The organism is Micromonospora sp. CPCC 206061 (assembly GCF_036906915.1).
In the GTDB taxonomy this organism is placed as follows: domain Bacteria; phylum Actinomycetota; class Actinomycetes; order Mycobacteriales; family Micromonosporaceae; genus Phytohabitans.
In genome coordinates, this window is the sequence record NZ_JBAKHX010000013.1 from 54,984 (window position 1) to 111,499 (window position 56,516).

Genomic DNA, 56,516 nt, shown 5'->3' on the forward strand with positions numbered 1-56,516 from the left:
GTCCGCCGGGCACTGGGACGAGGTCCGACGCGAGTTCGACCCAACCCTGACCCAGACGCTCAGCGCCGCTGCGATCGCGAACGCCTGGACCCAGGTCGTCGACGTGGTCGGCGCATACGAACACATGGGAGAACCGTCCGTGCGTCAGGAGGACGACTACACGATGGTCGACCTGCCTTTGCACTTCGAGACCGGCCCGATGAAAGGCCGCGTTGCCTACAATCCTCAAGGCCAGGTCGCGGGCCTATATATTTTGGTTCCCGATATCGGCTGACTCGAACAATCACCGCGCAGGACAGTCGTCACACCTGACCGGGCGTCGTTCGTCGGCGGTCGACGGGCAGTTGCCTCCAGGCGAGCCCGTGTGAGGCGGTCGTCGTACTCGCGGCCTGAGGTGTCGCACGGTGGCGTGCTCGGTGAACAGGTCTTACCCTGGGCGGCTTGCCGGCATTGTTTGCGCGGGCCGGGTCCACATCTGGTAGGCCAGCGGCCACAGGGCCACGATGCCGGCAATGCCATGGACGTAAAACTGGACGACGCTCAGCGGCACGAACCGAGCGACGGCCATGACGGCGAGTGCTGCGACAACGAGCCACGTTAGTTGCCTGCTCAGCACCCTGCTCGCAGCGATACCTCTGGCAAATCCCGCGACCCCGATCGCGAAGCTGATGGCTCCGACGATGAGGACGGGCAAGAACCAGCGGATCAGTTGGGTCTGCACCGCTTCCACATTCCCGCCCGTCTTGGCGGCCATGAGCGGCGACATCTCCATGGCGGGCAACATTGCATACAGTGTGCTGCCGAAGGCGACGAACGGGATCCCGAACGCGCTGAACCGTTCCTCGCCCGCCTCCCGCAAATACCTGCGGACCGCGAGCAAGGCAAGGAGCACAAGCCCGGATGCCATAGCGGCTGCCAGATGTGCAAACCCCCAGCGGTTCGGGTGGGCGACGACAGCCGCGGCAACCGCCTCTGCTCGGGGGAAGCCCATGCCGATGTATGGGTGCAAGAGGAGGCTCACCAGCAGCACCACGGGAGCGACCGCGACCGCGATGGCCTCGAGTATTGCCCTTATTGCCCTGCTTTGCGCCATGAACGTAGCCTAGCGCTGCTCTCGGCTCTCCTGACCTAGATCACATCTTCAGCCAGGGAGTTAGCGCCCGAACCTCTCCGAGTCGACCGCCGCGGGCGAGCCCCGCCGGCGGCGTGCGCCGGCCGGCGATTGACAGGTCGAGTCGGGCCATCCACGATGGTCAAACCCCTGCTCGCCGTCCTCAGTCGACGATCCGTCCACTATGGATGGGCGCAGTCACCTCGGGCCCCGTACGCCGCAGACGAAAGGAACCGAGATGTTTTCCTCCTCCCTACCGGGACGGCGGAGAGGTCTCGTCGCGGCCACCGCCGCGACCGCCGCCTTCCTGCTCCTTGCCGCTCCGCCCACCACCGTGACCGCCGCCCCCGACCAGGTTCCCGCCACCCTCGAACGCCTCTCCGACGAGGAGGCCAGTGTCGTGGAGGTGACGGTCGCCGACCGCGGCGAGCTCGACCGGCTCGTCGCGACCGGCGTCGACCTCGACCACCACGTCTCCCACACCGACGCCGGCATCGTGGTCCACGCCGTGGCCACCCCGAACGAGGTCGACGGCCTGAAGGCCCTCGGCTACCGGGTCGGCCGGACCCTCTTCGCCCCGGAGGACAGTGAAACCCGGATCGCCGAGCGCGACGCGACCATCGCCGAGCACAAGACGGAGAACCAGGCATTCGCCGCCAGCCTCGCCCGGAGTGCGACCGTCTCCGACGTCAAGATCATTCGGGCCGACTACTACACGTCCGGCGACAGCCAGGTCCTCTCCGTCGAGGCGAAATGGGCCCAGGGCCAGACCTCGACCAGCACGCTGACGGTGACTCGGGACAGCGGCCCGGGAACCGAGATGGGCTCCGGCGGCACCCAGGCAATCTCCCGGTTCGTCGACGCCGGCGTGTACCTGTACCACCGCGGCGCAGCCACCGTCACCGCTCGGCCCGACAAGATCCAGATCACCAGCCCCACCGGTGACGTCGCAGTCGCCCAGGTCAAGCAGTGGCTGCCGATTCCCGACGAGTCCCCGGAGGGTCCGGGCTACCAGAAGGACTTCGTCACCAGCTACCTCACGCCAACCGAGCTGTACGACCGGATCAAGCGGCTGGCCGCGGAGTACCCGCAGCTCGCCGAGGTCGTCGAGCTGCCGTACAAGACGAACGGTTACCGGCGCAAGGCGCAGGTCGTGCTCGGCTCCGCCACCGCCAACCGGGTGGCGGTCGACTCGCTGGCCTGGGGCCACGAGGGCGGCAACGACATCTCCGTCGAGCTGGCCGACCCGGCCGCCGCAGACCAGCCCCTCACCGCCACACTGACCGGCAAGGCCATCCGGGTTAGCCTGGCGACCGACGCCGCCGGCGCCATCACCAGCACCGCGGCCCAGGTCGCGGCGGTCATCAACGGGGCGGCGGGCAGCCTGGTCAAGGCGTACACGTATCGGGGAAGCGCCGGCGACGGCGTAGTCACGCCGGTCGCGGCGACGCCGTTGACCGACAACCTGAAGGCGCCGGCCAGCATCTCCCGCGACCCCCATCCGGTGTACGCCCTGCGGATCGGCAAGTTCCGCGACGGTTCCCGGACCGGCGTGCTCGCCTACGCGCAGGAACACGCCCGGGAGTGGGTGCCCCCGCTAGTGACGATCGAGACCGCCGAGCGGCTGCTGCGCAACCAGAAACACGATCCCAAGACCCAGGAACTGCTGCGCACGCTCGACATCTGGATCGCCCCGTCGATCAACCCCGACGGCGGGCACTACTCGTTCTACGACTTCAACTCCCAGCGCCGGAACATGACCAACCACTGCGCCGCCGGCGGCGCGACCGACGCGCTGGCCCGCAACTCCTGGGGCGTGGACAACAACCGTAACTACACCGAGTACAGCCTCTTCGACGGGTACTCGGGCGCCTCGACGAGCTGCACCAGCGACACCTTCGCCGGCCCGAGCGAACTCTCCGAGCCGGAAAACAAAAACCTGGACTGGCTGGCGAGCCGGCCCAACATCAAGTTTTCGATGAACCTGCACTCCTCCGGCAACTACTTCATGTGGTCGCCGGGGTCCTACAGCCTGCCGGACCGGATCTCCGCGCCACGCCCCACGCTGGCCGAGGAGTCGTTCTTCTGGGGCGCGTCCTCGCGGATCCTGGCCGAGATCAAGCGGCACCGGAACCTGGCGGTGACCCCGGCGAGGACCGGCCCGATCTCCGACGTGCTCTACTCGGCGGCCGGAAACTCCGGTGACATGCTCTGGTACAAGTACGGCATCTACGCCTGGAACTTCGAAGTCGGTACCTCCTTCCAGCCGGTCTGGGACGAGGCACATCAGCAGACCCTGGAGTACGCCAACGGCCTGGTGGAGCTCATGCGGGTCGCCCGCACATACGACAAGGACAAGAAGCGCCCCACCAGCTCGCTGGCCGTCGCGCCGAGCCCAACCGAGGGCATGGTCGAGGTGAAGTTCGATGTGAGCGAGCCGGCCGCCGTGTTCTACACCCTGGACGGCAGCAAGCCGACGTTCGCGTCGACCCTGTACGCCTCGGCGGGCATCCGGGAGGCCGGCGAGGCGCTCACCGTGCCGTACGGCACGAAGGTCTTCTGGTTCTCGGTGGACGCCGCCGGCAACATCGAGAACGACTACCGGCCCGACACCGACGCCAAGAACTGGAACCGCGCGTTCGCGGTCCTCTCCGATACCTGACCGTGGATCACTCCCGTGGCCGGCCGCGGTCCACTCCGCGCGGCCGGTCACCGGCGGGCAGGTGAATCGCCCTTCAACTCTCAGATGACCCTTCGTAGCGGGTGGCGATCGCGGTGGCGCGGTTGCGCAGGGCGGTGCGCAACCACTGCGGCGCCAGGGCTTCCGCGTTCGTGGCGAGCTGCCACAGCGCCCATTCGGCATGTCTCGGATCTTGGAAGGTCACCTCCAGCCGCAGCCAGCCGTCTGCGTCGGCTTCTTCGGCGCGGACGGCCAGCGCGGTGCCCACCAGGTCTTCCCGCCGCGCCGCGTGCACCCGCGCCAGCACGGTGACCGGGTCGCCGCCGGTGCGAAACTGCGTGCTGCGTTCCTGCCAGGCGCGGTCCAGATCGACCCGGTCTGGTCGCTGTGCGGGTTCGGCGAGTTCTTCGGCGGCCAGTACCCGGGACAGCCGGTAGGTGCGGTCCGCGCCAGACCTCGTGGCCAGCAGGTAGCCCTGCTCGCGTACGGTGACCAGGCCGATCGGGTCCACCGTGCGCCACTTCGGGGTCTGGCCCACAGCCGCGTAGTGAATGCGTAGCCTGTGTCCGGCGAACACCGCGCGCCGAACCTCGGCCACGACGCTGTCGGGAACCTCCTCGGCGACCACGCGGCGCGACAGCAGGTCGGTCTCCGGGTCGATGAGCAGTCGCTGGGCCGCGCCGGCCGCGGTGTCTCGATAGCTTTCCGGCAGCGCGTCGACCACCTTGCGCATGGCCGAAGCGAGCGCCGAGCCGAGACCGAACGCCTGCGCGCCGCGCCGCGATCCGGCGACCAGCAGGGCGAGCGCTTCGTCGTGGTTCAGTCCGATGAGCTCGGTCTGGAAACCGGGCAACAACTCGAAACCGCCGTGCCGGCCGCGTTCGGCGTAGACCGGGACGCCGGCCGCGGACAGCGCCTCGATGTCGCGCAGCACCGTGCGGGTGGACACCTCCAGCTCGCGGGCCAGCGTGGCCGCAGACAGCCGACCTCGCTGGCGCAGCAACAGCACCAGCGAGACCAACCGGTCGGCCCGCATACGAAGATCATGCCAGGAATACACGACACAGGATGTCGTGATTGCCTGCGAGGCTCACCAACACGTGGGTTCGAGTCCTAGCGTGCCCACACTCTCGACAAATGGAGCTGAGATGGCAATGGAGCGAACGGCGGTCAACCCGTGGACGTGGTCGGTGGAACTGGGATACAACCAGGGTGAGATCGTCTCCGGGCACACCCGGACTCTGTACTGCTCCGGACAGACCGCGATGAGCGGCGACGGCAAGCCCCAGCATGACGGTGACATGGCGGCACAGTTGGCGCTGAGCCTCGACAACCTGGAGGCCATTCTCGGCGAGGCCGGCATGTCCCTCGCGAACCTCGTCCGGCTCAACGTCTACACCACCGACGTCGATCTGCTTTTCCAGCACTACGGCGTGCTGGCGTCGAGGTTGGGCGCCGCCAGGGTGGCGCCGGCCACCACGATGCTCGGGGTGACACGGCTGGCGATCCCCACCCTGATGGTCGAGCTTGAGGGGACCGCCGTCGCGTGATGCGACCTCGCCGCTTCCGGTAGGGCTGCCGGCTGATCCGGCACGAGTAGCAGGTGGGTGATTTCCGGTGCTCAGAGTGGTGACAATCGGCGTCTATGGCTTCGACGGCGAGTCCTTCCTGCGACGCCTGCGGCACGCGGACGTCCACCTGCTACTCGACGTACGCCAGCGCCGCGCTGTCCGCGGGCCCGACTACTCCTGGGCGAACTCGGCGCGGCTCCAGCGCGCGCTCGCCGCGGCGGACATCGGCTACCGGCACGTCAAGGAGCTGGCGCCGACGACCGAGCTGCGCCAGCTCCAGTACCGCGAGGACGACCGCCAAGGGGTGGGCAAGCGCAACCGCAGCTCGCTCGCGGCCGAGTACGCCGAGCGCTACACCCGTGAGATCCTCGACCCGTTCGACCTCGGCGCGCTGGTGGCGGAGCTTCCGGACGACTCGACCACCGCCCTTTTCTGCGTCGAGCGTGATCCGGAGGCGTGTCACCGCTCGCTTATAGCCGAGCGCTTGCGCGCCGAGTATGGCCTGCCGGCCACGGACCTGCGCCCCGGTTGAGCCACACACGCGCACGACTCGTGGACGCTGCTCATCATCATCATCATCATCGACGTCGGCGCCGTGCGGTACGACCTCGCCAAGCACGAGCGCGGAGCGTTCGGTGACCTGGCCGTCACGTAGGAGCAAGTACATCCGCGAGCAGGTTGACGGCCGCCGGTATGTCGGCGTCCGTGATGTTGCCGTACCCGATGACCAGCGCTGGTGTTTCGCGTCTGCTGGACCAGTACGCGGACAGGTCCATCAGCCTCAGCCCCGCGACCGCGGCCTTCCTGACGGCGGCGGCCGTGTCGGTGCCGGCGGGCAGGTGCAGCAGCAGGTGCAGCCCGGCGGCGGTACCCGCGACGCGGCCCCGCGGAAGGCGGGCCGCGAGGGTCGCGACCAGCAGGTCGCGGCGGGCGCGGAATCGTCGCCGCGCGGCCCGCAGGTGGGCGTCGTACCAGCCGCGATCGACGAAGGAGGCCAGGGCCAGCTGATCGAGTACCGGGGGTGCGGGCGCGACTGGGTTGGCGGAGCGCAGCGCGGCGGTCATCGCGCCGGGCGTGACGAGCCAGCCGAGCCCGAGCGCGGGTGACAGGGTCTTGCTGATCGAGCCGAGCAGGAACACCCGGTCCGGGTCCATACCCTGGACGACCGCGACGGGGCGGCGGTCGTACCGGAACTCGGCGTCGTAGTCGTCTTCGATGACGTACCCGTCCACGGCCCGGGCCCAGCGGACGAGGTCGGTGCGGCGGGCCGGCGACAGCACGGTACCGGTGGGGAACTGGTGGGCGGCGCCGACCACGACGGCGCGGATCGTGCCGCGGGCCGGCAGGTCGCCGACCCGCAGGCCGTCGCCGTCGACGGGTACGGGATGCACGCGCAGCCCCGCGCTCGACGCCGCCTCTCGCAGGCGCGGCCAGCCGGGGTCCTCGACGGCCAGGTGCGTGACCCCGGCGGACCGCAGCGTGCGGCACACCCGGGCGAGACCGTCGGTGATGCCGGCGCACACGGCGACCTGCGCGGACCGCAGGTCCGCGCCCCGAGAACGCCGCAGGTAGTCGGCGAGCGTGCGGCGCAGGGCGGGGTGGCCGGCCGGGTCCGGCAGGCCGAGGTCGTGGCCGACGGCGTCACCGATCGCGGAGCGGACCGCCTCCGTCCACCGGCGCCGCGGAAACGCGCGCAGGTCCGGCAGGCCCGGCGCGAGGTCGTACCGGACGGTGGCCGGCTGGCGTTCGGCGCGCCCACGCCGGTGGTGATCCGCGGCGCCCGGGGTCCACGAGACGCGCGTCGCGGAGCCGACCCGGCCGGTGAGGTACCCCTCGGCGGCAAGCTGGCCGTACGCCTCCGTCACCACCCAGCGGGAGCAGCCCAGTTCCTCGGCGAGCGCCCGGCTCGGCGGCACGGCGTCGCCCTCGACCAGCCGTCCCTGGCGGATGGCGGTGCGCAGCGCCCGCGCGAGCCGCTCGTGCACAGGCCCGGCACCGGGCGAGTCCACGTCGAGCAGCGTGGCCCACGCGAAATTGGTCTGGGAATCCGCCACGATATTGGAGCGTACGACCTGACCGAAGTCGGCATAGCGTTGCCGTATGACTCAGCTAGTCGGCGACAACCTGGTTCTGGGCGCCATGCTCTTCGGCACGGTGCAGGACGAACGCCGCTCCTTCGAACTGCTCGACCGCTTCGTCGAGGCCGGTGGCACCTGGATCGACACCGCGAACTGCTACGCGTTCTGGGAGGACCCGAGCGGCTTCGGCGGGCAGAGCGAGCTCGTGCTGGGACGCTGGCTGGCCCGCCGGCCCGGCGTGCGCGACCGGGTCCGGATCAGCACCAAGGTGGGGTGCGAGCCGACCGAGGCTGGCCGGTTTCCGGAGACCGCCGAAGGACTGTCCGGCGCGGTGATCAAGAACGCGATCGAGGGGAGCCTGCGCCGGCTCGGCACCGACCACGTCGAGCTGTACTGGGCGCACAAGGAGGACCGCGCCACGCCCCTGGAGGAGACGGTCGCCGCGTTCGGCGAACTGGTCTCCGCGGGGACGGTCGGCCGGCTCGGCGCCTCGAACCACGCGGTGTGGCGGTTGGAACAGGCCAGGCAGCTCGCGCGGGAGGCCGGCGTGGCCGGGTACACCGCTGTGCAGCAGCACCACACCTACCTGGCGCCCCGTCCCGGTACCCGGCCAACCGTCGTGCACCGCTTCGGCGCGGTCAGCGACGAGGTCATCGACTACGTGCAGAGCCACCCGGAGATCGCCATCTGGGCGTACACGCCGCTGCTGTCGGGCCGGTACACGCGGGCCGACAAGCCGCTGCCGGAGGAGTACGACCACCCGGGCACCACACGCCGGCTCGCCGCCCTCGACGAGGTCGCCGCGGAGATCGGCACCAGCCGCAGCCAGGTCGTGCTGGCGTGGCTGATCGGCGGCCAGCCCAGCGCCACGCCCATCGTCGGCGTCAGCACCGCCGCGCAGATCGACGAGGCTATCGCCGGGGCCACCCTGACCCTCACAGCCGACCAGCGGGAACGGCTCGACGCGGCGCTCTGAGTCGACCGTCTATTGTGGAGGCAAATAACCCCGCCGCTGTAGGTGCGCCAGTTGACCGTCCGGACAGGACAGTGTAAACACGTCATTGGCATTGTCATCGACCATTGTCGCTAGGTGGTGGGCGTCGTTGCCCGCTGCGACACGGCGGCATGACAGCAACGGGGGAAACATGTCACTACGTCTTTCGCTGCCCCTTGCCCTCCTCGCGGCCGGCACCGTCGCCGTCGCGAGCAGCGCGGCGGTCGCGGCGCCGACGGCCGAGGACGACACCCGCCGGGTGGACCGCACCGGGGCTCCACTCAACGACACCCGGCGGAAGGACGCGACGAAGGGCACCGCGGTCGAGCGGCTGCTCATGGGGCCGATCATGTCTGGGCACTACGAGCCTCTGGAGACGATCACCACCGGGTCCTGGCCGGAGAACGTCGCGGTCGGCGACGTCACCGGCGACGGTCGCAACGATGTGCTGCTCACGACCAGCTACTACTTCGACGAGGAAAACGACTACAAGCTGTTCGTCTACTCCCAGCGGCCAGACGGTTCGCTTCGCCCCGAGGTCAAGTACCAGACGCGCATGGCGTACGGGGACGCTGGTGGGCTCGCGGTGCTCGACGCGAACCGTGACGGCCGGCTCGACGTCGCGGTGGCCACTGCCAGCGGGGTGGAGATCTTCGCCCAGAGCGTCGCAGGCATTCTGGAGAGCCTGGGCGTGCTCGCCGGTTCGCCGGCGAAGGCGTCCCAGCTGACCGCCGCCGACCTGGACGGGGATGGAGACTCCGACCTGCTCGTGGCGGGCAGGGCCGGCATCGTGCAGCTCACCCAGGGCGACGACGGGACGTTCACCAAGTTGCCGGTGACCACCGAGAGCACCACGGTGGCGCGGGTCGGTGACCTCGACGGCGACGGGCGCCCGGACGCGGTGGGATTCCGCGGCTACTACGTGACCGTGTACCGCAACCTCGGTGAGTACTGGCGCCGCGAGGTGCCGCTGGTGCGTGACGTGTCCGTCAACGGCGTCGAGGTCGCCGACGTCACGGCCGACGGCCGCGCCGACCTGTTGGTCACAGAGGGCGGCAACCGTCCCGCCGCGCAGTTGGTGGTGTTCCCGCAGACCAATACCGGCACGCTGGCCAAGCCCACCACCTACCCGGTCATGGACATCCCGCAGGCGGTTCGGGCGGCGGACATCGACGGCGATGGCCGCAACGACGTGGTCACGGTGCACGGCGGCTGGGAGCGTATGAGCACGCTGTTGCAGCGGGCCGACGGCACGCTGAGCCAGGCAGCAATCGACCAGGTGCCGTACGCCAGCAACTACAACGACGACGGCCTCGCGGTCGGCGACGTCGACGGTGACGGCCGCACCGACGTCGTGATCGCCGATTACAACCACGGCGTGGTCATCCTCCGCAACGCCGGCTGAGACAGCACTCGCCACCGCGTCGAAACCCTCGTCCTCTGTGGACACGCTGCGGTCGGTGCGTACGTGATCGTCGCAAGCGGGAAGGATGCGCGGATCTGCCCCGGAAAGCGCGCCAGGTGCACGCTTTCCGGGGCGGTGCGCACCGCGAGTTGCTGAGCCACCTGCGTTGATCGAGAGTGGCCGGCCGCTTCTGCGTTGATTGTGTAGTATTTCGCGGTGTCGGGATGATCACCGTTCGGTCAGGGCTTGGACGACCTCATCCGACAGCTGCCGATCGGCGTATAGCAGTCGCACGGCCGAGGCGTCGGGGTTTCCCGCGTCAGCGCCGCGCCAGACGAGCGTCATGCCGGTACGCGCCACCGCCGCCTGAGATCGTTCGTTCCCTTCGAGCACGTCCAGCACGAACCAATCATGGACTCACCGGATTTCTGGTTCCGTGGCTGTGGCCTGGTGGTGGCGCTCGGCGAGTCGCTTGAAGTTCAGTAACTGCCGTCGCGCCATGACCAGGTCGCCGACCGACAGCCCGAGGGCGGTCCAGCCGGTCGTCCGCATGACGACCTTGAGCAGCAAGCGCGTCGCGTGGTGCTCTTCGGGCACCAGCACGTAGGACATGAAGGCGCCCATGATGGTGCCCGTCAGGTGTTTCCCCGGCTCGACCGAGACGATCCTGCCCAGCTTCCGCCCGCCGGCAGTGGTGAATGCGTCTCCGACGCGGGGCTCGGGAAGGCCCACCAGTTGTCGAGGTGAACGGCGGCCGAGGTTGTCGATCCAGTCATAGGAGTAAGGTGCCAGCCTCAGTTGCGCAATCCACGGCCACACCGCTGCGGTGGGCGCCTCAACCCGCACGCCCCGCCAAGCTTTCAGGCCGGGTGAATCGACGAAATCGTCGCAGGGATACCAGCGCGATACGTCGCTGTCGGCTACGCCCCACCGGTCACCGATCATGCGTCCATCTTCCCTCGGCGTAATCATCGGCTCTGGCGATCGAGTAGATCGCAATCCATCGCTTTTCACAATGATGGCTGAGCCCTAGCGTGAGTGGCATGACAGCGACCGCCGCAACGGTCGCACCGTTCCAAAGATGATCCGAGTCCAACGATAGAGGAGAGTCCAATGAGTACATTTGTGTTGATCCACGGCGGCGGAGACGTCGGTTGGTCCTGGCACCTGGTGGAGGCCGAGCTACGAGCGCGTGGGCACGACGTGCTGGCACCCGACCTTCCGGGTGATGACGAGTCGAAGACCCTCGTGGACTACGCCGACGCCGTGGTCGAGGCTGTCGGTGAGCGGCAGAACCTGGTCGTCGTGGGCCACTCGTTCGGCGCGTTCACCGCCGCGTTGGTCGCCGATCGGCTGCCCGTCGATGTGCTGGTCCTCCTGGCCGGCATGATCCCGTCGCCGGGTGAGTCGCCGGACGAGTGGTGGGCCAACACCGGCTACCAGAGCGCTGTGGAGGAACAGGCCAAGCGCGATGGCGGTTTGACCGGCAACGCGGACCCCTACGTGAGCTTCTACCACGATGTACCGCGGACGCTGGCGGCGGAGGCGATGGGCAAGGAGCGCGCGCATCCGTCCACGGCCGCGTCGGCCGCTCCGTGGCCGTTGGATGCGTGGCCGGACGTACCGACGAGGTTCGTGCTCTGCAGCGAGGACCGCTTCTTCCCGCCGGACTTCTTTCGCCGGTTGGTCTCCGACCGCCTGGGCATCGTCCCCGACGAGATCGCGGGCAGCCACTGCGTCTCACTCAGCCGCCCCAAAGAGTTGGCGGACATGTTGGCGGGCTACGCGGCTGCCGCGTCTGCCACGAGGATCGAGCAGTGAACCGTTCCTCGGCGGCAACCCTCCCGCCGGGTGTCGAGGCATGGAGGCGGCCTGCGCGCAGTGCCGCCGATCGCCAGGTCCGGCACGCCGACCGGATGGCCGATGAGCTGCGCCGCCTGGGGGCTCGCTTCCGCGTTGCCACCGAGGTCGGCCGGCGTGACCGGGTGCTCGACATCGGTTGCGGCATCGGCGATTCCACGCGAGATGCCGGCCGGACCGCCGTGGCCGGAAGCGCCCTGGGCGTCGATGTCTCGGCATCGGTGCTCGAACGGGCCCGACACCTCACCGAGCAGGCCGGACTTCGCAACGTCTCCTACCTGCAGGCCGACGCGCAAATCCATCGGTTCCCGCCGGAGCACTTCGACGTGTGCGTCAGCCGGTTCGGCGCGATGTTCTTCACCGACTCGATAGCTGCGTTCACCAACATCGGGCATGCGCTGCGGCCCGGAGCACGTCTGGTGCTGATGGTCTGGCAGAGCCGCGATCGCAACGAGTGGTACAACCTGGTTCGCGAGGCCATCGGCGCCGACGTACCTGAGCCTGCCTCTCGGGTGGGCGAAGCCCCGTTCGCGCTCGCCGACCCGGCCGCCACGACGGCCATGCTGGCGGCGGCGGGCTTCGTCGATGTCGGCGTCACGGAGGTATGCGAGCCGGTCTACTACGGTCCGGACACCGACGCCGCCTATGACTTCGTCACCAGCATGGGCTACACCCAGGAGTTCCTCGCCACCGCGGACGCGCAGAGCGCCGAACGCTCTCGCCGGCGGCTCCGCGTCGCCCTCGCCGATCGCGACACCGGAAACGGGGTGTATGTCGGCTCTCGAGCTTGGATCATCACCGGCCGTAGCGGCTGACCCCGGCTCTACACGGCCGCGAACGTGGCGGTCTGGGAGGCACCGAACAAAAAATCTATGTCGGCGGTACTAGACATGCTCGCGATCGAAGGTTAATGTTCCTGAGGTCGAGAGCGAGGACTACAAAAGACGCGGACGAGACCACCCCGTCAGAGGGTGAAGGAGCAGGCCCCCAAGGCACGTTCGGGCCCAGCTCAGTACGGCAGTACAGGTACATGTGAACAGGAACAACGGACGCAGAGGAAAGGGAGGGCCGCACACCGTTGGATCGCCCGCCACCGGCCGCGACAAGGGCTTGGCGGACACCGTAGTTTCCCTCGAACTGAGAGGTGGTCTTCGGTCACGATTATGCGATCCTCGCACCGCACCCACGACGTGGGCGGTGTGGACAAGGCAAGCCGGCCTTCTGGCCGGTAGATGGTGTCAAACCCGTAACCCTGGGCCCCGGCGCGATCCGCGCCGGGGCCCTCGACGCACATACATTCAGAGGTGACGTGGCTCAACCCGACGACATGCTCGACGACGAGGACTACCCCGCCTACACCATGGGCCGCGCCGCCGAAATCATCGGCGTGACGCAGGACTTCCTGCGCCGGCTCGGCGAGGCGAAACTGATCAACCCGCAGCGCTCCGCCGGCGGCCACCGCCGCTACTCGCGCTACCAACTGCGGCTCGCCGCCCGCGCCCGAGAAATCTGCGACCAAGGCACCCCCTTGGAGGCGGCCTGCCGCATCATCATCCTCGAAGACCAACTCGAAGAAGCCCTCCGGCAAAACAACAGGCACGAACGCAACTGACCTCGCCCGCGCCGGTGTTCCCCCCCGGCGCACAGACGCCACGCGGTCCCTCCCACCAGGGCAGGGACCGTTCGTCGCAACAAGCCCCTGCCACATCTTGGCCCTGTACCTGGTCGGGTCTCGGTAACGGTGCGCCACACGGGTGCCCGTTCGGTTCAGCCGCCAGTGGCAGAGAAGTGCATGTAGTCCTTCAGCGATCGGTAGTCGCCGCCCCACTGCCAGCCGATGGCGGCGAAGGCCCGCACGGCCGGCCCGCCGGGCCGCACCATTCCGGGCCGCGCCTCGGCCCGGTCGAGGTAGGCGCTGGCCAGCTCCGGTAGCACCACCTGCCCCTTGTGGTACGGGTTCTGGAACGGGTTGACGTCCACGGCGAGCCCGTAGGCGTGCTGGGACCACGCCGTGCTGCCTCGCACCGGCCGGCAGGCGAACGCCTCGGTGGTGTTGCCGTCGCCGGTCGACGCGGCGTTCAGCTCGGCGGCGCTGGAGATCCGCATTCGCTCGATCGGGAAGTTGGCGGCGAAGAGTCGCCTGAACACGGTGACGAGCTCGTCGGCGGCCCGCGCGTTGGCCAGTAACTCCCCGGTATGTGCGCGGCCGTCGAAGCCGCGGAAACCGACCGTCACATAGCGCAGGTCCGCCGCGGCCACCGGGCAATCCTTGGTCCAGCTGGACCGGGCGAGCACGCTGGCGGGCGCCGCCTTCACGGTTGCGTGGAAGCGGCCATCGCGCGGCGGTGGCAGGTCGTCGACGGTGATGATGGATCGATTACGCAGCTCTGGTGGGGTGTCCTGAGGGGCGGCGAACCCGCTCGGCCCCACCGGGAGGACGCGCGTTCCCAGCCACGGTGGCGCTGCGGTGGCGTTCCCGATGCGGGTGGGCGTCGGGCTCGAGGGCTCGGCGCGCACCGTCGGCGGGGCAGTCGGGGTCGGCGGCGTTCGGGGCGGTTGGCTCGCTTCCGGGACAGCCGGGGCGCCGGAACAGCCGCCCAGGATGTAGCCGAGGCACACAACCACGACCAGCAGGCCCGCCATTCGGGCGGCACCACGCAGCACCGTCAACCCCACCCGCCTTCGCCGGGTACCGGCTCCGGGACACGTGCTCGACCATCGCGCCCCAGACAGCCCGTCCTTACTACCGTAGTCGCATGACCGAGGTGGCCTCACTGGTGGAGCGGGTCTGGCGCGGCGAGGCGGCCAGCATGCTCGGCGCGTTGAGCCGTCGCCTCGGCGACTTCGACCTGGCCGAGGAGGCGCTGGCAGAGGCCGTCACGGAGGCCCTCAAGCGCTGGCCTGAGGACGGGGTGCCGCAGAGCCCGACCGGCTGGCTGGTCACGACCGGCTGGCGCCGGGCGGTGGACCGGCTGCGACGCGAGGTCGTGGGTCGAGAGAAGATCGCCGCGGTCGGCGCCGAGCCGCCACCGCAGCCAGGCGTCGACGACCGGCTCGCAATGATCTTCGCGTGCTGCCATCCCGACCTCGCCGAGGCGGCACGGGTGGCGCTGACCCTGTACGCGGCGAGCGGCCTGTCCACCGCCGAGATCGCGGCTGCTTTTCTGGTGCCGGTGCCGACCATGGCACAGCGGCTCTCCCGCGCCAAGCGGCAGCTGCGCGAGCGGGGCGTGCGGTTCGAGGTACCTGAGCCCGCGGCGTATGGGGATCGGCTGCCGGCCGTCCTCGCGGTGATCTACCTGGTGTTCAACGAGGGCTACCTGTCGACCGGTGCCAGGCAGCGTCGGGAACTGGCCCGCGAGGGGCTCGAGCTGGCCCGTCAGGTCGCGGTGTTGTTGCCGCACGAGCCGGAGGCCGCCGCCCTCGTCGCGCTTTTGGAGCTGCACGAGGCCCGCGCGGCGACGCGGTTCGACTCGCGCGGACGCATCGTCTTGCTCGAGCACCAGGATCGCCGCCGCTGGGACAGGGAACTCATCGATCGGGCGGCGCTACGGCTACGCGCCGCGGTGGCGCAGGGGCGCCCAGGGCCCTACCAGCTGCACGCCGGCATCACGGCGCTGCACGCGCTCGCACCGTCCTACGAGGGGACGAGGTGGGCCGACGTGCGTGCGCTCTACGACCGGCTGTACGCGCTGGATCCCTCGCCGGTGGTGCTGCTGAGCCGCTCGGTGGCCACGCGCTTCACGCACGGGCCGCAGGCGGCACTCGCGGAAGTACTGGACCTGCGCGAGCGGTTGTCGGAGTACCGGCTCTGGCACGCCACCCACGCCGATCTGCTGGCCTTGCTCGGGCGCCGGGACGCGGCGTTGGCTGCCGCGTCCCGGGCGCTCGACCTGGCCACGAACCCGGCCGAGCGCGAGCTGATGTCGCGCCGGATCGCCGAGTTTCGGGCGTGACTCCGGCTATTCGCGCACCATCACCGGACGCACCTCGATGGTGTTCATGCCGCCGGACGACGGCCACTCCGAGGCGATCCGGACGGCCTCGTCGATCGAGTCGCATTCCAGCATCACGATGCTGCCGATAACCTCCTTGAGCTCCACGTACGGTCCGTCGGTCACTACCGGCGCCCCGTCCGTACCGCGCCGGATCGTCTTAGCGGTGTGCTTAGGCTGCAGCTCCACGCCCCCGTCGGCGATCTTGCCGCTCGGCTGCCACTTCTCGTACCACGCGTAGATCTCCTTCATGACCTCCTCCTCGCCGGCCGGGGTGAGGTCCGTCCAGGCGTCCTCGTCGCCGCAGATCAGCATCGCGTACTGCATGGTGTGCTCCTTGCTCCTCGGTGGCTGGTTCGCTTTGGTGACGAACGGCGGTGCCATGGCTCGACAGTTTCCTCGGAAAAGGGCGGCTAGTCGCTCTTGGAAGACGGTCCGGCGCGGCCCGCTTCCGCTGCGCTGGGACGTCCGGCGGGTACCCTCGGCCGGTGTTCTCGCCTCAAGGACCGTCTCTTCGTGAGCTGTGCGCCCAGGCGCTGTCCTCGGTCGAGCGCGGCTACGACCTGCTGGCTCCGAAGTTCGACCACACGCCCTTTCGCACCCCGGAGAGCATTCTCGGTGCGACCGCCGACGCGCTGTCCGAACTCGGGCCGTTCCGCGATGGACTGGACGTGTGCTGCGGCACCGGCGCGGGCATGCCGGTTCTCAGGTCCGCGTGCCAAGGGCGGATCACGGGCGTCGACTTCAGCGCTGGCATGCTCGCGCAGGCGCGAAGCGCGCACCCGGACGCCACGTGGGTACGGGCCGACGCCCGGGCCCTGCCCTTCGCCGAGAGTTTCGACCTCGCCGTCACCTTCGGAGCGCTCGGGCACTTCCTGCCCACCGAACGGCCCGCACTCTTCGAGGGGGTGTACCGCGCGCTGCGGCCGGGCGGGCTCCTCGCCTTCCCGATCGGCGCGCCGCCGCACCCCGGCTCGGTCTCGCACTGGGTCACGCTCGGATTCGACCTCGCCATGCGGGTCCGCAATGCCGTGTGGCGCCCGCCGTTCGTCATGTACTACCGCACCAGCCCGCTGTCCGCGGTCCGCGACGACCTGACGGCGGCTGGCTTCACCACGACGGCCATCGACCTGACCGCCCTGGGCCGGCACCGCGACGGCAGCCCACGGTGCCGGCTCATCCTCGCGTGTAAGCCGGCAGACCCTCACTGACGCGCCGTCGTTTCGTACAAGACGGCCGAGGCGGCTGCTTCCTAGCATCGGTGAGGCGGCTCGTATGTCGATGTGCCTGGGTCGCCTGACTATGAGGCGAACAGCGGAGGCGTGATCTGGTCTATACCGGGTTCATGTCGCTCGACGGCGTTGTGGACTCCCCAGGCGGGGGACCGGGCGAGGAGCACCGCAGCGGTGGCTGGGTGGTCAAGGACATCGAATTCCTGCCCGAGGCCTTCTCGCTCAAGGGCGAGGAGCTCGAGGATACGACGGCACTGATGTTCGGCCGCCGCAGCTACGAAGCCTTCGCGCCGGTCTGGCGCGACTCGGACGACCACGCCGCCTACAAGGAGCTGACTCGTACAAGTCCACACGGTGTCGACCCACGGCGAGTCTGACCCGCTCGTGTCGAACCGCAGTCCCACGGGCGAAGGATACGCACCGCACGCCATCGAGGTCGTGCTCCGATCATCGATCCGCGGCGAGCGCGCACCCATCAACTGCGGTGATTTTCGATCATATGTGATGGGTATTTCGGTAGCCGTGGCGTCTGAGACTTCGAAGCAAGCGGAGCTGCCCACTGAGCTGCACCGGGTGATCAGCCGTCCGATGCTGACGTTTTTCATCCTCGGCGACATCCTCGGCGCCGGAATCTACACGCTCACCGGGGCGGTGGCCGGCGACGTCGGCGGCGCGATCTGGGTGTCGTTCCTGGTCGCGTTCCTGCTGGCGTTCCTCACCGCGTTCGCCTACCTGGAACTGGTAACCAAGTATCCGCAAGCGGCCGGCGCCGCGCTGTACTGCGACCGCGCCTTCGCCATCCGCTTCCTCAGCTTCCTGGTCACTTTCGCCGTGATGGCCTCCGGCGTCACCTCGGCGACGTTCGCGGCCAGCCGGGTGGGCGGGGGCTACTTCACCGGTCTGACCGGGGTGGACGAGCCACCGACCGTGCTGCTGGGCGTGCTCGCGCTCCTGCTGGTCGCGGCGGTGAACTACCGGGGGATCGCGGAGTCCATCCGGGTCAACATCGTCATCACCTGCGTCGAACTGGCCGGCCTGCTGTTCATCATCGGCGTCGGCATCTTCGTGCTCGGCTCCGGCGACGGCGATCCAGGGCAGGCCTTCCGGTTCGACGGGGAGGGTTTCACGGTGGTGACCGGCGTACTCGCCGGTGCCGCCACCGCGTTCTACGCCTTCCTCGGGTTCGAGGACTCGGTCAACCTGGCCGAGGAGACGCACGAGCCGCACCGCAACTTCCCGCCCGCGATGGTCACCGGACTGGTGCTCGCTGGCGTCGTCTACCTGTTGGTGGCGTTCACCGCGGCGATGACAGTCCCACTGGACGTGCTCACCGAATCGACAGGTCCGCTACTGGAGGTTGTGCGGGCCGGCGCACCGGACCTGGCCGTACGGGAAGTCTTCTCCGCTGTGTCGATTATGGCTGTTTCCAACACCATGCTGATCAACATGGTCATGGCTTCGCGCCTGCTGTACGGCATGGCCCGACGCGGCGTTCTGCCGGGCGTGTTCGGCCGGGTCTCGCCGCGCCGCACGCCGTGGGTGGCGATCCTTTTCACCACCGCGCTGGCCGTGCTGCTGCTGGCCACGGTGCAGGACCTGACCGATCTGTCGGACACCACCGTGCTGCTGCTGACCGCGGTGTTCCTGTTGGTGAACGTCTCGGCCCTGGTCCTGCGACGGGACAGGGTCGACCGCCCGCATTTCCGGGCTCCCACCGTCTTGCTGGTCCTGGGCGCGATCGTCTCGGCGGTCTTCCTACTGCCGATCGTCCGTGAGGCGTCGATCTACCTGCTGGCGCTCTGGCTGCTGCTGGGCGGTGTCGCGGTCTGGGCGATCAACTGGCTCTACCTGCGCGGCCGCCCAAGTCGCCCGGCGCAGCGCGGCTAAGCGCCGCGCGACCCGTGGAAGCGCCATTCACCTCCGCAGGCCCCTTCCAGGGCATGATTCTGGTGGTGCGGGGTAGTCGTCCCGGGTGCCGCTCGTGTCGAAAATGCGCGGTGGACCGGGCAGCCGCTGCGGCCACGGCCGCGGCGAACTCCCGTGGGCACTCCAGCGGTAGGAAGTGCCCGCCGTCGTTGGCTCACGCGGTGCGCCAGCCTAGACCGAGAATCCCCATCCCGGGCGAAGAGTGTGATTCTGGCTATCCAGACGAGTCGGCCGTGCTTGTCTGACGCCGTGGACACTCGTTCCTTGAGCCGGTTTGGTGGCGCTGCCGCCGTGGCCGCCATCATGAGCCTAGGGTTCACCGCGCCGGCATCGGCTGCGGCGACAGTGACGATCGATCCCGCGGATACGGGCGGGACCGCGGCCGCCTTCGCGACCCAGATGTGTGATGCCGCGCTGGGCGGCGGCCCATTCGCGGGTGACGACGTGTGGGCCTTCGCGTTGCGCACCCCGACGCAGGGCACGTTCGCGTCATTGACGCTGACGTTCGCCACCGAGGGCGGCCCTGTAATGGAAACCATCACGACCAGTGCGGCAGCTGACCGCGCGATCGTCGGCGATACGGCGTGGATAAGGACGCCGGCTGGCGCGACCGCGACCGGCGAACTGGTAAACCCGTTCAACCTCACCGACGCGACCGCGCAGGTCACCGGTACGGACGGCGAATTCGACCTGGTGCAGACCTGTCCGGCCAGTGGAAACCTTGCGCTGACCGGGCCGTCGCGCTCCGGGCTGACCGCGGACGCTGTCGCCACGCTCGGCGGCGTGCTGCTCCTCAGCGGCCTTGCACTACTCATCGCGTTGCGCCGCCGCCTGGGCTGATGCCCGTTCGCCGAAGCAGCCGGGGTTGACTCTCTCCTAGGGAGAGGGTCGAGGCTGTTGGAGGCGTCGGTGACGGGGTTGATGCCGATCGGGGTGTTCGCGCGAGCGACCAGGTTGTCCGTTCGTGTGCTGCGCAACTATGACCGGCTGGGTCTGCTCGTCCCGGCGTGGGTAGATCCGGATACCGGCTACCGCCGGTACAGCGTCGACCAGTTTCCCCGGGCGGGGCTGGTCCGGCGCCTGCGAGAGTTGGAGGTTCCGTTGCCCGAGATCGCCGAGATCTTGGCGGCCGATACGCCGGAGCGGGCACGCGCCGTTATCGAACGGCACCGGGAACGCGTGGCCGCGCGGGCGGCCCGGCTAGACGAGATAGCCGAGCGGTTGGGCGCCGTGCTGTCCGAGCCGGGTCGCGTGCCGGGCTGGCTGCACGTGTACGAACGGTGGCGCGGCGCCCAACCAACCGCCCGCGTTCTGGTGCGTACCCCGCTGAGCGGGCTGGCCGAGACGCTGGCGTCCGGGTTCGCGCGGCTGTTCGCAGGCCTCGCCGAGCAGGGGATCGCCCCGGCGGGGCCGCCGGGGACCCGCTACCTCAGCGACGACCTCGACGCGCCGGAGTTGGAGGTGGAGTTGTTCGCGCCGGTGGCGCACCCGCCCAGGCCGACCGCGACGATGGCGGCCGGGGAACTGGCGGGCTGCCTGCTCGCCGCGACCGTGCACGAGGGTCGCTACGAAGACATCGAGACCCCCTACCGGTCGCTGGGGCGTTGGATCGCCGAGCAGGACCGGGTGCTGGCGGGCCCGGCCGAGGAGCGCTACCTCGTCCCGCCCGCGCGCGGTGTACCCACGACCGCCCTCCGCACGGAGATCGCCTGGCCGGTCCGATCCCGGTCCGTTCCGCCCCGACCAGCAGATCAGGAAGCCAAATGATCGTCGAGAATGTCTCGTTCCCCGCCGGTCAGCACTGCGAGACGACCACGCTTGGCGCCCTGCTGCGCCACGCGGGCCTCGACCTGTCAGAGCCCATGCTGTTCGGCCTCGGCGAAGGTCTGGGCTTCGTCTACTGGGACGCCAAGAGCATGGACTTTCCGTTCCTCGGCGGCCGCACCAAGCCGGCCACGATCACCCGGACCGTCGCCGACCGGCTGGGCCTGACCCTGCACATCCAGGAGACCGCCTCGCCCCGTAAGGCCTGGCACAACGTCGTCGCCGCGCTCACCGCCGGACGCCCGGTCGGTCTGCAACTGGACTCCTACCACCTGGACTACTTCGCCACGAAGGTCCACTTCGGAGGTCACTTCGCCGCGATGTACGGCTACGACGACACCCACGCCTACCTGATCGACACCGCGCAGCAGGGCGGCGCTGTGACGACCACGCTGGCGAGCCTGGAACAGGCCCGCAACGAACGCGGACCGATGACCGCCCGCAACCTCTCCTACACAATCGACGGTCCCACCGGTCGGCCCGATCTGGGCGCCGCCATCCGGGTGGCGATCCGCAACAACGCACAAGCCTTCGTCAACCCGCCCATCGCCAACCTCGGCCACCGCGGCATCGCCAAGGCGGCCCGAGAGGTGGCGCGGTGGCTCGACCGTTCCAGCGACCCGTCCCACGACCTCCCGCTGGCCGCGGCGCTGATGGAACGCGGCGGAACCGGCGGCGCCCTGTTTCGCGCCATGTACCGCGACTTCCTCGCCGAATGCGCCACGATCGTCGACGACGAAAACCTTCGCCTCGGTCACCAGTTGTACGCCGAGATCGCTCCGTTGTGGACCGAGGTCGCCCACCACATCGCGGCGGCCGGAGAAGCCGGCGACCCGGACCATCTGGCCCGCGCCTCGGCGATCCTCACCGAACTCGCGGACCGGGAACGCCACGCCATGCGGATAGCCGGAGGACTCGAAGGCCGTCTATATTGAAGGTTCTCTTGGTCTCTGGCCGGGGAGGACCACGATGGCGGTTGCCGCAAGGTTGCGCGAGCGTTGGTGGCCCACGCCTTCGTCGGCGCAGAGCCGGCCACTGACCTCGCGCCGGGATGATCTCGTCACGCTGCTGGTCGGCATCTGGTTCGTCGTCGGGCTGTTCGTCGACGCGTGGGCCCATTCCAACCGGCCGCAGCTCGAGACGTTCTTCACGCCGTGGCACGCGGTCTTCTACTCCGGCTTCGTCGCCACCGCCGGTTGGGTTTGCTGGCTGGTGTGGCGCAATGTCCTCGCGGGCCGACGTGGCGTAGACGCCATACCGGTTGGCTACGGACCGACCATGTTCGCACTCGGTTTGTTCATTCTCTCCGCGGTGGCGGATCTGATCTGGCACAGCGTCTTCGGCATCGAACAGAGCCTCGCGGCAGTCTTCAGCCCCAGCCACCTTGGGCTCGGCGCGTCGATGCTGCTCATCCTCACCAGCCCCTTGCGGTCGGCCTGGGCAAACCCGTCGATGCCGGCGGCGCCCGCGCTGTCCGGGTTCCTGCCCGCCGCGCTCAGCGTCGGAGCCGCGGCCGGCCTCTTCGGGCTGTATCTCACCTTCGCCAACGCAGCGGGCTGGTCGGCGGAGTCGATCGTCCAGGCGTTCTCGACCATCCGAGAGGGCGACGGCACGACGCGGACCCGAGCCGCCATGCTGGCCGGTGACGTCGCCCTCACCAACGCCATGCTGCTGGCGCCGCTGCTGCTACTGGCCCGCAGATGGCGGATACCGGTAGGGACCGCGACCGCGGTGTACGGCGTCTTCGGCTTCCTGAGCTGCTCGGTGGACGCCTTCGAGCACCGCTCCACGTTCGCCGCGGTCGTCGTGGCCGGGGTGGCGGTGGACGCGCTGGTTCGGTGGCTGCGGCCAGGTCCGGGCCACCGCGGCCGGTACTGGGCCTTCGCCGCACTCGCCGCGCTGGTGACCTGGAGCATTTACCTCGCGGCCGCTTCGATCGCTGCCGGCCGGCTGCCCGATGTGGTCGAGTACTGGACGGGCATGCCGGTCATCGCGGCGCTGCACGGCCTGCTGCTCGGCGTGCTCTTCCTACCCGACACGAAGCGCCACCCCGGTCGGCAGACCGCCACCCCAGACGTGGGCCTTGCCGGCTGAACTACGTGCGGCTTCCAGCCGGCGGGACTGCCTTCTTATCGCGCTCGCCGCTGCTCCCACTCACCTTTCTCCTATTCACCGGCCTGTACCTGTTCGCGCTGCCTTACATCACCAAGCGGCGGAACCTGGGGTAGCGGGCGGCTGGGGGCTAGGCCTTGCCCCGGGTCGAACGTCGCGAGCCGCGGCCGCCGGTACCCCGTCGTCACCGCAGTGCGGCGGCCCTCGCCTCGAACAACGCCCGCTCGCGGGCGTTTTGGGTCATCGCCGCGGCGCGCTCGAATTCCCGCCTGGCTTCCGCGGCGCGCCCCAGCTTCGCGAGGAGGTCGCCGCGGACCGCTGGCAACAGCGCATAGCCAGGCAGGTTCAGGCTTTCGACGATCTCCAGGCCGCGCGCCGGGCCGTGCGCGTGGCCGACCGCGACCGCGCGGTTGAGGTCGACCACCGGTGAAGGCGAGACGTGCGTGAGCACCTCGTAGAGCGCCGCGATCCGCCGCCAGTCGGTGTCCTCGACGCGGGCCGCCCGCGCATGGCACGCCGCGATCGAGGCCTGTAGGACGTACGGGCCGTATGCGCCTTCGGCCCTGGCGAGCGCCGCCAGCCCGCGCCGGATCAGCAACCGGTCCCAGCGCCGCCGGTCCTGGTCCTGCAACAGGATGGGGGTACCGTCCGGCGCGGTCCGCGCGGCGGTGCGTGACGCCTGGAGCTCCATCAGCGCCATCAACCCGTGCACCTCGGGTTCGGCGGGTGCCAACGTGGCGAGGATCCGGCCAAGGCGCAGCGCTTCCTCGCAGAGGGCGGGCCGCATCCAGTCGTCGCCGGCTGTCGCGGCGTACCCCTCGTTGAAGATCAGGTAGATCACCTCGAGCACCGAAGCGAGCCGCTGGGCGGCCTCGGCCGGCGGCGGGAGTTCGATTGGTATCCGCTTGTCGGCCAGGGTCCGCTTGGCCCGGGTGATCCGCTGCCCGACCGTCGACTCCGACACCAGGTATGCCCGGGCGATCTCCTCGGTGGTGAGTCCGCCGAGCAGGCGCAGGGTCAGCGCGACCCGAGACTCGGTCGACAGGACCGGATGGCAGGTGGTGAAGACGAGCCGCAGCAGGTCGTCGCCGACGTAGTCGTCCATGGCCGCGGCGAGGTCCGGGTCGTCGGCGTCGGGCGTCGCCCGGCCGAGCAGTTCGAGCTTCTCCCTGTACCGGCCCTGCCTGCGCAACGCGTCGATGGCCCGGTGCTTGGCCGTGGCCATCAGCCACGAACCCGGATGATCCGGTACGCCGGTCATGGGCCACTGCTCCAGCGCGATGACCAACGCGTCCTGCGCGAGTTCCTCGGCGAGCCCAACGTCGCGGACCAGCCGGGCCAGCGCCGCCACGATCCGCGCGGACTCCATGCGCCACACGGTCTCCACCGCGCGGCGAGGATCGGTAGCCGTCACGACTACCGATCCTGCCTCATGGCGACTACGCGGGACCGGCGAAGTCCTCCGAACCCATGACCTTGAGCACCTCGCTCTCGCCTTGCCAGCCCTCCCAGAGGTCGCGGTGCAAGCTCATGAAGCGGGAGGCCCACTCGACCGCCTCGTCCTTCGAGCGCACCTCGTAGAGCGCGTAACTGATGGTCTCCTTCGCCTCGGCGAACGGCCCGTCGGTGACGCTCAGCTTGCCGCCGTACACGTTCACCCGGGCACCGGCGGCGCTCGGCGCCAGGCCGGCGGTGTCGAGTAGGGCGCCGGACGCGGTCGCCTCGCCACCGAGCGCCATGATGGCCTCCATGAGATCGGGAGGCGGTGGGCCGGCCGGTCGGGTGGCCTTGAGCAGAATCAGGTAGCGCATGAGCCGATCCTTTCAGGTGCCGTGACTGTCAGGCGGCCGCGTCCGCGAGGCCGCGGTAGAAGTGGACGCAGACCGTGGCGAGCCAGGCCCAGACGATCCCGACCGCCGCGACGAACGCCAACGTGGTCGGCCCGTGCGAGCCGCTGGCGATGCCCGCGAACCCGGCGAGGAAGGCCACCCCGGTGACCATAGAAAACCGGGCGAGTCCGCGCCGCCCTTCCCGCGAGAAGTGCCTGGCCAGCACAAAGCACGCCGCGATGAGGCACGCGAAGCCGACACCGCCGATGACGAAGTGCAGCGCGCCGTGCCAGCTGATCGGCGTCGTCTCGGGCGTACCGATCGGGAAACCCTGTGCCGGATCGGCGCGGAAGATTCCGGCACCGACGAGGCTGGCGCCATATGCGGCGATCAGCGCCGGCGCCAGTCGCCGACCCAGCGCGCGGCGCAGCCCGACGGCCGCCGCCACGGTCGCGAGGCCCGCGAGGATGAAGTTGACGATCTGAATCCAGCCCAGGTCGCCGTTGGCGAGGAGGCTCCACGCGTGCTTGCTGAGATCGAAACCGTCGCGCGTGAGCGCCTGCGCCAGCGAAACGCCCACGTACAGCGGGCCGGCGAGGACGCCGTAGCCGAGCAGGGACCTGGTGATCCGGGCGGCCGAGGTGCACTGGGACGTGGCGTTCGTGGTCATCGCTGTCTCCTTCGTTCGAGGTCTCTACCTGGGCCTCGAACGAAACAGACGGATTCCGACGGCGCCCTTCAAGATTTTTTGTGGGCCCCGCGGTGGAGGGTCACCAGGCGACCGGGAGGCGGTGAACGCCGTAGACGGCCATGTCGGTGCGGAGCGGGACCTCCTCGGGCGGCACGGCCAGGCGGAGGTTGGGAAAGCGGCGCAGGAGCGCGGTGAACCCGATACGCATCTCGATCCGGGCGAGCTGCTGGCCCAGGCACTGGTGCACGCCGTGGCCGAAGGCCAGATGTCCGGGCATGGATCGGTTGACCGCCAACTGGTCCGGGTCGTCGAACCGGGCGGCGTCGCGGTTCGCTCGTTTACCGCCACCACAACGGTCTCGCCCGCCGCGACCCGCTCGCCCGCGAGATCGACGTCCTCCAGCGCGGTCCGGGTCAGTCCGACATGGATGATCGACAGATAGCGCAGCAACTCCTCGACCGCGTTGTCGACCAGCGCGGGATCGGCGCGCAGTGCGGCGAGCTGGTCCGGACTGCGTAGCAGGGCACAGGCGCCGAGCGCGAGCATGTTGGCGGTGGCCTCGTGGCCCGCGATCAGCAGCAGCATCGCATCCCGGTCAGCTCCTCCTCGGTCAGCTCCGGGTGCTCCGCCAGCGCGCTCAGCAGGTCGTCCGTCGGCGCGACCCGCTTGGAGCGCACGATGCCGTACAGGAACTAGCGCACCAGGTCGGCCGGTGGGCCCTGCCGGGCCATCGCGTCGAGGTGCTCCTCGACGATTGCCTCGATTCGCGGCGTCAGCGCGGTCATCCGGCGCATGCTGAAGTGCTTGGTCAACAGCCGCCGGTAGCGGGTGTGCTCCGGCGCGTCCATGCGGACGAACCAGCCCGGCCGCGCGGGTCCGGGCTGGCCGGGCAGGAGCGGCCTGTCGGATTTCAAGCTGGCACGACGTTCAGACATGGGAGAGCACCATCAGGGCGCATGCTCTACCTATGGAGAAAACCTGAATACGTCCCGTAGACCCGGACGGTGTCGGATACGCCTCTGACCTCGAACGGCTGGCCCGAGCCGCCGCGGAGGGCGCGCCGGGCGCGCTGGACGAACTGCTGGTCACGGCCCGTCCGGAGGTGTTGCGGGTGTGTGCGCGTTTCCTTCCCAACCGCCAGGACGCGGAAGAGGCGTGTCAGGACGCGCTGCTGGCGTTGGCCCGGGGGATAGGCGGGTTTGAGGGTCGGGCCGCGTTCCGCACGTGGATGCACCGGATCGCGGCCAACCGCGCACGCTCGACCTACCAGGTGTTACGGCGTCGATTCGCCACCGAGGTGGGGGAGGTGTCGCCGGATCGGGCGGATCCTCAGCGGACCAGCGTGATCGCGGGTACCCGACTGGATCTGCTCGACGCGCTCGACCACATCGGACCGCACCTGGCGGAGCCGGTGACCTTGCGCGACATCGTTGGCCTGAGCTACCGGGAGATCGCCGCCCTCCTGGACGTACCCGAGGGGACGGTGAAGTCACGTATCCACGAGGGCAGGCGCCGGCTCAGAGAGCGGCTGAACGGCGGCATGCTGAGCTGAGAGGCCCGCTCGCCATCGCGGTCGCCGTCGCCTTGGTCGCCGGTTGTGGTCCCGAGAGGCTTTCGTCGCTGCCGGTCCAGGCACCCGTCGGGCAGGTCACCGCCACGCCCGGCGGCACGCCCGTTGCCAGCTCCAGCGGCACGGCCGTCACCAGCCCCAGCGGCCCGGCGGTCGCCCGGCCCGGCCGCCCGCCGGCACCGCCACGTCGTTCGCCACCGGTGACCACGGGGACGGCCGAGCCGACGCAGGGCGGGTCCGCCACGCCGACTTGTCGGGGTGCTGTCCGGCACGATGTCGACCTGAGCAGCAACGAGGTGGGCCCGGACAGGTGGATGTGCTTCCATACCGGCGGCGTCCTGCGGCTTCAGGGAATCGGTCCCGGCCTCGTCAAGGCTGAACCGCCGGAGCTCGTCGACGTGAACTACGCGGCCGCCGTGCACGACATCGCCTTCCTGCACCCGGGCACCGTCACGGTGACCATCACGCGTGACGAGCGGATCGACGAGATCACGGTCGTGGTGAGGGCCTAATCTCGCACCAGAACCCCGGCCAGTAGCTCGTCGACGAACTCCGGTCCGCTTCCGGCTGGCGGCGCGATCTGCACGTACACCAGGCCCGTCTCCGTTGCGCCGGCCGTCTCGACGACCACCGTCTTCTCGCCGTCGGGACAGGAGGCGTAGCGCGCCACCGTCCATTCGATGCCCGCCTGGCGAGTCGTTCGCGTCGGCTCGGCCGTGCATCCGTCGTGTAGCCGGCCCGCGAGGAACTCCGCCGGTGTGGAACGCGTGCCCAGCCCTTGGGTGAGCAGAACGAACATCCCCGGCACCGCCGGATCGGACTGCCACCCGCCAAAGTCTGGCGTTGCCACCAGCGCTGCCGGCGCTTCGCGGTCGGGCTCCGGCAGACCCGCCCACACGGCCTGCCTGGCGTGCCAGCCGTCGGGGAGCGCCACCGTGAGCTGGCCGGTCCGGTCGGTGACGCTGCCGGGCACGGCTCGCATCCGGCCGCCCGTCGACGCGGATGCCACTGCCGCCGACACGACCGCCAGGACAAGCACAAGAGCGGCCGCGAACCGGCGCAGCCGGCCGGTGCTGGCCCTGCGCGTCCGGGTGGCCTCGAAGGCCTCGTATCCGGCCGGCCCACCGACGGCCCGGTCAAGGGCGGCGGCGAACGCCGCCCCGTCCGGATAGCGGTCCGCGGGCCGCTGCGCGGTCGCGGTCCGTAGCACGGTCGCGACCGTTGGGGGTACGCCGTCGCGCAGTTTGGCCTGCCCCTTGGCGCGCTCGTCGGCGGTGCCGAGCAGCTTGATCCCCAGCCGGCCCAGGCCGTACACGTCGGCGCGCGCGTTGACCACGGCGGCCGGGTCGTCCTGTTCGGGCGCCATGTAGCCCGGCGTGCCGGCGCGGGCGGTGAGGCCGGAGGCGGCGGCGAGGGCCTTGGCCAGGCCCAGATCGGCGATGACGACGAGGTCGGCGAGCCCGGCCGATGCAGCGATCGCCGGTCGTGACCGGAACAGTACGTTGCCGGGGGTCAGGTCGCGGTGCACGATCCCGTGGTCGTGCAGGACGGCGACGCCCGCGGCGATCTCTCGCAGCAGCCGCAGGCTGGGCCCGATCGGCATCGGTCCGGCGGTGAGCCGATCGCGGAGGCTTCCACCGTCGGCCCACGCCATCACCAGGTACGGCCGCCCGTCGTCGAGGGCGCCGAGCGAGTACACCCGCACGATCCGCTCGTGGTCCAGCTTCCACAGCATTCGTGCCTCGTCGAGGAACCGCTCGCGGACCCTGAGGTCGTGACTCCAGTTGTCGGCCAGCACCTTGATCGCCACGCGTGCGCCAAGCGACGGCTCGTGACCCAGCCAGACTGTCGCGAACGAACCGATGCCGAGTAACCGCTCGACCCGGTATGAGCCGATCTTGTCGGGCGAGGTCACGAGATTACCGAACCGCGTCGCGGACCCGCTGACGTACGGATCGTCACCACTTGATGATAGGCGCCGTCGCGAACCAAAGCCCTCGCCGCGGAGACGAACAAAGTGAAGGCCAATCGAAAAGGAGTTTCTGATCATGCGTATCGCTCACCTGCGTCGCTTCCCGGCGCTCGCCGCGTTGGGGCTGGCCGCTATGGCCGCGGCGGCCTGTGGTTCCAACCCGGTACAGGCACTGCCCGTCCAGACGCCCAGCGCCAGCCCGAGCGCGACCCCAAGCAGTACACCAAGTGCCACGGCGCCCGCCGGCCCGACTACGAAGCCAGCCAATAGCCCCAAACCGGGTCCCATCAACACCGGTCACAGCCCGCCCTGTCTGGGAGCGGTCGAATACCGGATCAACGTCTCCGACACCGGGCCCTGGCCGCAACTGTGTATCGCGGTCGGTGGCGTACTGCGGATCGCGAACCTCGGCCCCGAGGGTTTCTCGCAGAGCACGCCGGACAAGGCCGAATGCGAGTACGAAGGGGGCGTCCGGATGTGTCGACTGGTTGAGCCGGGAACGGCCCGGTTCACGATCGACAATGGACATCAGGTCCGCACGCTCACCGTCGTGGTGGCCAAGAGCTCGTCTCGGTCCTCGCCCGCCTGCTTCCAGTCGGGTCAGACGCACACCATCGACGCCTCCGAGGCGGGACCGTCCTGGTGGGCCGTCTGCATGAGGCTCGGTGCGGTTCTGCGGGTGGAGAATCTCGGCCCCGGGCTGCGGACGGTCACCCCGTCCAACGCGGTTTCCTGCCAGTACGCGGCCGGCGTCCACCAATGCCGGATCGTCAAAACCGGGACGTTCAAGGTCGTTACCGATGGCTCCGGGGGCGTCCGTTCCCTCACCGTGGTCGCGATCAGGTAGCTTGAGCAGCAACGTCAATGGCCGCGAAGCGAGACCTCGCTTCGCGGCTGAGACGTATCATGAAGGCCACCGCTCGTATGTCGAGCGAATCGAGGTCAGCCATATGATCTGGACCAGGCTAAGGAAATACCGCTCGACTCACCGAGTTGCTGTCGTTGACCATCTGCAGTTTCCCGCCAGAGTGCGCCAGCGTCTCATGAACCAGCACAATCTAGGCGCCGACGATATTCGTCTGGTTGAAAACGCGACCCGGCAATGGTTCCGGCTCGTTGCCCGCCATCCCAGGGCGACCCTTTCGATGCCATCCGTGGTCGTAGACGATCTGTGGCAGGAGCTGGCGCTGGACGTACGCGACTACGCCGCCTTCTGCGAGGCCGCGTTCGGGCGCCCTCTGGACCGCTCGTCGAGGCATACGACCGCTGCTGGCACCCTGGCAACGCTCAGCTACGCCCGGCGGGACGAAGGCTGCGGCCCAACAGCCCTGCCGTTGCTCTTCCGGGTGGATCAAGACCTTCGCATCCAAGGCGGCCACCGCTACCTGGTCGACTGCGGCGGCCGCGGCGAATGCTTCCAGCCTCGCGGCATGATCTGCCTGCAACATGTCGGCGGGCCGGGTAAACCCCTCAGACTTGGCGGCATCCGCGGTGATTTATCCGTCCACGACGGCCGCTACGGCTACGCCCGCGGCGCCTTCGGAGGCGAAAGCGGCGCGGGCCACGGCGGCGACGGGGGCGACGGCGGCGGCAACTGACGGTGCTCGCGTGGCGGGTAGCGTGGTCGGGTGCTTGCTCCGGGAGTTGTGCTCAGCAACCGCTACCAGCTGGAAGAACGCATCGCCACAGGCGGCATGGGAGACGTCTGGCGCGGCACCGACGTCCTGCTCCGGCGTAGCGTCGCGGTCAAGGTGCTGTTGCCGGCTCTGGTGTCCGACTCGGAGTTCATCACCCGGTTCCGGGCCGAGGCGAGGCTCGTGGCCAGCCTGCGCCATGCCGGCATCGTGCAGGTGCACGACTACGGCGAGCAGGCGGTGGTCGGCGACAGCCGACTCGACTACCTCGTCATGGAGTACGTCGAAGGCACGTCGCTGTCGGCCTGGATAAGGACGGCAGGGCGGCTCGGCGTGGCGGAGACCACATCGGTCGTGGCACAAGCCGCGGAAGCATTGCAGGTCGCGCACGAGGCAGGAATCGTCCACCGCGACGTCAAGCCGAGCAATCTCCTGGTCCGGCCGGACGGCACCGTCGTCCTGGTCGACTTCGGGGTCGCCCGGTCCGCCGACCTGACCAGCGTTACCCGCCCGAACGTCATCCTGGGCTCGGCGCACTACATGTCACCCGAGCAGGCTTCCGGCCAGTTCGTCTCGCCCGCGACCGACATCTACGCGCTTGGCGTGGTCGCCTACTACTGCCTGGCCGGGCGGCCGCCGTTCACCGGTGACAACCCGCTACAGGTCGTGCTCCAGCGCGTACAGGGCGAGGTGCCGGCCCTGCCGGCGGACGTCCCGGCGCCGGTCGCGGCGGTGGTTACGCGCGCACTGGCAACTGACCCTGCCGACCGTTATCCGAGCGCCGCCGAATTCGCAGCGGCCATCCGAGCCGCACAGGACGCCACCTCCGTCGTTGCCCTGTCGCCTCCGGCGGATACCGGCGATGCCGCCACTTCGGTCGTCCCGCTTCCCCCCGTCGACCCGTTCGCCCAACTCCGCCCGGGCCCGTCGGTCGCGGAGCAGCCGACGGAGGTCCGGCCTGTAAGCGGCGGTAACCGCCGGCGAAACCTCACGCTTGCCGGGGTGGCGGGGGCAACCGTACTCGCGCTGATCGCGGTGCTAGCCGTCACGGCGTTCCGCCCAGATCCGGGCCAGCGGCAGGCGTCGGGGCCCACTGCGGTGGAGGCTTCCGCCTCAGGTGCCGACCGCGGTGGGGAGCGGATCGGGCCGGCCACCGACGGGCCGGTCCAGCCGGCACGGCCGAGCGCCTCGCGCACCACGGCGGCCCCGGCCGAGACCGGCACGCCGCCGCCTACGAGGTCCAGCGGCCCGACACCAAAGCCATCGTCCACAGGTGGCTCGACGACCAACCCGTACACGCCGTCACAGGTCTGCGGCAGTGGATACGAGGTCATCGACTCGGCGGCCCTTGGCCGGTTCGGCAAGGTGTATCTGCTCTACAACTCCAGCAACGGAAACAACTGCTCGGTGACCCTCAAGACCACCTCGGTCGGCGCCAAGACGAGCGTCTCGGCATACCTACAGCCGCAGGACGAGTCCCGGACCACCGACAAAGGCTCCTTCGAGTACTACGCCGGTCCGGTGCGAGTCAAAGCCGCCGGGGTCTGCATCGCCTGGGGTGGTTCGGCCGGCGGTGTCACCTACAACAGCCCGTTCGAGCACTGCGGCTAGCGGGGCTTTCGCCGGTCGAACCAGATGGTGGACAGGGTGGGCAGCAGGCCGGCCCAGAAGAGCACCTGCGGAACGGTGTGGTCGGTCCACGGCAGCTGCGAGATCAGCAGGGCGCAGAGCGTCGTCCAGGACGCCTGGGCGAGCACGATGCGCGCCCACCTGCCGCGACGCACCAGTGACCGTACGTTCAACCGGACGCCGGCCCGCAGTCGTCGGTATCGGCGCCAGGCGCCGAAGCCCCAGATCGCGGCCATGATGGTGAGGACCCAGAGGCGGTTGCCGAGCGGCACCGGAAGTTCGCGTACCGCTTCCCCCTCCGTGGGGAACAGGTCGACCATGGCGCCGGCGGCGGCGAGGCAGATGAGCGCCAGCCAGCGGACGCCGCGAAGCATGCGGTAGGTCGCGCGGTCGAGGTCCATGCGCAGGCCGGGGCTGTCCGGGTGTACGGCGAGGGCGTCGGCGTAAATCTCCGCGGCGCGGCCGGCCGTGACGCCGGGCTGGTTGGCCTCCTGGCCGCTGACCAGCATCAGGGCGCGGCCATTGGTGGGTTCCAAGCGAAGCACCTGGCGCAGCGCCCAGTTGTAGGTGTCGGTGTCCGACGCGCCGGCGGCGGTCATCCAGAGCGACTCGTAGGCCCGCACGTCCTCCGGGTCGAGCCGGACGGCCTCCCGGGCCAGCTCCAGGGCTTCGGCGCGCCGATGGGGGTAGAACAGCACGAACTCGCCGAGCGCGGCGTGGACGGCGCTGTTCTGGGGATCTACGCGGAGGGCCGCGCGAAGCGACGCCTCGGCCTGCTGCCAGCGCTGGGCAACCTCCAGGTGTTTCGCCCGGCGCAGCACCTGGGCGTGCATGTAGAGCGCGTTGATGTCGTCGGGGCTGCGCCGGAGGGCCTCGTCGATCGCGTCGAGCGCCTGCTCGGGGTCCTTGGCGGCCAGCCGGCACCGAGCCAGTTTCGTCCAGGCCCGGACGTCGTCGGGATCCTCGGCCAGCCGGCGCCCGAGCAGGGCCGCGGCCTCGTCGAACCGGCCGAGGTCGATGAGCGCGTCGGCGCGCTCGACCATGGGGTGCAGGGTCACAGCATGCGCCGTTTCTTCAGGTACGCCAGGAGATCGTCGTACGTCCCGCCGTCGTTGGCGAACATGGCCACGTTGCGGGCGGCCGCGAACCAGGGCTCGGCGGACGGCGGCACGGACTTCGCGGCGTCGAGCAGATCCGTCATTCCGATCATGCGTACGTTGCCGGATCGTGCGGAGTCGAGCAGCGCCACCTCCGCCGCGGTCTCGCAGACGTGCGCCAGGTCCGCGCCGGAGAGGCCGTCGGTGGCCTTGACAAGCCTGCCCAGGTCGACGTTCTCGATCGGCCGGTCGCGCAGGTGGTACCGGAGGATCGCCTCGCGGGCCGGTGCGTCGGGTGGCAGCACGAGCACGGTGCGGTCCAGCCGGCCGGGCCGGCGCAGAGCGAGGTCCACGTCCCAGGGAGCGTTGGTGGCCGCGAGTACGAAGACGCCCTCGTTGGCCGCGGCGTCGACGCCGTCCAGTTCGGTCAGTAGCTGGTTCACCGTGTTTCGCATGCCGCTGCTCTGGGTGCGGCTCCGCTTGCCGCCGAGGGCGTCCAGCTCGTCGAGGAAGACCACGCATGGGGCCTGCCGGCGGGCGGTGGCGAAGATCTCATGCATGTTGCGCTCGGAGTTGCCGATCCACATGTCGAGCACGTCGTTGATGGACACGGAGAGGAAGCCTGCACCGAGCTCACCGGCGACCGCGCGTGCGATGAAGGTCTTGCCGCAGCCGGGCGGGCCGTAGAGCAGCAAGCCGCCGCGCAGGCTCTTGCCGTACAGCTTGCGCAGCTCCGGGTTGCGCATCGGTGCGAGGAAGGCCGCTTCCAGCCGTTCCTTGACCTGCTGCATGCCACCGACGTCCGCGAGGCGCACCGTGCCGGGCGCGTCGACGTCCCAGCCGACCGCCGTGCCCGGGTCGCCGCTGCCGTCGACGGTGAGCGGAGCCTCGACGAACCGGGGCGGTGCGGCGTCGGAGGCGCCCGCGGGCGCGCCCATGGCACGGGCCATCAACGCTCGCGCCTGCGCGTCACCCGGTTCGTGTTGCAGCGCGACGGCCACCTCCGCGACGGCCGCGTCGGGGCGGGCGGCGTCCAGCAGAAGCTCCGCGAGGTGCAGGCGCAGGGGCACGTCCTCGGGTGCCGCGGCGACGGCCGAACGCAGGCTCTGGATCAGGCGCGACTCCTCCGGCATGGCACCGGACTTTACCCGGTGATCTTCAACCCCCTGATCGAGCTGGCTAGAATGGCGGTGGCTGCCAGGAAGCCTCCGGTCCGCGGAAATGGGCTCAGCCCACCTGGTGTGTGCACCTCGTGTCACCATCGTTCTCCTTTCGGCCTGACCGAGCGGACATCAGGCAGACGAGAGGAGGCCGCTGTGCCAACCCTGGACATGCCCGACCGTCCGCACCTCGACAGCTTTCGCCGGCAGGCCCGTGCCCTGCAGCGGGCGGTTCGAGCCGGCGAGCCCGAGGCCCTGGCGCGGCTGGCGCGCCACCATCGCGGTGCGTCGCCCGACGACTCCGGCGCCATCCAGCTCAGCGCGGCACAATTCGTCATCGCCCGCGAATACGGTTTCGGCAGCTGGCCCGGCCTCGCGCGATACCTGGAGACCGTGGCCGAACACGGCTGGCAGACCGGGCTTGGTGCGGCACCTGTGGACGACCCGGCGGGAGAGTTCTGCCGCCTCGCCTGCCTGACGTACAGCCGTGAGGACGGGCCGGTGCGCTGGGAGCAGGCCCGGCGACTGCTCGCCCAGCATCCCGACCTGACCAAGGCGAACATCTGGGCCGCCGCGGCGGCGGCCCGCCCGGACGACGTCAGCCGGCTGCTCGCCGAGCAGCCGCGGCGGGTAGCCGAACGCGGCGGCCCCCTGGGGTGGCGACCGCTGTACTACCTCGTCTACTCGCGGTTCGACACAGCCATACCGGCCGGCCCCGTGCTCGCGACCGCCCGGCGGCTGCTCGACGGCGGCGCCGATCCCAACGAGGGCTACCTGTTCGACGCCCTACCGTCGCCGTTCACGTTGCTGACCGGGGTGTTCGGCCACGGCGAGCTGGGCCCGCAGCGCCAGCCCCGCCATCCGCACTGGCGGGCGCTGGGCCGGCTGCTGCTCGACGCCGGCGCCGACCCCAACGACGCCCAGACCCTCTACAACCGCATGTTCTCGTCCGACGACTCGCACCTGGAGCTGCTGTTCGAGTATGGGCTTGGCAGCGGCGACGGCGGCCCGTGGAAGGCACGGATCGCTGGGTTGGGCACGCCCGCGCAGCTGCTCCGCGTCCAGCTGCGCTGGGCGGTCGAGCATCATCAGCCAGCCCGGGTGCGGCTGCTGGTCGAGCACGGCGTCGACTTCCGCTCCCGGTTCGAGGGTGGCGGACCCGCGTGGAGCCCCGGCGACGGCAGGACGCCGGTCGAACTGGCCCACGTCAACGGCGACACCGAGATCGCTGACTACCTCGTAGCCCAGGGCGCCACACCACCGAGCCCCGACCCGGTGCGCGACCTGATCGCAGCGGCGTTCCGAGCCGATCGATCCACAGTAGACCAGATCCGCGTCGCGCATCCCGACGCACTGGCCGAGGCTCGCCGCAGCCGTCCCGGGCTGATGGTGTGGGCCGCGACCCAGGCTTCCGCCGAGACGGTAACGCTGCTGGCGGAGCTCGGCTTCGACGTGAACGCCTACGGGCGCGGCGACGCCCCCGTCGAAGCGGCTTGGGAGACCGCGCTGCACCACAGCGCGGCAAACGGAAACGTCGAACTCACCCGCCGGCTGCTGGACCTGGGCGCCGACCCCGACCTTCGCGACGAGCGCTTCGACGGGACCCCGCTCGACTGGGCCAGGCACCTTCACCAGATGCCGACGGCCGCGCTGCTCGAACCCGTCACGGCGCCCCCACCGAACGCCGGATGAGTCAGCCGCTTCAGCGCCCACTTCGGCGTGCCGCCCCGTGACGACCGCATGGGGGAGATGATCGGTGATGGCTTTGGACCGGTAAGGTGATCGGCCGACTGGGGAGGTCGATCATGCCGGGCAGGGTGTTGAGGATTTCGGTGGCGTGCCTGATGGCGTTTGCCGTGGCGGGATGTGGCGCTGAGTCGGATGGCGCGGGCGGGTCGCCCGCCCAGTGGGTGTCGTCGGCGACGCCGGACGCGTCGGACACGCCGAAGGCGCCGGCGACGAGCGCGCCAGCCCGGCTCGTGAAGATCACCTCGGCCTGTGAGTTGCTGCCCGCCGGCGTGGTCGTCGACGTACTGGGCGGCTCGGCCGCCTCCAAGCTGACGGCCAAAGAGGACCCGGTGGAGCGCCTGGAGGAGGGCAGGATCCGGCACGGCTGCACGTACGGCAAGGGTTCGCAGGAGCCATTCAGCCTCATCGTGTCGACCCGGCCGAACCGAGCCGCTGACGCGGCGGCGGCGGTGGAGGCGATCGCCGAAGCGAGCGGCGTGAAGACGACCCCGATCGACGGTCTGGGCGCGGGTGGCGTCGGATACGTGACCGGAGGCGGCATCCGGGTGGTCGCCGTCGCGGTGACGTACGAGGACGAGCTTCGGATGGTCATCTTCAGCGGACCGAAGGTGGTGCCGCACGCCAAGCTCGTCGAGGTGGCCGAACGCGTCGTCGTCCAGGTCTGAGCCTCAGGCCAGTTGTCAGAGGATGGGCTTGCCGCCGGTTACCGGGATGATCGCGCCGGAGATGTAGCTGGCCTCGTCTGAGGCGAGCAGCACGAACACCGGGGCGACCTCCTTGGGTTGGCCCGGGCGGCCCAGCGGCGTGTTCTTACCGAATTCGGCGACGTGTTCGGGAGGCATCGTCGACGGGATCAGTGGGGTCCAGATCGGGCCCGGCGCTACGGCGTTGACCCGGATGCCGCGCTCGCCGAGCAGTTGGGCCAGGCCGGCGGTGAAGTTGGCGATGGCACCCTTGGTGGTGGCGTACGGCAGCAGCGTCGGTTTCGGCGCGTCGTAGTTGATCGAGCTGGTGTTGATGATCGACGCGCCGTCGCTCAGATGCGGCAGGGCGGCACGCACGATCCGGAACATCGCCGTGATGTTCACGTCGAAGGTGTGCTGCCACTCGTCGTCGTCGATTTCGTCGACGGTCTCGTGGGTCATCTGGTAGGCGGCGTTGTTGACCAGCACGTCTATCCCGCCAAACTCGGCGATGGCGCGGTCCACGACGGCCCGGCAGTGCCCCGGGTCGGCGAGGTCGCCGGGCAGTAGGACGGCCCGGCGACCGGCCTGCTCGACCAGCTTCGCGGTGTCCTTCGCGTCGTCGTGCTCGTTCAGGTAGGCGATCAGCACGTCGGCGCCTTCGCGCGCGAACGCGATCGCGACCGCCCGGCCGATGCCGCTGTCACCGCCGGTGACGACGGTCTTCTTGCCATCCAGGCGTCCCGAACCTCGGTAGGTCTGCTCGCCGTGGTCGGGCTTGAGTCGCATCGCGTCGAGGGTGCCGGGTGGTTCCTGGGTGGGCTCGGATTTCTGCTGGTCGGACATGCTCGGCAACATTTCCATTGTCGCTCCGGTTAAACCCGCTGACGCCGGAAATGTATGAGTCATGCATACAGGAAATATCGTGGCGGCCTGGGTCACCGCCGCGGCGGACCGGTTTCATGCCGTGGCCCGTTCGACAGGGCTTGAGCAGCGAGAGTTGAGCGCGCTCACCTTGATCGCCACGCACGAGGGCTGCTCGGTGGAGTGGTTGCGTGGCCGGATCGAGCTGAGCCAGTCAGGCACCGTACGGCTCATCGACCGGCTGGCCGGCCGGGGGATGGTCCGCCGCGGACCCTCGATCGGGCGTGGGGTTCCGCTCTACGCCACCGACGATGGCCGGGCTGCCCTGCGGCGGTGGCACGAGGCTCGCGACGAGGCGGTCGCCGAGCTCCTGAACGGGCTGCCCGCCTCGCGGCGGGAGCTGGTGGTGCAGAGCCTGGCCGCCGCGTTGCTGGCCAGCACCCGGCGGCGCAGCGAGGCGGACGCCACCTGCCGGACCTGCTCCTGGGCGGCTTGCGGGAACGACTGCCCGGTCGACGGCAGCGTCGAGGCGTACGCGCCATGACCTGCCGGGCGGCGGTGCTTCGCACGCGCCAGCCACGCTCGCGCGTTCCCACACCGGTGCGGACGGCGGCTGCGGTCGCCCTGCTGGGCAACTCGTCGGATACGTTCGTACTGTTCCTGCTGCTCTGGGTGGCGCAGCCGCAGGGCTGGTCACCGGTCCAGACCGCGCTCGTGGTGTTGACGCTGCGGCTGCCGATCCTGATCTCGGGCGTGCTCATCGGCAGGTGTATCGACCGGTGGGGTGCCCGGCCGCTGATCCTGCTCGACACGGCCATGCGTGCGGGGCTGCTGCTGGTCCTGGCGGCTTCGGTCCGATCGGGCACCGTTCCCTTGGCGGCGGTACTCGTTCTGGGCGGGCTGGCGAGCCTGTCCTCACCCGCCACGTACGCCGGGGTCCGCTGGCTGGTGCCGCGGACCACGCCGCAGAACCAGCTTCCCCGGGCGAACGCGACGGTGGCGGTTGGTGACCAGATGCCGCTGCTGGTCGGCACCGCGTTGGTCGGGCCAGCCATGGCGCTGTCCGGCGTACGCGGCAGCCTGCTCGTGGCCGCCGCGATGGTCGTGGCCGCGTTCCTTCTCGCGCTGCGGCTGCCCACGCCCGCTCCCGGTGCCGCCGTGAGGTCCATTGCCCCGCGTTCCGGGCGCCCGCCGGCCTGGCCGGCGCGGGTCACCGCGATCATCGCTCTGTCTACTGTGTACTACCTGGTCTACGGGCCGTTCGAGACCGCCAGTCCTGGCTTCGTCCGCGACCATCTGGGCGCCAGCGAGGGCACCTACAGCCTGCTCTGGGCCATGTTCGGCGCCGGTGCGCTGCTGTCGCTGTCGGTCGCGCCGGTACTGGCCCGGCACCGTCCCGGCCTCGTCAACGGCGGCGGTGCCCTCGTCTGGGGTCTGACGATGCTGCCCTTGGCCACAGTGGACTCCGCATTCGCGGCGGCCGTCATTTTCCTCGTTGGCGGTCTGCTCTGGGGCCCGTACACCACCATCGAGACCGGCGCGCTGCAGCGGTGGGTTCCACCGCAACGACACGGCACCGTCTTCGCCGTTCAGCGCAGCCTGCTGGCGACCGCTACGCCCGTCGGCGCCGCGTTCGGTGCCCTCGCCCTGCACACCTTCTCGCCCGGAACCGTGCTGGCCGTCAGCTCCGCCTGCTGCGCGGCCGCCGGAGCGGCCGCACTGCTGAATCCAGACCTACGCAGAGCGCGCTGACGACGGTCGACGGCTCGAAGCCGTGGAAGGCCAATCGTTGCTCCGCGGGGGCGGCTCTGGTTGTACTCGTGCATCCAGGCGACCAGCTGCCTGTTGGCGTCCGGATCTCCGAAGGCTGATGCGGGCACGAAGTCTCGAATGTCCTGGGGCCGTACGCGAGGGTCCATTCCGCGAGTGTGCGACGCTGTCCGGACGGCTGGCACGACTGTCGGGGGTGGAGACGATCGACGGCACGACGCAGTTCGTGGCACGCGACGGCGCCAGGACGCTCACGTTCGCGGGCGGGACCGAAATCGGGCGGCGCTACCGCGCCAACTTCGACGTGCTCCACCTGGGCGACGATCCGGCGCTGGCCGTCGTGGCCGACGGCATGGGCGACAGCGAGGGCAGCGCGGTGGCCTCGCGTACCGCGGTCGATGTCTTCGTCGCCGCGGTGCGGGCCGCCGCCCCTGGGCCGTTCGGCCCGGCCGCCATACGCGGCGCGGTGGCCGCGGCGCAGCGACGCGTGCGGGCCGAGGGCGCGCGGCTCGATTCCCTTACCGGCTGCACGCTGACCGCGCTCGTGCCCGACCAAGAGGGCGATGCCTGGATCGCTCAGATCGGCGACTCCCGCGCCTACCGGCTCCGTGACGGCCTGCTGGAGCTGTTGACCGTCGACCACACGGCCGCCTGGCTGGGCACCCTGTACGGCTCGTACCCCGCCGACTCACCGCAGGCCGCCGCCGCGCGCTACATGCTGCATCGCTACATGGGCCATCCGGACTCGCCGGAACCCGACGTGCTCAACGTGACGCTCCGGCCCGGTGACGTGTATTGCCTGTGCACGGACGGTGTCGCCGAGCAGGTGTCGTACGAGCGGCTCGGACAGGTGCTGAGCTCCGGTGACCATCCACGCGAGATGGTCACCGCCCTGCTGGCCGACACCCTCGACGCCGGTGGCCGCGACAACGCCACCCTCGCCGTCACGCTGGTCGCCTGACCTGGGCCTGAAGCCCGCTGGCGAACCGACGCAACCAACCGCGCCGTGCGTCACGTCAAGACAATGACCGTTCGAGCCTTTAGGTGGAAGTGCTGATGTCGCTGAGTTTGTCAACCCCATGGCAGCAGGTGATCTCCGATGAAGCGTGGGATCGAAGGCTGTTCACCCACGGTGGTCATTTCCTGCAGAGTAGCCATTGGGCCGCATTCCAACGGCTGAACGGTCGGGAGGTGTACTTCGGCAGCGGCGACGACTGGCAGTGCATGGCCGTGGTGGAACGAGCCGGCGAGAACGCCCGGCTGTACTGTCCCTACGGCCCGGTCGCGGTCACGGCGGAAGGCCTTGCCGAGGCGGTGCGCGCCCTGCTCGCGTTGGGGCGCCAGGAGGGGGCGGGCTTCATCCGGTCGGAACCGTACGCCCCGGTCACCCGCGACGACCTGCTCGCCCTCGGGCACCAGCCGGCGCGGCGGAACATGCAGCCCGCCCTGACATGGGTGCAGGACCTGCGAAAGACCCGCGACGAACTCATCGGCGAGTTCGCCGCGAACATCCGTAACCGCTACCGCAACGCGTACAAGAAGGACCTTGCGGTCGCGGCGAGCACCGACCCGGCCGACGTGGCGATCCTGCTCGACATGATTCACGATGTGGCCAGCAACACCGGCATGCAGCCACACGACGACGACTACTACCGCAAGCAGGCGACCGCGCTGATGGAGCGCGACGCGGCCACCATCTACGTCGCGCGGCATCGCGACCGGCCGGTCGCCGCCTCCATCGTCTACGACAGCCCGACCACGCGGTACTACGCGCACAGCGGCAGCCTGCTGGAGGCCCGCAACCTGCACTCGGGCACCGTCATGCTCGCCACGATGGTTCTCGACGCCCAGGCGCGCGGCCAGACGACGTTCGACTTCGTGGGTGCGGCTCCGGCCGATGAGCCCGACCACCCGTGGGCCGGCTTCACACAGTTCAAGCAGTCATTCGGCGGGGAGTACAGGGCGTACCTGGGCACCTGGGAGATGCCGTGCACGGACGGTGACTGATCAGTGTTGGCTGTGTACTTACCGGAAGCCACCTGTGAAATTCCTATGTAATTTGCCGCAAGGGATGTACCGCGCAGGGGGGTTCAAACGTCTGTAGGGCATGAGGCAGATCTTGAACGTCGGACACGTCCTTGCGGCCGTTCCCACAGCCCGGCTCGTGCAGGGCGATGCCCGCCGGTTGGTCTCAGGCATCACGCACGACTCCCGGCGGGTTGGGCCGGGTGACCTTTTCGTCGCCATTGCGGGCGAACGCCACGACGCGCGCCGCTTCGTCAATGACGCATTGGCGCGTGGTGCCGCCGGCGTCGTGACGGAGGGTGCGGTCGAGACGCCCCGCGACACCGTGGTGGTGCGGGTTCCCTCGGCTCGCGCCGCCCTCGCCGATCTGGCAGTCGCTGTGTACGGCAACCCCGCCCAGGCCCTGCGCCTGGTCGGGGTGACGGGTACGGACGGTAAGACCACGACGACACACATGATTCACGCGGCTCTGGAAGCGGGCGGCCAGCGGACGGGCCGTCTCAGCACTATGGGAATGACGACCGGCAACGGCGTGGCGCCGGCCCACTTCGGCTTCACCACTCCCGAGGCGGGTGATCTGCACCGGATGCTGGCCGACATGGTGGCTTCGGGCTGCACGGCCGCGGTGACGGAAGTGAGCTCGCACGCGCTGTCGCTGGACCGGGTTCGCGGGTGCGCCTTCGCCGCCGCCGTGTTCACCAACCTCAGCCCCGAGCATCTGGACTTCCACGGCTCGATGGAGCACTACCTGGAGGCGAAGGCCAAGCTGTTCGCCATGGTGGCCGAGACCACGCCGGACGGTGTCGGTGTGGTCAACGCCGACGATCCGGCCTCGGCCGTCATCCGCCGCAGCGGCCCGCAGCGGATCCTGTCGTACGGCATCGAAAACGCGGCGGACGTGATGGCCCGCGACATCAAGCTCGGGCCGGACAGCAGCAGCTTTACCCTGGTCACCCCCTGGGGCCAGGGGGAGATGGTCTCCGCGATGCCCGGGATGATGAACGTGGCGAACTGGCTCGCCGCCGCGACCACGGCGATGAGCCTCGGCGTCTCGCTGGACGCGGTCATCGCGGCGGCCGCGGTCACCACGGTCGACGGGCGTCTGCAGAGCATCAACTGCGGACAGCCGTTCCAGGTGCTGGTCGACTTCGCGCACACGCCGCACGCCCTGGCGACGGTGCTGCGGACGGTGCGCGCCAACACCATGGGACGGTTGATGGTGTTGTTCGGCCACTCGGGCGGACGTGACGCGGAGAACCGCCGGCCGATGGGCAGGATCGCCGCCGAGCTCGCGGACGTCGTGATGGTGACGTCCGACAATCCGCAGCACGAAGACCCGGCGGAGATCGCGGCCGAGATCGTCGCGGGCACGCGTGAGGCCGACTCGACCTGTGACGTGCAGGTGCGCCTCGACCGTGGCGCGGCGCTGCGCGCGCTCATCGCGCGGGCGGAGCCCGGTGACACGATCCTGCTCGCCGGCAAGGGCCACGAGGAGTACCAGGTCCTGTCGGACCGGAAGGTTCTGTGGAGTGACGCCGAGCAGAGCCGCGAGGTGCTGGCCGAGCAGGGGTGGACGTGTGAGGAGGAACGCAACGGGCAGCTGCTGGACCACGGGCACGGTGCCGGCATCCGGTGTGGGCAGGCGTGACCTGACCGGGCGTTGATCCTGTTTGGACAACCGTGGCACGGGGGAGTCGCAGGCTGCGACGTACCGGTCGGCCGGCTTGCCCGGGACGTCGAGGAGCTGCGCGGCCACCTCGGGCACTTCCCTGGGTGGACCACCCAACTGCGTTCGCCGCAACCGCCGAGGCATTCCGCGCGAGCTATCTGACCCCGGTTTCGTCACCTGACAGGTACGACTGGGCCTGCGGCCAGATGTCGGGGCCGGGTCGAGCGGCGGTCCATGTCGTCGACCTCAATCGTCCGCGACCCCGGAAGCGTCGCATGATCGTGACGTGGTCGGGCCGGGCCACGAATCGATGCAGGGCCTGTTCGTCCTGCCAGATCGACACCGATCCGCATCTACCCTGCAGGGGCTTCTGACGATCGGCCGGCTGGCCACCGACCTCGGCGTGAGCAAGAGCGGGCTGTTCGGCTACTTCGGTTCCAAGGAGGAGCTTCAGCTCGCCACCATCCGCATCGCGACGGGCGTCTATCTCGACGAGGTCATCCAGCCCGCGCTGGCCGTGCCGCCGGGCCGGGCGCGGGTGCGCCAGCTGTGCGAGAACTGGTTGAGCTACTCGCAGCGGCGGGTCTTCCCCGGCGGCTGCTTCTTCTTCGCGGTCACCGCGGAGTTCGATGCCCGCCCGGGCCGGGTGCGGGACGCCGTCGCCGGGGCCAGCCAGGACTGGACCCGCCTCATGGCGCGGACCATCGAAGACGCCCGCCAGCTCGGCGAGCTGCCCGGCGACACCGACGCCGACCAGCTCGCCTTCGAGCTCATCGCCTTCCTGGAGACCGCCAACGCCATCTCCCTACTGCACGACGATCCAAGCGCCTACGAGCGAGCCCGAACCGCCGTTCGCAAACACCTCGAATGAGCAGTGCGGACGCCTATCGGATGGACGCGAACCAGCCGGTCGCGCTGTTCAGCGCCGACCTGCACACCATCTGGCTCAGCCCGGCGGCGCTCAAGCTGATCGGCTCCGACCACGCCACCGGCGTACTGGTCGAGAGCGACTGCTACCAGGCGACCTCCGCGCTGCCGCCCAACCCACCTACTCCCGTGATCAGGGCGTCCCTCAAGCCGATAGGGCAACTTGAGGGACGCCCTGATCACGGGCTCAGTACAGGCCGGTGCACTGCCATTCGGGTGAACCGCCGACCTGGGTGTCCTGGCACGCCTTGTAGAGCAGGCCGGCGTCGTTGAGCATCGCCGTCCAGACCTTGATCCGGCTGTTCTGACCCCAGGCGTACACCGCGTTGCGGTAGGCGCCGTTGCCCCAGTACCCGAAGCCGGCGAAGTTGACATAACAGCAGCCCCGCGTCCAGGCGGTGCGGCATCGCGGGCTGTAGCGAAGTTCCACCGTGGAGTTGCCATTGTTCAGGGTCTTCGGCGAGAAGGCGTCGTTGGCGCAGAGATAGGTGTGGCCGTTCATGCCGAGCACCCCGTACGAATTCGGGTCCTTGCCGTCACACACGAACCCGCAGGGGTCCGACGACGCCGCGGAGGCCAGCAGCGCCTGGAATGCCGCCGGGTCGACGACGGTCTCGGTGTAGCCGTTGGCCAGCCGGTAGGTGCGGGCCGGCAGCACCTTGCCGTCGTCGGAGCGGATCGTGGTCGTCCGCAGTAACGTCTTCCCGTCGGGGGCCGCTGCCGCGGCCGGGCTGGTCAGGGCTGGTACGGCGGTCAGCGCCAACAGCAGCAGGACCGCGGTCACGGTCCGGGTGAGCAGTGTCGTCGAGCGTCGCATCTGTCCTCCAGGTGTACGCGGATTCGGTGCGGCTCATCCTGCGGATCGCCACGACATGGTCACCACACCTTTCAGGCACGCCTGAAAGGTGTCGTGCCGGCCACCTCCCGCGGCGGATGCTCGTGTCACGCCGAGCGAAGGAAGGACATCACTGCGAGGGCACCGTCGTCTGGGGCGGTGACCTCACCCCGGGGACGGCGTCACACTTCCACCTGGTGGCGGGGTCCGACGACCGTACCTTCGCCCGGGTCGCCGCGCGGCTGGACACCACCGCGCAGGCCGCCTCTCGCCGGCAGACCGCCGGCCGGGTCGCCGACCCCACCACGCCGGACCGCCTCCGCAAGGCCCGCGCGCTGCTCCGCCCGCGTTGACGCGCCGCTCAACCGGCATCGAGAAGGGCCGTACCCAGCGGCGTGAGGGTGTGCAGGACGGCCCTGCCGGCCCGGGTCGTGCGGATCAGGCGCGCCTCGCGCAGGACCGCCGTGTGCTGGCTTATCGACCCCGCGCTCACCCCGACCAGGCGGGCCAGGTCGGTGGTCGTGCGCCCGTCGCCGATCGTCTCCAGCACCAGGGCCCTCGTGTACCCGATCAGCGACATCACGCCTGTGCGTGCGTCGGCGTCGTGCCGCATGTCGTGCTCGACCGGATAGACCAGCACCGGCGGCAGCGAGTCGTCGTGCAGGAAGTCCGGTGTGCCCCATGACAGGTAGGACGGCACCAGGAGCAGACCCCGGCCGTCCAGGCGCAGCGACTGCTCGTACGGTACGTCGACCTCCAGCACCGGCGGCGCCCAGCACATCATCGGCCGGAAACTGCGCAGTAGCCCCTCGCTGCCCTCGTCGAGCAGCACCCGCGCGCGCCGGGCCCGGTCGGCGTCCACCTGCGCGCGGGCCTGCGTCCAGAACGGCGCCACCACCGCCTCGTACTGCGACCGCACCGCGTCGGCCAGCAGTTCACGGGCCTGCCGGTCGCCGTCGGCCAGCTGGCGCATCCAGGACGGCGCCGGCCCGCCCAGCCTGGCCAGGTGGGTCAGCTCGCCGCGCAGCCGGTGAGTCGGGGTGGAGCGCAGGGCGTCGAGCGCTGCCGGCATGCCCAGCTCGCCCTCCGCCGGGGTGAGAAAGTCCGGGAAGTACGCGTTGCGGATCAGGGCCTGCAACACGTCGAGGTCGGCACGGCGGCAGGCGCGGACGGCGTGCCCGTGCCAGCGCCCGAAGATCAGTTCGGGACCCGGCCGGCGTATTCGGAACACGCTGAGGACGGTCTCCCACAATGGGTCCGGCTCCCGCGCGATCCGGACCCGACCGATGTCTTCCGCGGTGAAATGAATGCGCAACACGTCAGCCCCCGTCGACGCCCGCCGGCTCACGCTCGTGCGGCCAGTGTATGGCCCGGTGTCGATTCGTCCAGCGTCGGCGGCGTCCGCGTGCTAGGGCGCCGTACTAGTCGTCGTCATCGTCGTCGTCATCGTCCTGGTCACCGCCCGGGCACGCGGTCAGTCCCATCAGGGCGGTCGTCGCGCCGGCCGCCAGTAGGACCCGGCCGAAGAAGGCGCGTCGAGCGATCGCGGTGCCGGCGCCCGGGCTGTCGTCAGCGTTGCGTTGCGAGTCGTCCATCCGAGCATTCTGGCAGCGAACAGGGTGCGTGGCTCCTCGATCAGGCCGTCGCAGCCGTGGCAGCTGACTCAGGGCTTCGACGGCGCAGAGGTTCGAGACCACGGCTGCCAGCGAGCCGGTCCGGATTCGCGAGTGGAGCGGCCGGCTGATACCGGAGAACGGTCAGCTCTTCCTGACCCTGCCTGACGATGTCGAGGTGTTTGTCCAACTGGACGACGCGTCCGGTGACGAGATCGTCCAGGTCATCGAGGAGTTCGACTTTGGAGCGTGGCCGGACATGAGCTGGGTGGGCGGGCGGTGAGGTCGCATGATCGGCGCCCGGTACTCCACATTCGTCTATCTTGACGAGCATCGATGAATGACGGATCGTTCGGTGCTTGGCGGGCTCGCGCCGTTAGCCATTATCGATGCCTGTGAGTATCAGACGGTAGGCCAGAGCCTCGATGTCAGTCAATGGCTGGCTCCATGGCCAAGTGAAACGATCCGTAGAGCCGCTGTCGTCCTAAAGGTTCCTGAGAATTCCCTTAGAAACCGATCTGCTCCTGTTGTCAGTCCGTACCTACCGTCGACTGAGAGGAGTGGATTGAATGATCGCGCGACGTTTGACCACGCGCAGAGCTGTCATCGCGGCGGCCGTCCTGGCCACCGTGGCTGCCGGAACGGCGATCACCCTCAGCGCCAACGCCGGCACCAACGCTGACGGTGACGCCCCCGCGGCCAGTACGCCACGCGTGCCGGAGGAGATGCGCGCCGCGCTGCGGCGCGACCTGTCACTGACCGACGCGCAGCTCGACGCCCGCCTGCGCCGTGAGGCGTGGGCCGCGCAGACCGCGCGCGCACTGCGCGGGACGCTCGGCGACGAGTACGCCGGCGCCTGGCTCACCGGCGGCCAGCAGCTCACCGTCGCGGTCACCGACCGCGCCCTCACCGACGAGGTACGGGCGACCGGTGCGCAGGCGGCCGTGGTGGACCGTAGCGCGAGCGAGCTGAGCACGGTCAAGCGGGCCTTGGACCGCCGCTCCGGCGCCGCCTCCGCGAGCGTCACCGGCTGGTACATCGACCCCGCGACCAACACGGTGGTGGTGCGAGCCGCCGCCGGGCGGACCTCGGCCGCCCGCACGTTCGTCCGTAACGCGGGCGTGGACGCGAGCGACGTGCGCGTGCTCGCCGAAGGTGCCACGCCGCGGCTGCTGAACAGGCCCAAGGGCGAACCCACCGACCCGCCCGAGGACACCGCGGCTCCCGAAGACCCCGATGAGACGGCACCGCCGGAGCAGACAGCACCACCCGAGCAGACCGAAGCCCCGCAGGAGCCGACCGACCCGGACGCGCAGGCCCTGCGCGGCGGTGCGCCGTACATCATCGGAGGCCAGGCGGTCTGTTCGGTCGGGTTCGCCGTGGAGGGTGGCTTCGTCAGCGCCGGCCACTGCGGTGACGAGGGCGACGCCACGGCTGCAGAGGTCGGCCAGGAACTGGTCGCGCTCGGCGAGTTCCAGGCGTCCCAGTTCCCCGGCAGCGACTTCTCCTTCGTCGCTACCGGCGACGGCTTCGCACCGGTCGGCGAGGTGAACAGCTTCGGCGGCGAGAACGCCGGAGCGGCGGATCTTGGCGCGCCGCTGACGGTCGCCGGCTCGCAGGAGGCGGTCGTGGGCACGGCGGTGTGCAAGTTCGGCCAGACGACCGGCGCGAGCTGCGGCGAGATCCAGGCCCTCAACGTCACGGTGAACTTCGCGGACCCCGAGAACGTCGCCCAGACAGTCGCGGTCGGCGGCCTGATCGGCACCGACGTGTGCGCCGAGCCGGGCGACTCCGGCGGTTCCCTGCTCGCCGGTGACCAGGCCCAGGGCGTGGTCTCGGGCGGATCTGGAAACTGCCAGCAGGGCGGCGAGACGTTCTTCCAGCCGGTGAACGAGATCCTCGAGACCCTGAACCTGACCCTGCTCACCGCCGCCGGAGCCGGCGGCGAGGACGCGGGCGCCGACGAAGAAGCGGGTGCTGAACAGGACGCTGGCACGGACGAGGAAGCGGGCCAGAACGCCAACCAGTAACCCGAGCACCAAGTGGTTCGGCCCCCGGGCGACGCCCGGGGGCCGAACCACGTCGGCCAGCGACGACCGTACGTGACCGTCCGATCGGCGACACTCCCGGGCCCAGCGTGGCCTTCGGCGCGCACTATCGGGCAACACGAATCTTGGGAACGGGAGCTGGGGATGGACGGTGGCGTCGGACTGGGCCTCGTGGGTGGGCTGTTCTGCCTGCTCGCTGTGGTTGTCGTCGGGTGGGCGGTGGTCACGTACAACCGGCTGGTGCGCCAGCGCAACCAGGTCCAGGCGTCCTGGGCGCAGATCGACGTGCAGCTCAAGCGCCGTTACGACCTGATACCCAACCTGGTGGAGACGGTGAAGGGGTACGCGGCACACGAACGGGGCACCCTGGACGCCGTGGTCGTGGCCCGAAACGGCGCGATGACGGCCACCCAGGCACGCATCGGCGAGCGCGCCGTCGCGGAAGACATGTTGAGCCAGGCGCTGGGCAGGCTGTTCGCCCTCGCCGAGGCGTACCCGGACCTGAAGGCCAATCAGAACTTCGCCGCCCTGCAGGGCGAGCTGGCCAACACCGAAGACAAGATCGCGTACGCCCGGCAGTTCTACAACAGCGCCGTGCAGACCCTCAACACCAGCGTGCAGTCGCTGCCCACGAACGTGATCGCGGGCGTCGGCGGGTTTCGGGTGACGGAGTACTTCGAGGCGGCCGGCGGCGAGCGCGGCCCGGTCCAGGTCCGCTTTTAAGGGTCGGGGCGGTCGATGGACGAGCGCGCGGTGCTGGACCTCGCGGTGGCGGGGGTCGCTCTCGGCGGCTGGTTCGGGGCGTACGGGATCGCGCGGCTGCTCACCCGGCCGGCGAGCCCGGCACCGGACCCGGCCACCCCGGATCTCGGCCCCGAGTCGCCGGCCGTGGTCAGCCTGCTGGTCAACCGCTGGTCGCTGACTGAAGACGCGGCCGAGTCGACCCTGCTCGACCTGGCGGCCCGCCGCTTCGTCGAGCTGCGCCAGCCGGGCAACGACCCGATGCAGACCACCCTGCACCTGCCGGCCAGGCCGCCCGACACGGCCGGGCTGCGGCCGTACGAGAGGCGGGTCCTCGATCGGGTGCGCGGGCTCGCCGTCGACGGTGTCGTGCCGTTGACCGCGTTGACGTTTCGCGACGAGGGGCGCGCCAAGGGGTGGAACAAGCGGCTGCACGCGGAGGTCGTCGCCGAGGCCCGCGCGGCCGGACTGTCCCAGCGGCGCTTCGGGCCGGCCATCACCGGCGCGCTGACCGCCGCCGCGGCGCTCGTCGCGATCGTGGCCGCGGCCGCCGCGTTCCACCATGGAATGTGGAGCAACGACGAGGGTGACAACTACGTCGTCCCCGCCGGGATCTTCACGTTCTTCGCGCTTGCTGCCGTGATCGGCGCGACTCGCGGTGAGCGCGACACCCCGCTGGGCCGCCAGGTCGCCGCGCGCTGGCTAGGAGTGCGCGACTGGTTGCGCGGGCACGAGGAGTTCGCCGAGCTGCCGCCGGCGTCCGTGACCGTGTGGGACCGGTACCTGGGCTACGGCGCGGCGACGGGCGCCACCCACCTCGCCAGCGCGATCCTCGACCTCGGAATGGGCAACCGCAAGCTGGTCTGGTCGTCGTTCGGCGGCACCTGGCACCGGGTACGCGTGCGCTATCCGAGCCTATGGCCGCGGTACGGGCGCACCGCGCCGAAGCTGGCGCTTCGCGCGGCGCTGGCCATCGCCGTGGGCGCGCTCCTGCTGAGGTTCACCACCGACGTCCTTGATTTTCTGGTACCGGGGCAGACGCTGGACCGGGTGGCCGGCGGCGCCGCCGCGGCCGGCGTGCTCCTGCTGCTGTACGGCGCCTACGTGCTGGCCCGCACCCTGATCGACCTCGCCACCGTGCGCACCATCACCGGTGAGGTGCTGTGGGAGGAGGTCTGGCGATCGACCGCGGCGACGGAAGACAGCCCGTCCCGGCCGTGGCTGCACCACCTGGCCGTCGACGACGGCACTGACGACCGCACCACGGCGTGGGCGCTGCCCAGCGAATGGGCCGGCCGCTGCCACGACGGCGACACCGTCACGATCCGCGTCCGGCCGTGGAGCCGGCTGGTGGTCGCCCTGGACGTCGTCGGCCACGGCCGGTCCCGCGCCCTCACCGAGCCGGTGACCACTGAGGACACCGGCGCGCTGGCCGCCGCGCTGCTGCGCGAGACCGAGCCACCCCGCCTGGCGCCCGGTGAACTGTTCACTATGGACCAGGTCGCGCAGGCGCTCGGCATGGCCGTGCGGCCCGGCGACCCGGTGCCCCAGATCGGTCCGGTCGGCAGTGCGCAGTACGTGTCGGCCGACCGCGGCAAGGCGGTGCTGCTGGTGCAGACCGCGGACGGGACGGCGGGCCGGTGGGCCTGGCGGGGCAACTCGCGCGGCGACGCGCTGACCGGCATCGGCGAGGGTGCCTACGCCAACGGCGACCGCGCCGCGCTGCGGGTCGGCGAGACCACCGTCGTGCTGACCCTGCTCGGCCCCGCCCGCGGCCGCCACGTGTATCTGCCCTGGCTACTGCAGCAGGCCGCCGCCAGCCTGAGCACCCGCGATGCCCCAAGCGGTTAGATGTCGTACCGGGGCACTATGTTGCTGCGGTGCTGATTGAACGGTGGAGCACGACACAGGTTCTCGCGCTCGCCCCGGATGCCGGCTCCGCACGGGCCGCGCACGGGGTCAGCGGGGCCACGAAGTGGGAGGCGTCCGGGCAGGCCGGCGACCTGCTCTGGGGGCTGTGCCGTGGCAGCGGCAAGCAGCCCTACCAGGTCTGTGTCGACCTGAGCGAGCCGGCGTACCGCTGCTCCTGCCCGAGCCGGAAGTTTCCGTGCAAGCACGCGCTCGGCCTCATGCTGATGTGGTCCGCGGGCGGCGCGCCGGAGGGCGAGGAGCCCGGCTGGGCGGGTGAGTGGCGGGCGGCCCGCGCCACGCGCGCCTCCCGCCCGGAGCCCGCCAAGCGGGCCCAGCCGAGCGAGGCGACGACGCAGCGGCGGGCCGACCGCGTCGCCGCCGGCCTGGAGGAGCTCGACCGCTGGCTGCTCGACCAGGTGGCGCACGGGCTGGCCGGCGCCGAGCGCTCCGGCTACGGGCCGTACGAGGCGGTGGCCGCCCGGCTGGTCGACGCGCAGGCGCCCGGCGCGGCCAACGCCGTCCGGCGGCTGGGGCGGATCGCCGGCGTCGGCCCGCACTGGGCCGACCGGCTGCTCGGCGAGCTCGCGCTGCTGCGCCTGCTCGTGTCCGCGTACGGCAGGGTGGGTGCGCTGCCCGCGCCGCTGGCGGCCACCGTGCGCTCCCGGGTCGGCATCCCGGTGCCCACCGAAGAGGTCCTCGGCACGCCGCGACTGCGCGACCATTGGCATGTGCTGGGCCACGCCGACCTGGCCGACGACCGGCTCGTCACGCGGCGCACCTGGCTTTACGGTGCCGCGTCGCGGCGGTTCGCGCTGCTCCTGGCGTTCGCGCCGCCCGGGCAGGCGTTCCCAGCAGACCTCGTCCCCGGCACAGCGAGCGCACCAGCAGGCACTGTGCGGGAGGGAGTTGGCGCGGCGGCGTCTGGACTGAGCAGCGAAGCGACGAGGGAAGGCGTCGGCTTCGGCGCCGCACGAGCGAGCGCACCAGCAGGCACTGTGCGGGAGGGAGTTGGCGCGGCGGCGTCTGGACTGAGGAGCGAAGCGACGAGGGAAGGCGTCGGCTTCGGCGCCGCACGAGCGAGCGCACCAGCAGGCACTGTGCGGGAGGGAGTTGGCGCGGCGGCGTCTGGACTGAGGAGCGAAGCGACGAGGGAAGGCGTCGGCTTCGGCGCCGCACGAGCGAGCGCACCAGCAGGCACTGTGCGGGAGGGAGTTGGCGCGGCGGCGTCTGGACTGAGGAGCGAAGCGACGAGGGAAGGCGTCGGCTTCGGCGCCGCACGAGCGAGCGCACCAGCAGGCACAGTCGTTGACGCCGAGCTTTGCTGGTACCCGGGTGCGCTGCCCATGCGGGCCGTCGTCGCCGAGCGGCACGCGGTCGCCCAGCCGGACTCGGCGCCGCCCGGCGCGCTGCCGGTGCGGGAGGCGCTGGCCGGCTGGGCCGCGGCGGTGGCCGCCGAGCCGTGGTGCGAGACGGTGCCGATGCTGCTGGCCGGCGTGGCGCCCACTGACGACCGGCACCTGGTCGACGCCGCCGGCGACGCCCTGCCACTGACCGCGGGGCTCGACGAGCCGTGGTGGCTGCTCGCCGCCAGCGGGGGCCACCCGATCACGGTGGCCGGCGAGTACGGTCCGGCCGGGTTCCGCCCGCTCGCCGCCTGGCCCGACGGCCGCTATGTGGCCGCCCAGCCGGGTCCGAGCGGCGACCGGCGCGCTCCCGCGCTCCCCGCCGAGCTGCTGTCCACCGCGCTGGTCGGCACCGAGCGGCGCCCGTTCACCGGCGCGGTGGTCGATGGGCTCCGGCTCGACGGCAGCGGCCCGCGCGCGCTGCTGGAGGGCGCCGCCGTCGCGCTGGCATACCGTCGGGCCGGCACCCTGCCCGCCGCCGGCCGCGTGCCGATCGACCCGGCGCCAGCCGAGCACCTGCCCGTCATACCCGTCGCGGCGGCGGACCGCCTCGCGCTGCTGGTCACCGACGGCGGCGTGCCTGGCGGCACCGACGTGGCCCTTGGCCTGCTGGGCGATTGGCTGGCGCGGGCGGCCGAGCGCGGCTACCGGGTGCCGGCGGAGCTGCTGCCCGCCCTGCTCGATGCCGGCCGGCGGCGCGCCGCCCTGCGCTCCGCGCTCGCAGCCGTGGCCGGCCGCCGGGGCGTCTGGCTGGCCAACCGCCGCCCCGATTGGCGATACCTGCTGGCCGAGAGTGCCGGCAGCCTGGGCGCCGCCCCGGACCCCGACGACTGGGCCACGGGCACGCCCGGCCAGCGGCTCGCCTACCTCGGCGCGGTCCGGGCCAGCGACCCGGCCGCCGGGCTCGCCCTGCTCACCGCGACCTTCGACGGCGAAGATCCAGATGATCGCGCCCGCCTGCTCGGCGCGCTGGCCACCGGCCTGTCCCTGGCCGACGAGCCGGTGTTGGAGCGGGCGCTCGACGACCGACGCAAGGAGGTCCGCATCACCGCGTCCGACCTGCTGTCGGCGCTGCCGGGCTCGGCCCTGCGCCAGCGGATGGCCGAGCGGGCGCTGGCCTGCGTGCGCCTGGAGCAGCGGACGCTCGGGCGCGACCGGCTCGTCGTGACCCCGCCCGCCGAGTTCGACGCCGGCATGCGCCGCGACGGGGTCCAGCCCCGGGCGCCGCAGGGCATCGGGCCACAGGCGTGGCTGCTGGAAGAGGTCGTCGCCCGCACCCCGCTCGATACCTGGACCACCGCGTTCGACCGGCCGCCGGCCGACGTGCTCGCGCTGCCGGCAAACGACGACTGGTCCCTGACCATCCACAAGGGAATGGCTCGGGCCGCCGCCGCCCAGCGCGACCCGACCTGGGCGATCCTGCTGGCCGACACGGTGACCGACGACGTGCTGACCGCCCAGCTTTACGAGGCCCTGCCGCCCGCCGAGCTGGCCCGGTACGCGGCCCGCGCGCTGCGCCGCGACCCGATCCGGGCGCACCGGCTGATGGCGTTGCAGGCCGGCGCGTGGCCCGACGGGCTCGCCGCCGCCGTGCTGGAGGCGATCGAGGCGCTGGCCAGTGGGCAGCGGCACGCCTGGCACATCGGCGAGCTGTGCCGCAGCGCTGCCCCGGCGATGCCGGTGCACTTCGCCGACCGCGCCGCCGCCCTCGCCGAACGACTGCACGCAGACCACCCTGACGGCCGCCAAGCCATGCTCGTCGCGCAGCTGGCCGCCGCACTGCACTTCCGCCGCGAGATGTACGAGGAGCTCCCATGAGTGAGGCCATCCGACCGCACGCCGAGCAGCAGTTCGCCGAGGAGCTGGCCGAGCTCGCCGCCGCCGACGAACGGCCGCGACCGCCGGGCTGGCGGCTGTCGCCGCAGGCCGTGGTGACCTACCTCCTCGGCGACGGCGGCAAGATCACCCCGAAGTACGTCGGCCCGCGCCGGCTCATGGAGGTCGCGGTGGCCACCCTCGCCACTGATCGGGCCCTGCTGCTGCTCGGCGTGCCCGGCACCGCCAAGACCTGGGTCTCCGAGCACCTCGCGGCGGCGATCTCCGGCGACTCCACGCTGCTGGTCCAGGGCACCGCCGGCACCGCCGAAGAGGCCGTCCGGTACGGCTGGAACTACGCCCGGCTGCTCGCCGAAGGCCCGTCGAGCAAGGCCATCGTGGCGAGCCCGGTCATGCGGGCGATGGAGACCGGCGCGATCGCCCGGGTCGAGGAGCTGACCCGCATGCCCTCCGACGTGCAAGACACGCTCATCACGATCCTGTCGGAGAAGACGCTGCCGGTCCCCGAGCTTGCCAGCGAGGTGCAGGCGGTCAAGGGCTTCAACGTCATCGCCACGGCCAACGACCGCGACCGCGGCGTCAACGAGCTGTCCAGCGCGCTGCGCCGCCGGTTCAACACGGTCGTCCTGCCGGTGCCGGCCACCGCCGACGAAGAGGTCGACATCGTCGCTCGCCGGGTGGCGCAGCTTGGCAGGTCACTGGAGCTGCCCGACGTCCCGCCGGCCCTTGACGAGATCCGCCGCGTGGCTACGGTGTTCCGCGAGTTGCGCGCCGGCCTGACCGAGGACGGCCGCACCAAGCTCAAGTCGCCGACCGGCACGCTCTCCACCGCCGAGGCCATCTCCGTGGTCACCAACGGCTGGGCGCTCGCGGCTCACTTCGGCGACGGCACGCTGCGCCCCCGCGACGTAGCGGGCGGCATCGTCGGGGCCGTCGTCAAAGACCCGACGACCGACGCGGTGGTGTGGCGCGAATACCTGGAGACCGTGGTGCGCGAGCGCGACGGCTGGACCGCGTTCTACCGAGCCGCCCGCGATGCCTGAGCGGTTCTACGGCGTGCGCCACCACGGCCCCGGCTCCGCGCGGGCGGTCGTGGCGGCCCTCGACGAGCAGCGGCCCGACATCCTGCTCGTCGAGGGGCCGCCCGAGGCTGACGCGCTGGTCAAATGGGTCGCCGACGAGCGGCTCGTGCCGCCGGTGGCCCTGCTCGGCTACGCCGCCGACGATCCGCGCCACGCCGCGTACTGGCCATTCGCCGTGTTCTCGCCCGAGTGGCAGGCGATCCGCTGGGCCGCCGCCCACGGCATACCCGTGCGGTTTTTCGATCTTCCTTATGCCTATCGCCTCGGCGCGGACGACGAGCCCGCGGAACGGCCGGAACGGCCGGCCGACCCGATCGCCGACCTCGCCGCCGCGGCCGGCTACGACGACCCTGAACGCTGGTGGGAAGACGTGGTCGAGCACCGCGGCGCGCCGGCCTTCGAGGCCATCGCGGAGGCGATGGCCGCGATCCGCGCCGAGTCCGCGGAGGATCCGACCGATCTGGTACGCGAGGCGTACATGCGCGGTGTCCTGCGTGAGGTGCGCAGGACGCACGCCAACCCGGCGGTGGTCTGCGGTGCGTGGCACGTGCCGGCGCTGACCGCCAAGGTGACCGCCGCCCACGACACCGCGCTGCTCAAGGGGCGCAGGAAGACCAAGGTCACCTTCACCTGGGTGCCGTGGACGTACGGGCGGCTGGCGTCGTGGCAGGGGTACGGCGCCGGGGTGCGCTCGCCGGGCTGGTACCACCACCTGTTCACCACGCCCGACGAGGTGGTGACCCGGTGGCTGGTCGCCGCCGCCGGGGTGCTGCGCGACGAAGGCGTTCCGACGTCGTCGGCGCACGTCATCGAGGCGGTACGGCTGGCCGAGGCGCTCGCCACCCTGCGCGGCCGCCCCCTCGCGGGGCTCGCCGAGCTGACCGAGGCGACCCGGGCGGTGTTGTGCGAAGGCGACGAGCTGCGCGTCGACCTGATCGGGCGGCAGCTGGTGGTGAGCGAGCGGCTCGGCACGGTACCCGATGACATGCC

Annotated in this window: 55 protein-coding genes and 1 pseudogene (2 of these 56 cut by a window edge); 37 read left to right on the forward strand and 19 right to left on the reverse strand. The window is 70.5% G+C overall.

The annotated features are described in order from the left end of the window. A protein-coding gene (locus V6V89_RS12805) for a DUF3887 domain-containing protein (RefSeq protein WP_334619283.1) crosses the window boundary here: on the forward strand, window positions 1-274 show its 3' portion. It extends 59 nt beyond the left edge of the window; only the last 274 of its 333 coding nucleotides appear in the window; its start codon lies off the left edge, out of view; its stop codon occupies window positions 272-274. 153 nt (window positions 275-427) lie between these two features. Here V6V89_RS12805 and V6V89_RS12810 read toward each other — a convergent pair whose 3' ends face one another. After that, window positions 428-1,093: a hypothetical protein gene (locus V6V89_RS12810; protein ID WP_334619284.1), complete on the reverse strand. Its 666-nt coding sequence runs from the start codon at window positions 1,091-1,093 to the stop codon at window positions 428-430. 256 nt (window positions 1,094-1,349) lie between these two features. On the opposite strand from V6V89_RS12810, the gene V6V89_RS12815 reads away from it, so the two are divergent. Then, a complete protein-coding gene (locus V6V89_RS12815; RefSeq protein ID WP_334619285.1) occupies window positions 1,350-3,773 on the forward strand; it encodes a M14 family metallopeptidase in 2,424 nt (807 codons plus the stop codon). 73 nt (window positions 3,774-3,846) lie between these two features. Here the strand turns inward: V6V89_RS12815 and V6V89_RS12820 are convergent, their stop codons facing one another. After that, the gene (locus V6V89_RS12820; RefSeq protein ID WP_334619286.1) at window positions 3,847-4,827 is read right to left on the reverse strand and encodes a helix-turn-helix transcriptional regulator; all 981 of its coding nucleotides are present in this window, start codon (window positions 4,825-4,827) and stop codon (window positions 3,847-3,849) included. Between the two features lie 112 nt (window positions 4,828-4,939). On the opposite strand from V6V89_RS12820, the gene V6V89_RS12825 reads away from it, so the two are divergent. Continuing rightward, the gene (locus V6V89_RS12825) at window positions 4,940-5,341 is read left to right on the forward strand and encodes a RidA family protein (protein WP_334619287.1); all 402 of its coding nucleotides are present in this window, start codon (window positions 4,940-4,942) and stop codon (window positions 5,339-5,341) included. 67 nt (window positions 5,342-5,408) lie between these two features. Beyond that, window positions 5,409-5,894 (forward strand): DUF488 domain-containing protein, encoded by a 486-nt coding sequence (locus V6V89_RS12830; RefSeq protein WP_334619288.1) that lies wholly within the window; start codon window positions 5,409-5,411, stop codon window positions 5,892-5,894. A 115-nt stretch (window positions 5,895-6,009) separates the two neighbouring features. Here V6V89_RS12830 and pdxR read toward each other — a convergent pair whose 3' ends face one another. Next, a complete protein-coding gene (gene pdxR, locus V6V89_RS12835) occupies window positions 6,010-7,416 on the reverse strand; it encodes a MocR-like pyridoxine biosynthesis transcription factor PdxR (RefSeq protein WP_334619289.1) in 1,407 nt (468 codons plus the stop codon). A gap of 46 nt (window positions 7,417-7,462) precedes the next feature. On the opposite strand from pdxR, the gene V6V89_RS12840 reads away from it, so the two are divergent. Both V6V89_RS12840 and V6V89_RS12845 read left to right on the forward strand, forming a co-directional pair. Next, window positions 7,463-8,416, forward strand: coding sequence for an aldo/keto reductase (locus V6V89_RS12840; RefSeq protein WP_334619290.1), 954 nt, complete (start codon window positions 7,463-7,465; stop codon window positions 8,414-8,416). Between the two features lie 169 nt (window positions 8,417-8,585). Continuing rightward, entirely contained in the window at window positions 8,586-9,839 is a 1,254-nt protein-coding gene (locus V6V89_RS12845) for an FG-GAP repeat domain-containing protein (protein WP_334619291.1), read from the forward strand. 228 nt (window positions 9,840-10,067) lie between these two features. Here the strand turns inward: V6V89_RS12845 and V6V89_RS12850 are convergent, their stop codons facing one another. Both V6V89_RS12850 and V6V89_RS12855 read right to left on the reverse strand, forming a co-directional pair. Continuing rightward, a complete protein-coding gene (locus V6V89_RS12850; RefSeq protein ID WP_334619292.1) occupies window positions 10,068-10,241 on the reverse strand; it encodes a hypothetical protein in 174 nt (57 codons plus the stop codon). 15 nt (window positions 10,242-10,256) lie between these two features. After that, the gene (locus tag V6V89_RS12855; protein WP_334619293.1) at window positions 10,257-10,784 is read right to left on the reverse strand and encodes a polyketide cyclase; all 528 of its coding nucleotides are present in this window, start codon (window positions 10,782-10,784) and stop codon (window positions 10,257-10,259) included. Between the two features lie 168 nt (window positions 10,785-10,952). Here V6V89_RS12855 and V6V89_RS12860 point away from each other — a divergent pair, with 168 nt between their 5' ends. From V6V89_RS12860 to V6V89_RS12870, 3 genes are all read left to right on the forward strand, one after another. Next, window positions 10,953-11,660 (forward strand): alpha/beta hydrolase, encoded by a 708-nt coding sequence (locus tag V6V89_RS12860; protein ID WP_334619294.1) that lies wholly within the window; start codon window positions 10,953-10,955, stop codon window positions 11,658-11,660. Beyond that, window positions 11,657-12,514, forward strand: a complete 858-nt coding sequence (locus V6V89_RS12865; RefSeq protein WP_334619295.1) for a class I SAM-dependent methyltransferase — start codon at window positions 11,657-11,659, stop codon at window positions 12,512-12,514. The genes V6V89_RS12860 and V6V89_RS12865 overlap by 4 nt, the downstream gene beginning before the upstream one ends. 512 nt (window positions 12,515-13,026) lie before the next feature. After that, window positions 13,027-13,311 carry a helix-turn-helix domain-containing protein gene (locus tag V6V89_RS12870; RefSeq protein WP_334619296.1) on the forward strand — a complete coding sequence of 95 codons (285 nt, stop codon included), beginning with the start codon at window positions 13,027-13,029 and terminating at the stop codon, window positions 13,309-13,311. A gap of 155 nt (window positions 13,312-13,466) precedes the next feature. Here V6V89_RS12870 and V6V89_RS12875 read toward each other — a convergent pair whose 3' ends face one another. Further along, window positions 13,467-14,363 (reverse strand): M15 family metallopeptidase, encoded by an 897-nt coding sequence (locus tag V6V89_RS12875; protein WP_334619354.1) that lies wholly within the window; start codon window positions 14,361-14,363, stop codon window positions 13,467-13,469. A 92-nt stretch (window positions 14,364-14,455) separates the two neighbouring features. Between V6V89_RS12875 and V6V89_RS12880 the strand changes: the two genes are divergently transcribed. Next, complete coding sequence (locus V6V89_RS12880) at window positions 14,456-15,655, forward strand: RNA polymerase sigma factor (RefSeq protein WP_334619297.1); 1,200 nt, start codon at window positions 14,456-14,458, stop codon at window positions 15,653-15,655. Between the two features lie 6 nt (window positions 15,656-15,661). Here the strand turns inward: V6V89_RS12880 and V6V89_RS12885 are convergent, their stop codons facing one another. Then, window positions 15,662-16,078: a YciI family protein gene (locus V6V89_RS12885; RefSeq protein ID WP_334619298.1), complete on the reverse strand. Its 417-nt coding sequence runs from the start codon at window positions 16,076-16,078 to the stop codon at window positions 15,662-15,664. Between the two features lie 104 nt (window positions 16,079-16,182). On the opposite strand from V6V89_RS12885, the gene V6V89_RS12890 reads away from it, so the two are divergent. From V6V89_RS12890 to V6V89_RS12920, 7 genes and pseudogenes are all read left to right on the forward strand, one after another. Beyond that, window positions 16,183-16,905: a class I SAM-dependent methyltransferase gene (locus tag V6V89_RS12890; protein WP_334619299.1), complete on the forward strand. Its 723-nt coding sequence runs from the start codon at window positions 16,183-16,185 to the stop codon at window positions 16,903-16,905. 134 nt (window positions 16,906-17,039) lie between these two features. Further along, window positions 17,040-17,267: pseudogene (locus tag V6V89_RS12895) on the forward strand (dihydrofolate reductase family protein); the annotation flags it as partial. A 181-nt stretch (window positions 17,268-17,448) separates the two neighbouring features. Then, window positions 17,449-18,813 carry an APC family permease gene (locus tag V6V89_RS12900; RefSeq protein WP_334619355.1) on the forward strand — a complete coding sequence of 455 codons (1,365 nt, stop codon included), beginning with the start codon at window positions 17,449-17,451 and terminating at the stop codon, window positions 18,811-18,813. Window positions 18,814-19,116: 303 nt separating this feature from the next. Then, window positions 19,117-19,692, forward strand: a complete 576-nt coding sequence (locus tag V6V89_RS12905; RefSeq protein WP_334619300.1) for a hypothetical protein — start codon at window positions 19,117-19,119, stop codon at window positions 19,690-19,692. Between the two features lie 69 nt (window positions 19,693-19,761). Continuing rightward, complete coding sequence (locus tag V6V89_RS12910) at window positions 19,762-20,619, forward strand: MerR family transcriptional regulator (protein ID WP_334619301.1); 858 nt, start codon at window positions 19,762-19,764, stop codon at window positions 20,617-20,619. Then, complete coding sequence (locus V6V89_RS12915) at window positions 20,616-21,611, forward strand: BtrH N-terminal domain-containing protein (RefSeq protein WP_334619302.1); 996 nt, start codon at window positions 20,616-20,618, stop codon at window positions 21,609-21,611. The genes V6V89_RS12910 and V6V89_RS12915 overlap by 4 nt, the downstream gene beginning before the upstream one ends. Window positions 21,612-21,645: 34 nt before the next feature. Next, entirely contained in the window at window positions 21,646-22,770 is a 1,125-nt protein-coding gene (locus V6V89_RS12920; RefSeq protein WP_334619303.1) for a hypothetical protein, read from the forward strand. A 202-nt stretch (window positions 22,771-22,972) separates the two neighbouring features. Here V6V89_RS12920 and V6V89_RS12925 read toward each other — a convergent pair whose 3' ends face one another. From V6V89_RS12925 to V6V89_RS12945, 5 genes are all read right to left on the reverse strand, one after another. Further along, complete coding sequence (locus tag V6V89_RS12925; protein ID WP_442935127.1) at window positions 22,973-24,202, reverse strand: RNA polymerase sigma factor; 1,230 nt, start codon at window positions 24,200-24,202, stop codon at window positions 22,973-22,975. 25 nt (window positions 24,203-24,227) lie between these two features. Further along, entirely contained in the window at window positions 24,228-24,599 is a 372-nt protein-coding gene (locus tag V6V89_RS12930; protein WP_334619304.1) for a YciI family protein, read from the reverse strand. 28 nt (window positions 24,600-24,627) lie between these two features. Further along, window positions 24,628-25,287 (reverse strand): DUF998 domain-containing protein, encoded by a 660-nt coding sequence (locus V6V89_RS12935; protein WP_334619305.1) that lies wholly within the window; start codon window positions 25,285-25,287, stop codon window positions 24,628-24,630. A gap of 100 nt (window positions 25,288-25,387) precedes the next feature. Next, entirely contained in the window at window positions 25,388-25,837 is a 450-nt protein-coding gene (locus V6V89_RS12940; RefSeq protein ID WP_334619357.1) for a cytochrome P450, read from the reverse strand. Between the two features lie 163 nt (window positions 25,838-26,000). Further along, a complete protein-coding gene (locus tag V6V89_RS12945; protein ID WP_334619306.1) occupies window positions 26,001-26,243 on the reverse strand; it encodes a hypothetical protein in 243 nt (80 codons plus the stop codon). A 134-nt stretch (window positions 26,244-26,377) separates the two neighbouring features. Here V6V89_RS12945 and V6V89_RS12950 point away from each other — a divergent pair, with 134 nt between their 5' ends. Together V6V89_RS12950 and V6V89_RS12955 are read left to right on the forward strand one after the other, a co-directional pair. Then, the gene (locus tag V6V89_RS12950; protein ID WP_334619358.1) at window positions 26,378-26,860 is read left to right on the forward strand and encodes an RNA polymerase sigma factor; all 483 of its coding nucleotides are present in this window, start codon (window positions 26,378-26,380) and stop codon (window positions 26,858-26,860) included. Between the two features lie 32 nt (window positions 26,861-26,892). Continuing rightward, window positions 26,893-27,390, forward strand: coding sequence for a hypothetical protein (locus V6V89_RS12955; protein WP_334619307.1), 498 nt, complete (start codon window positions 26,893-26,895; stop codon window positions 27,388-27,390). Here V6V89_RS12955 and V6V89_RS12960 read toward each other — a convergent pair. Next, window positions 27,387-28,793, reverse strand: coding sequence for a serine/threonine-protein kinase (locus V6V89_RS12960; protein ID WP_334619308.1), 1,407 nt, complete (start codon window positions 28,791-28,793; stop codon window positions 27,387-27,389). The two genes, V6V89_RS12955 and V6V89_RS12960, sit on opposite strands and share 4 nt — an antisense overlap. 133 nt (window positions 28,794-28,926) lie before the next feature. Here V6V89_RS12960 and V6V89_RS12965 point away from each other — a divergent pair, with 133 nt between their 5' ends. The 3 genes from V6V89_RS12965 to V6V89_RS12975 are packed head-to-tail and all read left to right on the forward strand — an operon-like array spanning window position 28,927 to window position 32,095. Next, entirely contained in the window at window positions 28,927-29,697 is a 771-nt protein-coding gene (locus V6V89_RS12965) for a hypothetical protein (RefSeq protein WP_334619309.1), read from the forward strand. A gap of 1 nt (window position 29,698) precedes the next feature. Beyond that, window positions 29,699-30,448, forward strand: coding sequence for a hypothetical protein (locus V6V89_RS12970; RefSeq protein WP_334619310.1), 750 nt, complete (start codon window positions 29,699-29,701; stop codon window positions 30,446-30,448). Window positions 30,449-30,478: 30 nt separating this feature from the next. Next, window positions 30,479-32,095, forward strand: coding sequence for a serine/threonine-protein kinase (locus V6V89_RS12975; RefSeq protein ID WP_334619311.1), 1,617 nt, complete (start codon window positions 30,479-30,481; stop codon window positions 32,093-32,095). On the opposite strand, the gene V6V89_RS12980 is transcribed toward V6V89_RS12975, so the two are convergent. Further along, complete coding sequence (locus tag V6V89_RS12980) at window positions 32,092-33,156, reverse strand: tetratricopeptide repeat protein (RefSeq protein ID WP_334619312.1); 1,065 nt, start codon at window positions 33,154-33,156, stop codon at window positions 32,092-32,094. The two genes, V6V89_RS12975 and V6V89_RS12980, sit on opposite strands and share 4 nt — an antisense overlap. An 11-nt stretch (window positions 33,157-33,167) precedes the next feature. Continuing rightward, window positions 33,168-34,343 (reverse strand): ATP-binding protein, encoded by a 1,176-nt coding sequence (locus V6V89_RS12985; RefSeq protein WP_334619313.1) that lies wholly within the window; start codon window positions 34,341-34,343, stop codon window positions 33,168-33,170. A gap of 183 nt (window positions 34,344-34,526) precedes the next feature. Between V6V89_RS12985 and V6V89_RS12990 the strand changes: the two genes are divergently transcribed. After that, entirely contained in the window at window positions 34,527-36,062 is a 1,536-nt protein-coding gene (locus tag V6V89_RS12990; RefSeq protein WP_334619314.1) for an ankyrin repeat domain-containing protein, read from the forward strand. A 113-nt stretch (window positions 36,063-36,175) separates the two neighbouring features. After that, complete coding sequence (locus V6V89_RS12995; RefSeq protein WP_334619315.1) at window positions 36,176-36,784, forward strand: hypothetical protein; 609 nt, start codon at window positions 36,176-36,178, stop codon at window positions 36,782-36,784. 15 nt (window positions 36,785-36,799) lie between these two features. On the opposite strand, the gene V6V89_RS13000 is transcribed toward V6V89_RS12995, so the two are convergent. Further along, complete coding sequence (locus V6V89_RS13000; RefSeq protein WP_334619316.1) at window positions 36,800-37,648, reverse strand: glucose 1-dehydrogenase; 849 nt, start codon at window positions 37,646-37,648, stop codon at window positions 36,800-36,802. A gap of 61 nt (window positions 37,649-37,709) precedes the next feature. Here V6V89_RS13000 and V6V89_RS13005 point away from each other — a divergent pair, with 61 nt between their 5' ends. From V6V89_RS13005 to V6V89_RS13030, 6 genes are all read left to right on the forward strand, one after another. Next, window positions 37,710-38,210, forward strand: a complete 501-nt coding sequence (locus tag V6V89_RS13005; protein ID WP_334619317.1) for a MarR family winged helix-turn-helix transcriptional regulator — start codon at window positions 37,710-37,712, stop codon at window positions 38,208-38,210. After that, on the forward strand, window positions 38,207-39,418 hold the full coding sequence (locus V6V89_RS13010) for an MFS transporter (protein ID WP_334619318.1): 1,212 nt from the start codon (window positions 38,207-38,209) through the stop codon (window positions 39,416-39,418). The genes V6V89_RS13005 and V6V89_RS13010 overlap by 4 nt, the downstream gene beginning before the upstream one ends. Window positions 39,419-39,632: 214 nt before the next feature. Beyond that, window positions 39,633-40,397, forward strand: coding sequence for a PP2C family protein-serine/threonine phosphatase (locus tag V6V89_RS13015; protein WP_334619319.1), 765 nt, complete (start codon window positions 39,633-39,635; stop codon window positions 40,395-40,397). A gap of 95 nt (window positions 40,398-40,492) precedes the next feature. Then, the gene (locus V6V89_RS13020; RefSeq protein WP_334619320.1) at window positions 40,493-41,443 is read left to right on the forward strand and encodes a lipid II:glycine glycyltransferase FemX; all 951 of its coding nucleotides are present in this window, start codon (window positions 40,493-40,495) and stop codon (window positions 41,441-41,443) included. Between the two features lie 100 nt (window positions 41,444-41,543). Next, window positions 41,544-43,109 (forward strand): UDP-N-acetylmuramoyl-L-alanyl-D-glutamate--2,6-diaminopimelate ligase, encoded by a 1,566-nt coding sequence (locus tag V6V89_RS13025; RefSeq protein WP_334619321.1) that lies wholly within the window; start codon window positions 41,544-41,546, stop codon window positions 43,107-43,109. A 307-nt stretch (window positions 43,110-43,416) separates the two neighbouring features. Then, window positions 43,417-44,001: a TetR/AcrR family transcriptional regulator gene (locus V6V89_RS13030; protein WP_334619322.1), complete on the forward strand. Its 585-nt coding sequence runs from the start codon at window positions 43,417-43,419 to the stop codon at window positions 43,999-44,001. A gap of 243 nt (window positions 44,002-44,244) precedes the next feature. Here V6V89_RS13030 and V6V89_RS13035 read toward each other — a convergent pair whose 3' ends face one another. After that, window positions 44,245-44,874 carry a DUF2690 domain-containing protein gene (locus V6V89_RS13035; protein ID WP_334619323.1) on the reverse strand — a complete coding sequence of 210 codons (630 nt, stop codon included), beginning with the start codon at window positions 44,872-44,874 and terminating at the stop codon, window positions 44,245-44,247. A gap of 122 nt (window positions 44,875-44,996) precedes the next feature. On the opposite strand from V6V89_RS13035, the gene V6V89_RS13040 reads away from it, so the two are divergent. Then, complete coding sequence (locus V6V89_RS13040; protein WP_334619324.1) at window positions 44,997-45,245, forward strand: hypothetical protein; 249 nt, start codon at window positions 44,997-44,999, stop codon at window positions 45,243-45,245. Between the two features lie 8 nt (window positions 45,246-45,253). Here V6V89_RS13040 and V6V89_RS13045 read toward each other — a convergent pair whose 3' ends face one another. Together V6V89_RS13045 and V6V89_RS13050 are read right to left on the reverse strand one after the other, a co-directional pair. Next, a complete protein-coding gene (locus V6V89_RS13045) occupies window positions 45,254-46,210 on the reverse strand; it encodes an ArsR/SmtB family transcription factor (RefSeq protein WP_334619325.1) in 957 nt (318 codons plus the stop codon). 103 nt (window positions 46,211-46,313) lie between these two features. Further along, window positions 46,314-46,487 carry a hypothetical protein gene (locus tag V6V89_RS13050; RefSeq protein ID WP_334619326.1) on the reverse strand — a complete coding sequence of 58 codons (174 nt, stop codon included), beginning with the start codon at window positions 46,485-46,487 and terminating at the stop codon, window positions 46,314-46,316. Window positions 46,488-47,074: 587 nt separating this feature from the next. On the opposite strand from V6V89_RS13050, the gene V6V89_RS13055 reads away from it, so the two are divergent. From V6V89_RS13055 to V6V89_RS13080, 6 genes are all read left to right on the forward strand, one after another. Next, complete coding sequence (locus V6V89_RS13055; protein WP_334619327.1) at window positions 47,075-48,535, forward strand: alpha-lytic protease prodomain-containing protein; 1,461 nt, start codon at window positions 47,075-47,077, stop codon at window positions 48,533-48,535. Window positions 48,536-48,697: 162 nt separating this feature from the next. Beyond that, entirely contained in the window at window positions 48,698-49,276 is a 579-nt protein-coding gene (locus V6V89_RS13060) for a LemA family protein (protein WP_334619328.1), read from the forward strand. Window positions 49,277-49,291: 15 nt separating this feature from the next. Next, the gene (locus V6V89_RS13065; protein ID WP_334619329.1) at window positions 49,292-51,145 is read left to right on the forward strand and encodes a DUF2207 family protein; all 1,854 of its coding nucleotides are present in this window, start codon (window positions 49,292-49,294) and stop codon (window positions 51,143-51,145) included. A gap of 29 nt (window positions 51,146-51,174) precedes the next feature. Next, complete coding sequence (locus tag V6V89_RS13070; protein WP_334619330.1) at window positions 51,175-54,426, forward strand: DUF5691 domain-containing protein; 3,252 nt, start codon at window positions 51,175-51,177, stop codon at window positions 54,424-54,426. Further along, entirely contained in the window at window positions 54,423-55,487 is a 1,065-nt protein-coding gene (locus tag V6V89_RS13075) for an ATP-binding protein (protein WP_334619331.1), read from the forward strand. Before V6V89_RS13070 ends, V6V89_RS13075 begins: the two co-directional genes overlap by 4 nt. Beyond that, window positions 55,480-56,516, forward strand: partial view of a DUF5682 family protein gene (locus tag V6V89_RS13080; protein WP_334619332.1) — the 5' end (the start) only. Its footprint extends 1,138 nt past the window's final position; 1,037 of the gene's 2,175 nt are visible here — the first part of the coding sequence; the start codon lies at window positions 55,480-55,482; its stop codon lies beyond the right edge, outside the window. The genes V6V89_RS13075 and V6V89_RS13080 overlap by 8 nt, the downstream gene beginning before the upstream one ends.

What these genes read in the sequence shown, in the direction of transcription:
- V6V89_RS12855 (WP_334619293.1), bottom strand. Translation starts at nt 10,784, where the DNA reads ATGATCGGTGACCGGTGGGGCGTAGCCGACAGCGACGTATCGCGCTGG.
- V6V89_RS12935 (WP_334619305.1), bottom strand. Translation starts at nt 25,287, where the DNA reads ATGACCACGAACGCCACGTCCCAGTGCACCTCGGCCGCCCGGATCACC.
- V6V89_RS13055 (WP_334619327.1), top strand. Translation starts at nt 47,075, where the DNA reads ATGATCGCGCGACGTTTGACCACGCGCAGAGCTGTCATCGCGGCGGCC.
- V6V89_RS12995 (WP_334619315.1), top strand. Translation starts at nt 36,176, where the DNA reads ATGCCGGGCAGGGTGTTGAGGATTTCGGTGGCGTGCCTGATGGCGTTT.
- V6V89_RS13000 (WP_334619316.1), bottom strand. Translation starts at nt 37,648, where the DNA reads ATGTCCGACCAGCAGAAATCCGAGCCCACCCAGGAACCACCCGGCACC.
- V6V89_RS12985 (WP_334619313.1), bottom strand. Translation starts at nt 34,343, where the DNA reads ATGCCGGAGGAGTCGCGCCTGATCCAGAGCCTGCGTTCGGCCGTCGCC.
- V6V89_RS12920 (WP_334619303.1), top strand. Translation starts at nt 21,646, where the DNA reads ATGGCGGTTGCCGCAAGGTTGCGCGAGCGTTGGTGGCCCACGCCTTCG.
- V6V89_RS13010 (WP_334619318.1), top strand. Translation starts at nt 38,207, where the DNA reads ATGACCTGCCGGGCGGCGGTGCTTCGCACGCGCCAGCCACGCTCGCGC.
- V6V89_RS12845 (WP_334619291.1), top strand. Translation starts at nt 8,586, where the DNA reads ATGTCACTACGTCTTTCGCTGCCCCTTGCCCTCCTCGCGGCCGGCACC.
- V6V89_RS12815 (WP_334619285.1), top strand. Translation starts at nt 1,350, where the DNA reads ATGTTTTCCTCCTCCCTACCGGGACGGCGGAGAGGTCTCGTCGCGGCC.
- V6V89_RS13050 (WP_334619326.1), bottom strand. Translation starts at nt 46,487, where the DNA reads ATGGACGACTCGCAACGCAACGCTGACGACAGCCCGGGCGCCGGCACC.
- V6V89_RS12915 (WP_334619302.1), top strand. Translation starts at nt 20,616, where the DNA reads ATGATCGTCGAGAATGTCTCGTTCCCCGCCGGTCAGCACTGCGAGACG.
- V6V89_RS12945 (WP_334619306.1), bottom strand. Translation starts at nt 26,243, where the DNA reads ATGTCTGAACGTCGTGCCAGCTTGAAATCCGACAGGCCGCTCCTGCCC.
- V6V89_RS13025 (WP_334619321.1), top strand. Translation starts at nt 41,544, where the DNA reads ATGAGGCAGATCTTGAACGTCGGACACGTCCTTGCGGCCGTTCCCACA.
- V6V89_RS12810 (WP_334619284.1), bottom strand. Translation starts at nt 1,093, where the DNA reads ATGGCGCAAAGCAGGGCAATAAGGGCAATACTCGAGGCCATCGCGGTC.
- V6V89_RS13075 (WP_334619331.1), top strand. Translation starts at nt 54,423, where the DNA reads ATGAGTGAGGCCATCCGACCGCACGCCGAGCAGCAGTTCGCCGAGGAG.
- V6V89_RS12840 (WP_334619290.1), top strand. Translation starts at nt 7,463, where the DNA reads ATGACTCAGCTAGTCGGCGACAACCTGGTTCTGGGCGCCATGCTCTTC.
- V6V89_RS13060 (WP_334619328.1), top strand. Translation starts at nt 48,698, where the DNA reads ATGGACGGTGGCGTCGGACTGGGCCTCGTGGGTGGGCTGTTCTGCCTG.
- V6V89_RS13005 (WP_334619317.1), top strand. Translation starts at nt 37,710, where the DNA reads ATGCATACAGGAAATATCGTGGCGGCCTGGGTCACCGCCGCGGCGGAC.
- V6V89_RS12885 (WP_334619298.1), bottom strand. Translation starts at nt 16,078, where the DNA reads ATGGCACCGCCGTTCGTCACCAAAGCGAACCAGCCACCGAGGAGCAAG.
- V6V89_RS12870 (WP_334619296.1), top strand. Translation starts at nt 13,027, where the DNA reads ATGCTCGACGACGAGGACTACCCCGCCTACACCATGGGCCGCGCCGCC.
- V6V89_RS13065 (WP_334619329.1), top strand. Translation starts at nt 49,292, where the DNA reads ATGGACGAGCGCGCGGTGCTGGACCTCGCGGTGGCGGGGGTCGCTCTC.
- V6V89_RS12965 (WP_334619309.1), top strand. Translation starts at nt 28,927, where the DNA reads ATGCGTATCGCTCACCTGCGTCGCTTCCCGGCGCTCGCCGCGTTGGGG.
- V6V89_RS12860 (WP_334619294.1), top strand. Translation starts at nt 10,953, where the DNA reads ATGAGTACATTTGTGTTGATCCACGGCGGCGGAGACGTCGGTTGGTCC.
- V6V89_RS12880 (WP_334619297.1), top strand. Translation starts at nt 14,456, where the DNA reads ATGACCGAGGTGGCCTCACTGGTGGAGCGGGTCTGGCGCGGCGAGGCG.
- V6V89_RS13035 (WP_334619323.1), bottom strand. Translation starts at nt 44,874, where the DNA reads ATGCGACGCTCGACGACACTGCTCACCCGGACCGTGACCGCGGTCCTG.
- V6V89_RS13020 (WP_334619320.1), top strand. Translation starts at nt 40,493, where the DNA reads ATGTCGCTGAGTTTGTCAACCCCATGGCAGCAGGTGATCTCCGATGAA.
- V6V89_RS12930 (WP_334619304.1), bottom strand. Translation starts at nt 24,599, where the DNA reads ATGCGCTACCTGATTCTGCTCAAGGCCACCCGACCGGCCGGCCCACCG.
- V6V89_RS12825 (WP_334619287.1), top strand. Translation starts at nt 4,940, where the DNA reads ATGGCAATGGAGCGAACGGCGGTCAACCCGTGGACGTGGTCGGTGGAA.
- V6V89_RS12980 (WP_334619312.1), bottom strand. Translation starts at nt 33,156, where the DNA reads ATGGTCGAGCGCGCCGACGCGCTCATCGACCTCGGCCGGTTCGACGAG.
- V6V89_RS12820 (WP_334619286.1), bottom strand. Translation starts at nt 4,827, where the DNA reads ATGCGGGCCGACCGGTTGGTCTCGCTGGTGCTGTTGCTGCGCCAGCGA.